The following is a 57,671-nucleotide window of genomic DNA, read 5'->3' on the forward strand; positions in this document are numbered from 1 at the left end:
AAACGGCAATAAGACCCATCGCCTTCTGCATATCATGTGTCATAACAATATCGTCACGGGATGGTGTCGGATCACCGCTCGGATGATTATGCACAAGAATGACGCTTTTGGCACCTAGCTCCATGGCGCGACGTGCTACTTCCCTGGGGTAAACCGGTGTATGGTTGACCGTACCACGCGACTGCGTTTCGTCAGCCAAAAGACGGTTTTTTTCATCCAGAAAAAGAATACGGAACTGTTCAATCGGCTCTCGCGCAAGACGTGAGATGAGATAATCGAACATGAACTTCCGGTTGTTGAATATATTCTCATGATCAAGACGAGCACGGCTTACCCGGATGGCGGCTTCATGGATGATACGCAAAGCCACGCGCATAGGCAGGCCAATATGCACAAGGCCACTCAATGCGCGATCATTGGCAGAGAAAACAGCAGCGAGTGAGCCAAATCTTACTATGATGGTTTCTATCAGACTTTGCTGTTGCTCTTGTTTGATGGAAAGCGCATCACAAAAAAGGCGCAACAACACCTCATCAGATAACACTGAGCCATGGTCTGCGATCAGGGCTCGATGGGGAATATCAGCCCACCCTATCATCACTGGATCGGGATCTGTATATTCCGTGTCGGTATCCTGACGATTAGAGACCCTATCGTCATCTACTTCTTTCAATCGTTTCTCCGTCGGAGTTCAATAAAATTATTATGTCAGAGTTCGAGGAATATACGAGCGGTCATTCGATTTTATTTGATCTGGATGGAACAATTATCGACTCCAGAGTTGGTATTATCGAAACACTACACAAGGTTGTCTCAGAACTTGGGCACATACCTGACAAGACGATTGACCTGACCTGGGTTGTCGGGCCGCCATTGGCTGAACTGATGGCAGAAGTCATCGGAGTTTATGGGGACACGCGGTGGATAAGGCTGTTGCTCTTTATCGCCGCTTTTATGAAGAAACCGGTCGTTTCCAGACGCCATTGTTTCCACAGTTCAGTATTTTGCTGAGGCGTCTGGAGCGATCACCAGTCAGAATTTTCACGGCGACGTCCAAACCAGCGTCGCTCGCGCTCAGTATTCTTAAAAATCACGGACTTGATGAATGTTTCGACACCGTTCACGGCGCTGCAGATGATGACACTGGTGGCGAAAAACCTGAAATGATTGCCCGTATCATACATCAGGAGGGGCTTGATCCGGCACGTACCCTCATGATCGGTGACAGACGGTTCGATATTTTCGGTGCTCATGCGAACAGACTGAGAGCGATCGGGGTCTTGTGGGGGTATGGTGGGAAGGATGAACTGACAGAGGCGGGAGCAGATCTTCTGGTCAGTTCTCCCGATGATCTGCCCCTTGCGATCGACGGGCAGTTGAGAGCACTTTCACGCAGCTGATGCTTTTCCGGTCAGAACAGGCCCTTTTGCCTCAGGCTGAGCGGATGTCGTCTTTCAGAGACGATCACTACATCATGCAGAACCATCGAAAGAATGCCTGCCTCTTCACGCAAACGTCGGGCAAAAAGCGTCAGAGGTGAAGTGGTGGCATGAAAATTCCCCAGAGTTTTCTGAACGCCGATCAGGGCCACAGCCTGCAAGGCAAGCGCGCGACGAAAGATGAGGGCGGTTGAGGCAAAATCATCTACCGGCTCATCAGCAAGCAACCTGTTGCGATTGTCGAGATAGAGTAAGCGGAACTGCTCTGGAACAGCGCTTGCCATAGTGCCGGAAAGATAGGCACAAAGCTGCTCCCAGCTTCCGAGCTTTGGGCGTAACCGTTCTTCAGCCAGAGCAAGGCGTTCCGCTACGACGGGCGGAAACTTGAGCAGGAGCACCGTTCGTTCACTCAAGCCTAGAGTTCTGAGATCACGACCGGAAGCCTCGAAAACTGCTGCAAGACTCCCGAAACGATTGAGAAGCGCCTTGGCGAGTGGCTTCGTATCGCGTCGCGGAATGCTATAATAAAGCAGCATTTCCAGCAATTCGTAATCAGCGAGGGTTTCAGCGCCGACCCCAAGGACGCGATGACGCATGCGTTCACGATGCCTTGCGGGCCGGTGCCGTGGATCAGCTTCTTCCCGGTAGAGAGAAATGAGGATTTGGCCATTAGGGCATTACATTCTATATCAGACAGGTGACGCAATCCCTTATATCACCCTCATCCCCTGAGTATCTTGACCGGCTCAATCCCGAGCAGCGTGAAGCGATCGAGACGACAGAAGGGCCGCTGCTCATTCTCGCTGGAGCGGGAACCGGCAAGACACGTGTCCTGACGACGCGCTTTGCCCATATTCTTCTGGAAGGCCGCGCCCGACCTTACCAGATTCTGGCTGTAACCTTTACCAACAAGGCGGCGCGTGAAATGCGCGAGCGTGTCGGGGCACTGCTGGGTGAGCCTGCTGACGGATTATGGCTTGGCACCTTTCATGCGCTCTGCGCACGCATGTTGCGTCGTCATGCCGAATATGTCGGACTGACCACAGGGTTTACCATTCTCGATACGGATGATCAGATCCGTCTTGTCAGACAGATCATGGAGCCCTATCGCCTCGACACAAAGCGCTGGCCACCGCAGGCTCTGCTCGGCATTTTCCAGCGCTGGAAGGATCGGGGTCTGACGCCAGAACAGGTAACACCTGCGGAAGACACTGATTTTGCGGGTGGGCATGCACGCAAGCTTTATGTAGCCTATCAGGATCGACTGAAAGCGGTAAACGCCTGCGATTTCGGCGACCTGATGCTCCATACGCTTGAGATTTTGCGTACGCAGCCGGATGTTCTGTCACAATATCATCGCCTCTTCCGCTATATTCTGGTCGACGAATATCAGGATACGAACACCATACAGTATCTCTGGCTTCGTCTTCTGGCTAAACGGGAGCATGGACCGTCGAATATTGCCTGTGTAGGCGATGATGACCAGTCTATCTATTCCTGGCGAGGTGCAGAAATCGAGAATATCCTGCGTTTCGAAAAGGATTTTCCGGGAGCCAAGGTAGTACGGCTTGAGCGTAACTACCGTTCCACAGCCCAGATTCTCGCCGCAGCCTCCGGACTGATCGCGCATAATTCGGGTCGTCTGGGCAAGACTTTACGATCAGGGCGCGATGATGCTCAGGGCGAGAAAGTCCAGATCATCAGCGTCTGGGATTCGGATGAAGAGGCCCGCATTACTGCCGGAGCAATCGAACGCCTTCGTGCAGACGGACATCCGCTTTCCGAGATTGCCATATTGATGCGGGCAGGCTTTCAGACGCGCCCCTTTGAAGAACGATTCCTGACGCTCGGTCTGCCTTATCGCGTCGTTGGCGGATTGCGCTTTTACGAGCGTGCTGAAATCCGCGATGCCATGGCCTATATGCGCGTCCTCGCTCAACCTGCAGATGACTTGGCGCTTGAACGCATCATCAATGTTCCAAAGCGAGGTATCGGTGCAGCCGGTTTGCAAAAACTTCACCATGAGGCACGGCTTCTGAATGCGCCCCTGAGTGCTGGTGTGATTCATGCCCTCGAGACCGGTCTGGTCAAGGGTAAGGGTCGTGAAGCCCTGTCCGGGCTTATGGAAGCCTTCCGGCACGCTCGGGAAACACGTGAACGCGAAGGTCACGTTGTCGCTACCGAGCAGTTGCTGGAAGAGAGCGGCTATCTCCAGATGTGGCGTGACGACAAGACACCTGAAGCGCCAGGCAGGCTGGACAACATCAAGGAACTGCTGCGCGCGATCGGAGATTTCGCGACGCTTGAAGGCTTTCTCGAGCATGTGGCACTCGTGTTTGAAACAGAAAATCAGTCGAGCGTCGATACGGTGAGCCTGATGACACTGCATGGCGCCAAAGGGCTGGAGTTTGATACGGTCTTCCTGCCAGGCTGGGAGGAAGGCGTCTTTCCTTCCCAGCGCAGTCTCGATGAAGGTGGCCTAAAGAGTCTGGAAGAGGAGCGTCGTCTGGCCTATGTGGGTATTACCCGTGCCCGCAAACGCGCTGTCATTCTCCATGCAGCAAGACGGCGTATCTATGCGAACTGGCAGGACTCAATGCCCAGCCGCTTCATCGACGAAATCCCCTCCGAGACGGTCGAGCACAGCGGACAGGCGATGCAGGAGCGTCGTCAGCTGGCAGCGCAGAATTCGATCTTTGCATCAGGACCAGTGACGAGCACAAGAAGCGGCTATAGCCGCCCCGCCCCGCGCATGACCGACATCACCCCGGATGCGGTTCAAGGGATTGCCATTGGTTCTCGCGTATTCCATCAGAAATTCGGTTATGGCACCGTTTTGGGTGTCGACTCCGACAGGCTGCATATCAACTTCGAAAAGGCGGGCGAAAAACGCATCATGGCGCATTTTGTGGAACAGGTCTCGTGAGCGCATCCAGACGACACGCTTCGGCGCTTGAAACTATTTCCGTCACTGTTGCCGATGAAGCAGTGCCGCTTTTCGAACAGGCCATGCTGACCGTCTGTACCACTGTAGGTATTTTCGAAGCCAATGAAGACCAGAATATCTGGCGTGTTGAAGGGGTAAAGAATGTTGGTCACGGCGAAGAGGAGCTCGCCCGCGCCCTGACCCTTGCGCGTCTGATGACCGGTGTAGACGCAGAGCTGACACGTGAACGTACCGAAGCCGAAGGATGGCTGGCACGCACCTATGAAGCATTCCCGCAGCAGAATGTAGGAAAGCGCTTTGCCATTCGTGGCACGCATCTCGCCCCCAGTCACACACGCGATCGTCTGACAATTACGCTCGATGCCGGGATCGCCTTTGGTTCAGGTGAACATGGCTCCACGCGTGGCTGTCTGCGTGCTCTGGAGGACATGGCCTGGCGCAAGCCGGCGCGTATTCTCGATATGGGATGTGGATCAGGTATTCTGGCCATGGCTGCGGCACAGCTCTTTCACAAACGGGTTCTGGCTGTTGATATCGAACCCTGGTCTGTGCGTGTCGCGGCCAGCAACGCGAAGCTGAATTTCATTGGCCCCTTGCTTGACGCCCGTCTCGGCAATGGCTGGCTGACCCCTGCCGTACGGGCCAAGGCACCGTATGATCTGGTCTTCGCCAATATCCTTGCGCGGCCACTCTGCAAAATGGCCCGTTCACTTGCGAGCCATCTGGCGCCAGGGGGCACGGTCATTCTGGCGGGACTTCTGACCACACAGGCGCGCATGGTGCTGGCAGCACACAGACGGCAGGGCCTCGTCCTGGAAAAACAATATTACGAGGGCGAGTGGTCCACACTGGTGTTACGCCGCCGTGATTGAGCTGCGCGACGCAACTGAGGCCGATCTGCCGGATATTCTTGCCATTACCAATGACGCAATTGCCACCTCCGAGGCAATCTGGGCCACATCGCCACGCACGCTTGAAGAACGTCGTGACTGGATGCATGACCGGCAGGCGAAGAACTTTCCTGTGGTTGTGGCCGTGGAAGGGGACGATATTCTTGGCTTTGCCTCATATGGCCCTTTTCGCGTCTATGAAGGTTATGCCCAGACGGTCGAGCATTCTGTCTATGTCTCGCGCAACGCCCAGCGTCGTGGAATAGGGCGTCTGCTGCTCGACGCGATGGTCTGTCACGCAGAAAAATCGGGCATGCATGTGCTGGTCGGTGCCATTACCGCCAGCAATACGGCATCCATCGCCCTTCACCGGGCGGCAGGTTTCAGCGAAAGCACACCTCTGCCACAGATGGGCAGAAAATTCGGGCGCTGGCTCGACCTCGTTTTCATGTATCGGCTTTTCGAAAGCCACTGACTATCAGATCCTGTTTGAAAGACCATGCGATGAGCCTCATCCCTCTTGCCAACCGCCAGGCCCTCGTCAGGAAGGAACTTGAAGCAAGCCAGGTGGACGGCTTTCTCCTCCCCCGTGGCGATGAGTTCATGGGCGAATATGTGGCCCCCTATGCCGAGCGCCTTGCATGGCTGACAGGTTTCACAGGTTCGGCGGGTATGGCGATCCTGCTGCACGACAAGGCCGCCGTATTTTCGGACGGGCGTTATACGAGCCAGATATGTGATCAGGTGGATGCAAGCCAGTGGGAGCGCCTCCATATCACAAACAAGCCGCCCGCAGCGTGGCTGGCTATCCACGGCAAGGTCTCAGGATCGGCTATGATCCCAGACTTGTCAGCGAGCTACAGCTCAACGCCCTGGTCGGGACGGATCATGAGTTCGTGTCTCTCGAACGCAATCCGGTGGATGCATCCTGGAGTGATCAGCCCACCCCGCCAGAGAGTATTGTCCGCTTTCAGGATGACAGGTTCAGCGGAGAAAACAGTCTTTCCAAAAGACGCAGGATCGGCGGGGCGCTACGCAAGGCAGGCCAGGATGCCATGCTTGTCTGTGACCCGACCTCTCTTGCCTGGCTCCTAAATATCCGCGGTGATGACGTACCCCATACGCCGGTCATTCTGGCATTTGCGATTCTTCATCAGGATGCCTCACTTGAGGTTTTTGTCGATATCAGCCGCGTCAGTCCTGAAGCCGCCACGTCATTCCGCAATGTTTCGGTCCTGCCGCCGTCAGACCTTCCCGAGCGCCTCAGGGCGCTTGGAGGACAGGTCGTTCGCTTTGACCCCGCACAAACAGGATTATGGTTCATCCAGATGCTCTCTGGAGCGGGAGCCAAACTGGCGCGCGGTGCTGACCTTTGCGCCCTGCCCCGTGCCTGCAAGAACGAAACCGAACAGAATGGTGCCCGGGCAGTACATCTGACGGATTCTGCCGCACTATGCCGGTTTCTGCATTTCGTTGAGCGCGAAGGTACCGGGCAGCATGAAACCAGGCTGGCTGAACTTCTTGATGGCTTCCGTTCGGCTTCGTCCGAATACCATGGCGAGAGCTTTCCCGCGATCTCGGCAGTCGGACCCAATGCCGCCCTGCCCCATTACCGGGCCCTGCCGGGAGAAGACAGAGTACTTCAAGCCAATCAGGTTTATCTTATCGATAGTGGCGGCCAGTATAGCGCCGGTACAACAGATGTAACCCGTACAATCTGGAATGGTCCCGAAGCCCCACCTGCGACGCTTTGCGAGGCCTTCACACGCGTTCTGAAAGGCAACATTACCCTCGCCCGCGCCCGCTTTCCGGCAGGAACAACCGGACATCGCCTCGATGCCCTGGCACGCTATGCGCTGTGGCAGGCTGGTCTCGACTACGATCACGGTACAGGCCACGGAATAGGCAGCTATCTCTCAGTACATGAGGGTCCCCAGAATATCAGTTCGGTTGCACGTCCTGTCGGTCTTGAAGCCGGAATGATCCTGTCTGACGAACCTGGTTTTTATCTCCCGGGGGAATACGGCATACGTCTTGAGAACCTGCTGCTGGTCCGCCCTGCCTCGATCGAGGCAAGGAGCCCCTTTTTGGAATTTGAGGTGCTGGGTTTTGCACCATTCGATCGCAGGTTGATCATCGCATCGTTACTGGAACCCGAAGAGCTGCGCTGGCTCAATGCCTATCATGAGTCTACGCTCACGCGCATCGGGCCGCTTCTGGATCAATCGGACAGGAACTGGCTCGCCGACGCCTGTGCGCCGATTACGAACTGACAAAGGAAAGACAGAATGGCTGATCACATGATCCCTGCGACGCTCATCGAAGGTGACGGCATCGGACCCGAGATCACCGCTTCGGTCGTTGAAATTTTGGCCAAGATCGGAGCGCCTTTCGAATGGGATCACCAGTCAGGTGGTCTGGGGGCAATCGAGAAATTTGGCGCCCCCCTGCCCCAGCCAACACTGGACAGCATCCGCAAGACCGGTCTTGCTCTCAAGGGGCCGCTGACAACCCCCGTTGGAGCCGGGTTCAAATCGGTCAATGTGACCATGCGTCAGGAGTTCGGTCTGTACGCCAATCTGCGCCCGACGCGGACGGTTGTACCGGGTGGACGTTTCGACAAGATTGATCTCGTGGTCGTGCGAGAGAATATCGAAGGGCTATACGCCGCCATGGAGCATTACCTGCCTGAAGGTGATGACCCCAAGGGGCTTGCCTATGGTGCAGGATTCAACTCGCGTCGTGAGTGCGCCCGTATTGTACGCTTTGCCTTCGACTATGCTGTTGCCAACGGCCGCAAGAAGGTCACTCTGGTTCACAAAGCCAATATTCTCAAGATTTTCAGCGGCATCTTCCTTGAGGAAGGTCGTAAGGTTGCCAAGGAATATGAAGGCAAGGTCGCTGTCGAGGAACGCATCGTTGATGCCTGTGCCATGCAGCTCGTTACTGACCCATGGCAGTATGACGTTATTGTCACCACCAACCTTTTTGGCGATATCCTGTCTGACCTGACGGCTGGTCTGGTTGGCGGTCTGGGTATGGCTCCAGGCGCAAATATTGGCCCGAATGCCGCAATCTTCGAGGCAGTTCATGGCTCTGCCCCGGATATTGCCGGTAAGGGTGTTGCCAATCCGCTTGCCCTGCTGATGGCTGCCAGCATGATGCTTGCCCATGTTGGGCGTCAGGATCTGTCACAACGTGTGGATCATGCCATTGACCGTGTCATTCGTGTCGATGGTGTGCGTACGCGCGACCTGGGCGGTGAAACCGGCACTGCCGAGTTGACCAAGGCGCTGCTTGCTGCGCTCTGACGCAGGATTGAGGGAGAGATGAGTCTCTCCCTCAGTCATATTGCTTTGCGCTGATCTGTTTCGCTTTCTGATCTGACGGTAACATCCTCTGGGTTGATGTTTATCATGCTCAGAAAATCTTTCGGCTGTGCATATGATAGGCACATTATTCTGATAACGCTGAGTATATGCGTCCGTAAAATATATGGCGTATACTCATTGTAACAGTCAGAACTCAAAGAGTATTTGCAAATGAAAGCCATGCTTGTTGAAGCGTTCGGACAGGTGCCGGTTATCACCGATGTACGCGATCCAGAACCTGGTTCTGATGGCGTCATCATCAAGGTTGAGGCAACCGGTCTTTGCCGGAGCGATTGGCATGGCTGGAAAGGCCATGACAGCGATATAAAACTGCCCCATGTCCCCGGACACGAGTTCGCGGGTGTTGTGGTGGAGACTGGGTCGTCTGTTACGCGGTTCCGCTCAGGAGATCGGGTGACCGTTCCGTTTATTGCCGCCTGCGGTCGATGCTCCGAGTGCCAATCAGGTAATCAGCAAGTATGTGAAACGCAGTTCCAACCGGGCTTTACTCACTGGGGTTCCTTTGCAGAATACGTGGCAATAGGCCGGGCAGATAACAATCTGGTGCGCTTGCCTGAGGATATGAATTATGCGACGGCTGCCAGCCTTGGCTGTCGTTTTGCCACCTCCTTTCGTGCCGTCGTTGACCAGGGACGTGTACGCGGAGGTGAATGGGTAGCGGTACATGGTGCAGGAGGAGTAGGCCTTTCTGCCATCATGATCGCCTCTGCACTGGGAGCTCAGGTAATCGCCATTGACATTGCGGAATCCAAGCTAGTACGAGCCCGGGAACTGGGCGCCTGTGCCACGGTGAATTCCAGAATGGTACCCTCTGTCTCCGAAGCCATACGCGATATAAGTCGCGGAGGAGTCCATGCATCGATCGATGCGCTTGGCAGTCGTGAAACATGCTACAATTCAGTGTGCAGCCTTCGGCGTCGTGGTCGTCACGTTCAGGTGGGTCTGATGCTTGGTGACGACACTCGTGCAGAAGTACCAATGGCGCAGATAATCGCGCATGAGCTTGAAATTGTTGGTAGCCACGGCATGCAGGCCTGGCGTTACGAGGATATGCTGAAGATGATTCTTGCAGGAACCCTCAAGCCTGAACAACTATTGGGAAACACTGTCACGCTTCAGGATGCCATCCCGCTTCTGACATCCATGGATCTCAACCCTCCTGACGGCATTACGATTATCAATCCCTGATTTCATGTCCTCCATGCCGCGATTACCGGATATTTTCAACGGAAGTAGAAACAAGACTACCGCAGTACACATTGGAATTCACAAGAATATAAATTCTCAATTCATCATTTATTTGTAATACAATTATATGGCATCCGTATAATCGAGTTTTATTGATTAGGGGATTATCGATCGTATGGCCCGCTCTGTGCGTTGACAGAGTGTCGGGTGCTCTCCGTGCGTCGCGCAGAATGCCCGAGATCCTTGTCAGATAGGAGGGCCCAGATAATGGCGCATCTTGCACTTGCTGATCACACCGACAGTTTCTTCATCCCTTGTGTAACACTCATCGGTTCTGGCTGTGCCAAGCAGGCAGGCAGCCGCGCCAAGGCTCTGGGGGCGAAAAAAGCGCTGATCGTTACTGATGCCGGCCTCAAGAAAATGGGTGTGGCCGACTTGATCTCAGGTTATCTGCTTGAGGATGGGCTGGAAACCGTCATTTTTGCAGGAGCGGAGCCAAATCCGACTGACACCAATGTTCATGACGGTGTTCGCCTGTTTCAGGAAAGCGGTTGTGATTTTATTGTTTCGCTCGGCGGTGGCTCAGCGCATGATTGCGCCAAAGGTATTGGTCTGGTGACTGCCGGAGGAGGAAACATCCGGGATTACGAAGGGGTTGACCAGTCCAGAGTTCCCATGACGCCCTTGATCGCCATTAACACGACAGCCGGTACGGCTTCGGAAATGACGCGTTTCTGTATCATCACAAATTCGCAGACCCATGTGAAAATGGCAATCGTCGACTGGCGATGCACCCCCCTGATTGCCATTGACGATCCCGCCCTGATGGTTGCCATGCCTCCTGGTCTGACTGCCGCAACAGGTATGGATGCCCTTACTCACGCGGTTGAGGCCTATGTTTCCACTGCGGCAACGCCCATTACCGACGCCTGTGCCGAGAAAGCTATCAGCCTGATCGCAGAACATCTGGCAAAGGCTGTAGGCCACGGCGAGAATATGGAGGCCCGGATAGCCATGTGCTATGCGCAATACCTCGCAGGCATGGCGTTCAACAACGCGTCTCTGGGCTATGTTCACGCTATGGCACATCAACTGGGCGGTTTCTATAATCTGCCCCATGGCGTATGCAATGCTGTACTTCTCCCCCATGTCTGTCGTTTCAATCTTATCTCTGCTGCAGATCGCTATGCACGTATTGCCCGTTTGCTTGGGGTCCCTACCGATCTGATGAGCCGTGATGAAGCCGCCGAGGCTGCTATTGATGCAATAAGCCATATGGCTCGGTCTCTTGGTATTCCTGCGGGACTTTCGGAACTTGGTGTGAAAGCCAAAGACCACCGTGTCATGGCTGAAAATGCCCAGAAAGATGCCTGTATGCTGACCAATCCACGCAAGGCAACGCTTGATCAGATCATAGGTGTCTTCGAATCCGCGATGTGAGGTTTCCCACCCCAGCCGCTTCGCGAAGCGGCTGGGGCACCAGTCTTTCTTCGTGCAACCCTCTCCCGGAATTACGGTTCCTGCTACAGGATGATGAGGGCAGATAATGACACGCGGCAAAGAGACTGGGCACCGATCAGATGAAGACGGACCGTCCTGTATTTATCCTGAAGAATGCGCTTCCCATGTTCTGATCGATACGCTTCGCCAGAAGCAATCAATCTGGGAAGCTACCCCCCTCAGCCAGCGGATTAGACCCCTTCGCCGCTTGCGCAGAGCACTGTTCCTTAATACGCGCAGCTTTGTGAATCTGACTCCCGATCATGCTCCTGCGGATGTAATTACTTCGGAAATCATGCCGCTTCTGGCTGCTGTTCGCTTCCTGGAAAGAGAAGCCGGCAGTCTTCTCAAGACTGTTTCCCTCTCTTCATTCGGGCGACCTGTCTGGCTCTGGGGAGTGAAAAGCTTTGTCAGGCGTAAAGCTCTGGGAACCGTACTCATACTGGCGCCAGATAATTACCCTTTAATGCTGGCTGCGGTGCAGTGCCTCCAGGCGCTGGTTGCAGGCAATGCTGTCGCGCTGAAACCCGCACCGGGGCGCACGGCCCTGCTGGAGCATTTTGTGACATTGCTCATGCGTGCCGGATTTCCTGACGGCATTATCCGACTTGTTCCGGAAGATGCAGGTCCGGAAGCAACGGAAGCAGGGTTCGATCTGATTATGCTCACAGGCTCGGAAGAAACAGGAAAAAAGGTTGTCCAGACGGCAGCCAGAACACTCACACCAACCATCCTGGAGCTTTCAGGCGCTGATCCCGTTTTCGTTCTCCCCTCCGCCAATATTCCTCTGGTTGCAAACGCACTGCATTTTGGCCTGACCCTCAACAGGGGGGCTACCTGCATTGCACCAAGGCGGGTCTTCGTACCCAGACATCGTCTGGATATGCTTGAGGCACGTCTGTCAGCACTTCTTGCTCGCAACGAAGGGAATATCAAACCTGGGCAGGATCGAAAGCTCATCGATCTCATCCACACTATAACCCGATCAGGTGGGCGTACGAGACAGGTCGGCCCGGCTACACTCCTCGTCATTGAGGCCTCGCAGGCTCATCTGGTCGATATTGATCTCTTCGCGCCATGGCTAGCCCTGATTGCCGTGGATGACACTGACGAAGCTGTCCAGCTCGAAGACAGGGCACGACATGCTCTGGGCGCAAGCATCTTTGGCGACGAAAAAGAAGCTAGAAAACTGGCTCAAAAATTGCCGGCAGGCACGATCACAATCAATGACCTCATTGTTCCGAGTGCCGATCCGAGACTTCCTTTCGGTGGAGCACGTGCGAGCGGTTATGGGGTAACCCGTGGCAGAGAGGGGTTACTGGCTTTGACACGCCCGGTCTCTGTTTCGATGCGAAGGAAAGGTGCCTTTCATCTTCTGACAAGGGTCAGATTCTGGCACGGAAGATAATTGCGGCGCTGTCTGGAACCCAAACGATCACAATTCGTTGAGCCGATAGGCCCAACTGTCATGTCTGCGCATTATGCAAGATATGGCGCAGCGGCCCAATAACTTATGACGCTTCCGCGAGCGGGTTCCGATCGGGTTCGTCTGTCAGGAAGGATCTTCCGCCAAATGGCCCTCTCACTCCTTCCAGCATCAATCCTTGCCGATCCGTCGCTTGCCTCCAAACATATCGCCGTCATAGGTGCCGGCCCCGGCGGCCTCGCCTCCGCCATGTTGCTCGCTCACGCTGGCGCAAAAGTTACGCTCTACGAGAAAGGCGACAAGATCGGCGGGCGTTCGTCATGCCTCGAAATTGAGGGCTTTCGTTTCGATACCGGCCCAACATTTTTTCTGTATCCCGACATCATCAGAGAGATATTCAGTCGATGCGGCTTTGCCTTTGACGAGATGGTAAAACTGACAAGGCTTGAGCATCTTTACGATCTCGTTTTTGAGGACGGTCCGTCGCTGAGTCTGACAACAGATCCTCAAGCGCTTGAGAAGGAGATTGCAAAGATCTCCGTCGAGGACTCCCGTCAGGTTCACCGGTTCCTTGAAAATAACCGTGGCAAGTTTGCACGCTTTATTTCTCCCCTCCAGCGCCCCTTCAATTCATGGCTGGATATGATCAAACCCGACATGATACGGGCTTTGCCGGTGCTCTCGCCCCTTTCTTCCATTGACAAGGATCTGTCACGCTATTTCAAGGATCCGAGGACTAGGCTGGCCTTTTCCTTCCAGAGTAAATATCTGGGCATGTCGCCTTACAGGTGTCCGTCGCTTTTCACGATCCTGAGTTTCATGGAACACGAATACGGCATCTATCATCCGCAGGGTGGCACAGGTGCCGTCATGTCAGCCATGGCCAAGGCAGCTGAGAAACTCGGGGTGACGATCAGGCTCAATACGGGTGTCGAGACAATCGATACCAGAGATGGCAGAGCCGTAGGTGTCCGGTCCTCCTCGGGATCCCAGCCTATCGATGCCGTGGTCGTCAATGGCGATTTTGCCCGGACAATCCAAACCTTGCTGCCTGACAAGGCACGTCGCAAATGGAGCAATGAGGCTCTGGCGAGGAAGAAATACTCCTGTTCGACCTTCATGATGTATCTCGGTTTACGCGGTGAGATGCCGGAAAAAGCGCATCATACGATCTTTCTTTCCAGAGATTACGAGAGCAACTTCACCGAGATCGAGGAAGGAAAACAGATATCCAGCCGGGCATCGCTCTATGTCCAGAATGCAGGCGTTACCGATCCCAGTCTCGCACCTGAAGGCTGCACTGCCCTTTATGTGCTGATGCCCGTTGGCCATCTTCGCGAAGATGGTCTGGAGTGGGATACCAGATCGACCGAGCGTGCCCGCCGTATCGTTTTCGACCGGCTGAGAGACGCTGGATTTGGCGAGATTGAAGAACGGATCATGGTCGAAAAAACCGTCACGCCGCGTGACTGGCAGGAAAATCATGACGTCCATCGTGGAGCCGTCTTCAATCTTGCGCATTCACTTGGTCAGATGTTGCACAGACGCCCTCACAACCGGTTCGAGGATGTCGCCGGAGTCTATCTCGCCGGTGGCGGTACTCACCCCGGAAGTGGTCTGCCCGTCATTTTTGAAGGAGCAAGAATAAGCGCCGATCTTCTGATCAACGATCTCGCAAAAACGCGGTCGCCCATGACCGAGACCAAAATGTCCGATCTCACACTGATGCCGGAGTGCTCACGCGGATGACCGCAGCTCACAAAGCAAACACCGGAGTCAGAGGTGCCGAGCGCGCGCCTGTGATCATAATTGGTGCCGGGTTGGGTGGTCTGGCGTCCGCCTGTACACTAAGCGCAAGAGGACACAAGGTCGTCGTTTGCGAGGCCAATGACTGGACGGGTGGCAAGGCTGCGGAATGGCAGCAGGATGGTTTCCGGTTCGATATGGGGCCAACAATCCTCACTCTTCCTTCCGTGCTCGGACGTATCTTTGGTGAAAGCGGACTACGCCTCGACGAAAGGCTTGATCTGCGACGTCTCGATCCTCAATGGCGTTGCTTCTTTGATAATGGATCGCCCATCGATCTCGTTGAAAATGTCACCCTCATGGCGGCAGAGCTGGAAAAACGTTATTCCGGCGATGGTAAAGGTTACGAAAATCTTCTTGCAGTAAGCGAGAAGCTGCATGAGATCTCACGCCGCTTTGTTTTCTGGAAATCCGTTGGTGGGCTGAAAGATACACTCAATCTACGCGAGGCTCTTTCACCCGAAACCATCCGCGACGTTCTTGCTCTGCGTATGCACGCGACACTCGGAAGCGAAATACGCAAGCGTATTGGTAATCCCCAGGCTGTCCAGATTTTCGATCATTTCACGCAATATGTCGGTTCAAACCCACTACAGGCTCCGGCTGTGCTGACCGGTATTGCCCACATGCAGATGGATGAGGGTATCTGGTATCCGATAGGCGGCACCCGCGCCGTGCCCCAGGCCCTGCGGCGTCTTGCCGAAGAAAATGGCGTGATATTTCGCACGAATTGCCGCATCTCACGCATTCTGCATGATGCACGAAGGGTTCATGGCGTCGTGACCGAGCAGGGCGAAGTATTGGCCGCATCTGCTGTCGTATCGAATATGGATACGGTGCGTACGATGCGGCAACTGATCGACCGGGACAAAGCACCACGCGCTTACAGACAGTTCATGCGCCAGTGGAAACATCGCGAACCCGCCTGCTCCGGTGTCGTACTCTATCTTGGTCTTGACCGGCGATACGAGCATCTCGCACATCATAATTTTGTCTTCTCACGCAATGCCGAAGAAGAATTTGAAGCGATCTACAAACATGGTCGTCCCGCTCCGGATCCAACCTGTTATCTTGCGGCACCGGCCCGTACCGAACCGGAGACGGCACCAGCTGGTGGCGAAGCACTTTATGTGCTGGTACATACCCCTTATCTCCGACCGGGTCAGAACTGGACAGAACTCTACCCGGAATATCGTCAGATCATTCTGGACAAACTCAAACGATCCGGTGGGATGCCGGATCTGGAATCCCGCATCGTAACAGAACACCATCTGACACCGATGGATATTCATAGGCGTTACTCCCCGCAGGCAGGGGCAATCTACGGTTTGGCCAGTCATGGTCGTCTTGCTGGAGGGTTCAAGCCTGCAAATCGTTCAGATGGCCTTGCCGGGCTCTACATGGCAGGTGGCAGTGCACATCCCGGACCTGGCATGCCCATGGCATTGATGTCCGGCTGGATTGCCGCAGATTGCCTTGATCAGGATCGACGTAAAAATCCGGATTATGTCTCTTCCCATGCCGTCTGATCTTGCAACGGCCTTTGGTCGCTCGCCTTTTATTACATATTGGGTTGCTCGTGCTCTTCGACAACGTATCAGACAGAATTTCAACCTGGTGCGCTATAGCGGTGTCTTTCCGTCAATCGAGCGGGGCCGTGGCATCATACTCTATGCCAACCATCCCTCCTGGTGGGACCCGGCGGTTTTCTCACTCATCCAGCAGAGTTTCATGGGTGGGAAACCAGGTTTCGGTCCGATCGACGCCCGGTCGATCGAGCGGTATCCCCTGCTTCGCAAAGCGGGGTTTCTGCCTCTTGATTCACAATCCAGATCCTCAATCAGAGCCTTGCTCAATGCTTCCCAAAGTATTCTGCGGGCCGGTGGCGCCTTCTGGATAACCGCTCAGGGCGCATTCACCGATGTCCGGACGCGCCCATGCCTGCTGCAACCAGGTCTTGCCCATATCGCCAAACGCAACCCTCAAGCCCTCATTCTGCCCGTAGCTCTGGACTATACTTTTACCGCAGAGAGTCGCCCTGATATCGTCATTCGCTTTGGCGAGCCGTTTGAAGGAACTAACTGCTCCATCGCATTCCTGACGAAACAGCTGGCGCAAGTTCTCGAAGCCACTTGTAACGACCTGACCAATCAGGTGATTACACGGGAAGCAGACTGCTTTCAGACCCTGCTGCAAGGGAAGGCTGGTATGGGAGGGTTATACGGGTCTCTTCAACATGCCCTGTCAGGTCTGAAGGGACGTAAGCATGATCCACGCCATGTTCCATAATATCAGGAAACAACGATGGCTTGGCCTTGTTCCAGCGGCCTTGTCCTTGTTTCCCCTTGCCATGGCGCTGACTAATATGCGCCCCCTTGCCCGCCTGTCGCGCAAGGCCATTCCGGCAAAACAGGGCCTATCGGTACTCATTCCGGCACGAAATGAGTCCACGCAGATAAGAGGCGCACTCGATGCCGTACTTGAAAACGGGGATTTCGTCCATGAAGTGATCGTCCTTGATGATCATTCGTCGGACGATACACTTGTTAGAATCCAGGAAGTGACTTCGGAGAAAATCCGTATCATCTCCGGCGCTGATCTGCCTGCCGGATGGTGCGGCAAAAGTCATGCCTGTGCGCAGCTCGCCCAAAACGCTTCTCAGGAATGGCTTCTCTTTCTGGATGCCGATGTGCGTCTCATGCCCGATGCCATCTCACGTCTTATGGCCTACGTTCATAGCCATGATGATGCGGCCCTTGTCAGCGGCGTTCCCCGCCAGGAAACCCGCACCTTTCTGGAATGGCTGCTCCTGCCCTTCATCAATGCCCTGCTTTTTGGCTATTTGCCGCTTCGCTTTGATACAGGCAGATCGCCTGCACTGGCAGCCGCCTGCGGTCAGCTCGTGCTTGTTAAAGCAGCGGCATACCGACACGCTGGCGGACATGAAGCCATCAGAAAGCAGCTTCACGATGGACTTTCTCTGGCCCGCTCGCTGCGCCGTCATGGCTATGCCACCAAGCTGATCGACGCGACAGATATTGCTCGCTGCCGGATGTATCGCAGTGCAGGCGAAGTCTATGCCGGACTGATGAAAAATGCCGTCGAGGGTCTCGCAGGGTCGATTGCACTGCCAATCTGGACGGTGCTTCTGGCAGGAGGACATATCCTGCCGTTTATCATGCGTGGCTCTCCTGTAATCTGGTTCGCGAGACTGGCCAGTCTTGTTTTCAGGCTCATTGTTGCCTTGCGCTGCAAGCAAAGCATCCTGAGTGTTCTTTTCAGTCCCGTCGGAACATTTGTATTGCTCTGGATTCAGTTCCATGCCCGCGTGCGTCATCTCGTCAGACGCCCCGTTACCTGGAAGGGACGTTATTATGAGACATAATTTCGATTACACCCTGCGACTGATTGTCGGAGCCGTCTGCTGTCAGCTCTCTCTACCAGCCTTTGCTGCACCTGTTACAGCGGTTATCCGTAATATACCGGATGACACAGGCACCATTCTCGTCGCTCTTTGTACGGAAAATGAATTTCTCGATCCACATTGCCGTTATAATGCCCAGATCAAATCCGGCGCGCCTGAAGTCAGTGTGCGCTTTGCCGATATTCCGGCAGGAATCTATGCAGTCCAAGCCTTTCAGGACCGTAATGGTGACGGTAAACTGAACCGTACTTTCATCGGAATACCACGAGAGCCGATCGGATTTTCCCGAAATCCCAGACTGCGATACGGACCACCAAGCTTCGATGAGTGCGCCGTTGAAATAACTCCGGGGGGCGGTACCATCACATTAGACCTTATCACTCACTGAATTGGGCCGAATAGAAACAGATTCCGGGCTTGCGGTAGCCTGACTGCCTGAGTTGCTGAAAGAATGTGTGTTTTACCATAATCGACCGTGCAGAAATGCATCTTGTTCTACTCGCTAGGCCTTTTGTGTTCCAAGAGGGCAAGATGACACAGCTCTCAGGCAAACAGCATGGTTTTTCCGGTAATAATCATGGCAGATGAACCCGAAAACCAATGATCTGGGCCGTGGGTCCAGATTTTCGTCATTCCCAGGAAGCAGGGGTAGAGGACGAACATTTCTCAAGAATGAGGGCTGGTTTATCATTTGAGAGCGTATGACCATGCTCAATATAGACATGACCATCCCTGCCTACAGCAGTTACGGTACGAAGACGGCCACCCACCAACTCGACTTTGACGTTCATCTGGGGGTGCCCCGTCGTGATAATACTGAAAGTCAGGGAATGTGTATCGAGTTGATGCGCGTCACGAACCATATCTCTTATCCATATCGTTCGACCATCAAATGTAACGGTATGATAAACCCCGTCGGGAGAGATATCACAAGCAGTTCGGAGATTTACCAATGATGCCAGCTTCTGACAATCAGGAGACCAAATTCCCAATTAGATCTACATTATTGAAAACAGATAATAGATCAGAAACTGTCACGGAGAAGTACCCAACGCTTATTGAAAATCAATTTACTATAAACGTTGTTATCATATGATGCCCTAGGCTCAGGACTGATTGATTTGGGTGGGTAGATCTGTTTCAGGCTTTGCAAGGAGACTGAAGATGAGCGACCTGTACTGGCTGACGGACGAGCAGATGGCGCGTCTGGAGCGCTTTTCCATGGGGCCATGGCAGGCCGCGCGTTGATGACCGGCGTGTATTGAGCGGGATCATCTTCGTGAACCGCAACGGGCTGCGCTGGCGGGATGCTCCGCAAGAGTGTAGCTCGCATAAGACGCTCTACAATCGCTGGAAACGTTGAGGCGGCATGGGGATCTTTGCCCGGATGATGGATGGTCTGGCGACCGGCAGACTGGATTACCAGACGATCATGATGGACGCGACCCACCTGAATGCGCACCGCAAGATGGCTCCTGGCTGATCGCGGCTATGATACCAACTGGTTCAGGGACAGGCTGGAGGAAACGGGGATCAGACCCTGCATTCCAGGCCGGAGATCCCGCACGACGCCCGTGAATTACGACAAACGCCAATACCGGCGCCGCAATTGTATCGAGATCATGTCCGGCCGGCTCAAGGACTGGAGGCGCGTCGCCAAACGCTACGACAGATGCCCGACCGTCTTCTTCTCAGCCGTCTGCCTCGCCGCTACCGTCATGTTCCGGCTATGTGTCCTGAGCCTAGGGTAATCTAACCTTGCCAGGTTCAACCAAACTTTATCAAATAATAAATAAATATTATCACTGATATTAAATATACTTATTTAGTATTGATGATAATACGAATAATTTCCAATGTCATATTTAGAGTTAATGATATGTTTGTTTTAATCTTGGATCGTCCTGTCAGCTTATGGTTATTGTAGGTATTGATCTGGATCATTCCCGGTCCGAATAGATCGCAGACCCCTATGTAACCCAACATTATATTTCACAGAAGCATTGTGTGTTTTTCGAGACCAAAAAATCTTCTTGGGCCAGTCGGTACCTTAAATGATTTGTCTGATAAAATAATCTTTTTGTATTTCCGTTTTGTGAAAGTTTTGTGATATAAAAATTTCAAAGATCTGCCAATCCCACAGTTAAAGGATATTGCTGAATGGTTACAGTTGTTACTTATGGTACCTTTGATCTTTTCCATGTAGGTCACGTTCGCCTACTTAAGCGAGCGAAAATGCTCGGGGACCGCCTTTTGGTGGGAGTATCAACTGATGAGTTCAATAAAAAGAAAAATAAAAAATCTGTAAATTCATTTGAGGAACGCTGTGAAATACTTTCGTCTTGTCAGTACGTTGATGGTACCTTTCCGGAAACAGATTGGGAGCAAAAAAGAATTGATATAACTAAGTATAATATTAATATTTTTACTATGGGTGATGACTGGGTAGGTGAGTTCGATTTTCTTGCAGATATATGTCAAGTTATGTATTTGCCTAGAACAGAAGGAATATCGACAACCTTCTTGAAAAACAATATTGCGACAAACTTTTCATATTCTATTGAGAACTCTTTTCATGAAAAAGCAATAGACAAAGTAATAGCAAATTATTAATTTTATTTCGAGAGATTATCATGAAAAAAAATTCTGATTCTATTGACCTTATATTCTTCGCTGCGGAAGAGAAAGATCTCATGAGCCTTCGCCCCATCTGGGAAGAGGCTTGCATAATAAAAAATGATGCCCAATTAATTTTGATCTCCAAAGAAAGTAAAGATTGCGTAAAAGAATTAGAAACATTAATTACCTCTAAATTTCCTGTAATAGTGTGTGCATCTCCAGGTAGAAGTGTAGAGATGTTAAATATTATTCGCCCACGCTGGAGCTATATTCTTATAGGAGTAGAGCACGGTATATCTCCATTCAAATCGTTTACTCATAGTGAAGCATTTCTTACGTATGATTATTATTTCGCTCCAAGCCTAATGTGGCTTGAGCGTCTTCAGCGCCTCTATCCCGAAGAAAAATTAAAATTTCGTCTTGGTGATTATCCTAAGGCAAGAGAATTTCAGAGTATTGAGAATGACACATCAGATGATATTGTCGATCTGAATATTGTTGTTATTTTCTCTTGGGGCCTACGCAGAGAGGCAATAATCACTCTTCCTGATATGGAAAACATAACTTACCTTCTGCATCCATCTCAGACCGAACTTAATATTGATAATTTTTTTAATAAAGCAAAGATAATAAAGTCCAATGATATCGTAACAAAAGAGATTTTGGGTAATGCGAATCTGGTTTTCGGAGATTTGTCATCTCTAACATTCGAAATTGCACCTCACAGAAAAACATACTTGTTTATTGAACGTGAATTTTATATCGAAAATTATGATATATCCAATGATATCATGGATCGAAATTCGGAAAATTTTGGAAAAGCTCCAGCATCTGATTACCAAATTGATCAAGCATTTGTAGTAAGTAAAGAAGATCTTATCAGATCTTTGGAAAACGGAGCTCCACCAGAAAACAATCGACCACTCGATCAGGAAACAAAATTGCTTCCTGCTATAAACAAGGATAACAATATAAAAAGTTCTTTATCTATAGTTGATATAGTCAGAGAAAATGAGGAAAAATTGAAAGGGTCCTCAATTCAGGACTACCGGGTGTCTAGCATAACATTTATACATGATGCATATCAAAAAATACTTGGAAGAGCTCCAGATCCAGGAGGAATCAAGCATTACGTGGAATTTTTGTCAAAGACGAATCAGCCTCTGCTTGTAGCAGCACTAAGTATTATGTTGGATCTGGCAAAGAGCAAAGAAGCAAAGCAGTATGGAGAAATATTAGATAGAACATGGCCTATCATTGACTTTAGCCCCTTCAACTCGCGTTAAATATTAACCCCTTCATCACTGGCATTAATAAGAAACCTTGACATTGTGATTTACAGGATGCCGAACCGGGCGGGAGGCATCCGAATGGGCGGGGCATTAGTGTTGCGTGAGGATTACGATGCGGCGGTACTGCGTGCTCTGGCGCTGGCGCCGATCTAGGATGTGCTTCACGCGGAGACGCGGTACGACTGGCAGGGACAGATCGGCAGATTGTGCGGGACTAGGTGGTGCGTTTCAACGCCGAGGGCCCTGATGGCGTGCGGGATCATCATGGGGCGGTGTCGTTACCCGCCTGACACCAGCCATGTTGGAAGCCTGATGCGCCCGATCGAGGACGACCCGATCGCTGCCGTGCATGGGATGGTGCGCTGGCGGCGGGCTGATCTGGGGCAATGACTTTATGAGCAATTCGGCGTCTTTCTTTCGCGCAGCCAGCTGAGCGCTGTTATCGGGGGCCTCGATTTCCGCCTTCTGACGGGACGTCCCCGGCACCATGCCTAGGATCCCGAGGCCTAGAACCTTTTTAAAAGCTTCCCCGACGTCATAGCCGGGATGCCGGGCCCGGCATTCCGGCAAGGCCATCGAACTCTGGTGGGGCGACGAGGCGAGGATCGGTCAGAAAACGAAGCTGACGCGTCGCTGGGCCAGGTGCGGCACCCGTCCATGCGTGCCTGCTGATCAGCGCACACGTTCGGCCTAGATTTTCGGAGTGATCTGTCCGGCGCTGGGCACATGGGCTTTAACAAACAGGAGTTGGTATAACGACGTTATGAAGACAGGCATCATTCCCTCGGTCGTTATGCGATGATGCGCGTTGCCGGTAATACGGACAATCTTGAACTAGAATCCCTCTATCTTTATCGCAACTGGCTGCCGCAAAGCGGCGAAGAAGTCAGGGATTTTCCGCTATATTGTTAGAGGATCAAATTTCTCTAGGATGTTCCGGAATACGAAGTCGTAGCAGAGCTTTTTCCGCTCCTGAAATAGTTAGAAAAACACAATTATAAATTTATTATAGTATTTGTTTTACAAATCATAGCTATTTGATGTCTATTTTTATCTATTAAGTATTGCGTCGGGACCGCCAGCGGTTGAGTAGCAGTGAATTACTCACGACCGAAACAGAGCTGAGCGCCATGGCTCCGCCTGCAATAGCAGGACTGAGGAACCCGCAGGCAGCGAGGGGGATTGCTGCAAGATTGTAGCCGAAAGCAAAGAAAAGATTTTGTTTTATCTTTCTTACGGTCGCACGTGAGAGCGAAAGCGCATCCTGAATGGCACGCAAGTCCGGGCTCATCAGTACCAGATCAGCCGTTTCCATAGCGGCTGCTGATCCTGACCCTATCGCAATGCTGATATCAGCCGCAGCAAGCGCAGGTGCGTCATTGATCCCGTCACCTGTCATCCCGACTACCTGTCCGGGTCCACGCAATGCTTCTATGGCCGCGACCTTTCCCTCCGGGCGAAGTCTGGCAGAGACCTGATTGATACCTGCTTGTGACGCGATTGAATCGGCTGCTTCCTGACTATCACCCGTAAGCATCACGGACCGGATATCCTGTTCGTGCAACCAACTGATCATGGCCTTGGCTTCAGGGCGCATCTGGTCAGCAAGCGTGATTGTCCCGAGAAAAACATCATTCCGTGCTACAAGAGCCTGCGTAACGGCTCCATGTGGTAGAGTGGCCTGACTCAGCCCGATGCTCTCCTCTCGCAGATAATCCTGCGTGCCGATCAGGTAGCGATCACTTCCCTGCCAGGCTTCAATTCCCTTGCCTGGCACAGCGCGGAAACGCTCCAGCTGCATTGAACGCCCTATATCTCGTGCCCTCGCTTCCTCAACGATTGCCCGGCCAAGCGGATGTTCGGAATTTGCCTCCAATGCGGCAGCAATCGTCAGCAGCTCTTCGGTTGTCAGGCCAGAAGCTGGCACGATGTCACACACAGCTGGTGCGCCGAGTGTAATGGTACCTGTCTTGTCAAATGCCAGCACAGTCAGGCGGCAGGCTCTTTCCAGTGCTTCGGCGTTACGGAAGAGAATGCCGGCAGAGGCCGCCTTGCCGGTACCCACCATGAGGGCGGTAGGTGTTGCGAGTCCGAGTGAACATGGGCAGGCAATAACCAGCACTGATATAGCGGAAACAAGGCTCCAGCCTGCACTGGCTGTTACATACCATCCGATCACGAAGGTCAGTAATGCGATAACGATGATGGCTGGAACGAAAATTGCCGATACCTGGTCAGCCAGCCTCTGTATCGGTGCCTTGGAACCCTGAGCCCGTGAAACCAGCGCCACGATACGCGCCAGCGCTGTTTCACTTCCCAGAGCGGTCGCACGAGCGCGTAATACACCTGTCGTATTCAGGGTTCCTGCATAGACTGTATCGCCTGTGCGGCGAAACACGGGGGTGGCCTCACCAGTCAGCATGGATTCATTGATCTCGGTTTCGCCATCAATAACTTCACCATCGACCGGCACGACCTCACCGGGTTTAAGCAGAAACACATCTCCCGGTCTCAGCGAAGCAACCGGACAAATGACAATCTGCTCTCCTTCGACACGATTGGCTGTTTCCGGTCTGAGACCGAGTAGCGCCTCCAGACCAGAAGCCGCCTTGCGCCGTGCGCGCTCTTCTAGCAGGCGCCCGACAGAGACCAGAAAGATAACAAAGGCACCGGCCTCAAAATAGACAGGCTGATCCAGATCAAAGAGCGTAACAGAAAGGCTGAAGCCATAGGCAATGCTCGTCCCGAGACAGACAAGCACGTTCATGTTGGCCGATCCCGTGCGCAGAGCATGCCATGCACTGCGATAGAAGTGACGGGCCGAGTAGAATTGTATAACCGACGCGCAGAAACACTGTAACCAGAGCGGAACCAGAGCGTGCCTCCCGAAGGCCATGCCGGTCATCTCGACAACAAACGGCAAGCAGAAAACAGCTGCCACGACGAGATCAACCAGTGCCCGACGATGCTCGGAGGGAGCCTTCAGGGTTTTCTGCTGCTCCTGCAGGAGCACCGCCGAGAAACCAGCCTTTTCAACTGATCTGATAAGATCTGAATCAGTGATTGTCCCGGACAGGCTCTGGATATGTGCCTGCCCGGTTGCCAGATTAACAGATGCAGTTACACCGGGAAGACGGTTGAGTATTTTCTCGATACGCGTTGAACATGCGGCGCAACTCATGCCGGTTATTTCGAGCGCAGTTTCGCGATGCGCCAGACCAAAACCGGTCTTTTCCACGATTTTCTCTATGGCAGCCAGGTCGGGAGCATCCGAAGCTCGCCTGATGACGGCGCGCGACGAAGCGAAATTAACACTGGCTTCGAGGTCCATCTGGCGATTGAGCATTTTCTCAAGTCTGGCTGCGCACGCTGCACAGCTCATGCCGGTCACTTCGAGATCGAAAATCTGGACAGACATGAGCCTCGGTTCCTGATATCCGTTAGATTGCGATACTATTGCAGGCTGAGATCTGTTTTCATCCGGAACTCCCAGCCCGGTGGCGTCTCAGCAGCGGACGACGTCGAAACCGGTTTCTTCGATGACTGTCTCGATCGCGCTTCTCGGTACCGGTTTCGTACCACAGGTTACATCGACCGCACCGGTCTCATGACTGGCACTGACGCTCTCCACGCCCGGAATTTCCGACAGGTTCTTTTGCAGCTTGCTGGAGCAGCCGCCACAGGACATACCTTCTACCTTGAAATGCAATACGTCACTCATGATGTTTTTCTCCACTGGCCCATGAGAGCCAATAGTTAGGCATCAAAGCTGTTGCAATCAACTCGCAGCTCTGAGACAGTGGGGAAGTTTCACAACCATAAGGGGCTCATGCTGAGGTCGCGTCGTTATTTTGTGATCGTTCTTCTTACGACGTTCTGCCTTGCTCTGCGCGGCATTCTGCCCGCACAGGCAGCGCGTTCTGCATGCGATCACAATCATGCCGTCCCGCAACAAGTCAGTATGGTCGGTTCAAACTGTATGACGCATGAGAAGATACCTGTGCATCATACTACGCATGAGCATGGCTGTAGTGGCTGCCTGCCCTCGCCTTCCTGCCTTTCAGGCTTTGCAGCGCCGAGTATCAGCGGACTTGCCACACCGTTTGCAAGTGTTCGCACGGGATTCGAAATAACGCGCAGCTTTGCCCTTGACGGATGCAGATCTCCCCCTGACCCGAGACCGCCCAGAAATTACCTGACGCTCTGACCTCCCATGGCCGCAGCATGTCTGCCAGGCCATGTCCTGTTCATCCGCTCAGGATCCGTTTCATGAATACACGTCCCCGTCATGGGGCCACACTCTCCCGCAGGCATTTTGTCACGGGATTGGGTGGCCTCGGCCTTGTGGCCTGCACCAAAGCAGAGCCAGATACCCGCCTTTCTTCCCTGGTAGAGGCTTCAGCCATACCACCCGTTGCGTCATCCCGGCATACGCTGACCATCGAAACCCGTCCTTGGGTCATCGGTTCACGCGAGAGCAAGGGATATACTGTCAATGGCAGTGTCCCGGCGCCAACACTACGCTGGCGCGAAGGCGATGACATGATGATCGAGGTCATCAACAGGCTTGATACGCAGACATCAATTCACTGGCATGGCATTCGTCTGCCGGCTGATATGGATGGCGTGCCCGGCGTAAGCTTTGCCGGCATACCGGCAAAGGGCAGCTTTACCTATCGTTTCCCGCTTCGGCAGTCAGGGACCTACTGGTATCATAGCCATTCAGGGATGCAGGAAGCACAGGGGCTTTTCGGTGCGATTGTGATCGATCCCAGAGATGCCCCGACCCGCCCATACGACTGTGCCCGGGATTATGTCATGGTGCTGTCAGACTGGAGCGATGTCGCCCCGCATGACATCATAAGCAATCTCAAACAGCAGGACGATTATTATAATTTTCGCCAGCGCACTGTCGCATCGCTCTTTCATGAAGCCCGACAGAATGGCTTGGGCAATGCGATTGACAACCGGCTCATGTGGTCGCGTATGCGAATGTCTGCAACGGACATCTCTGATGTCAGCGGAGTGATCTACAGCTATCTGATCAATGGCCACTCACCCGATGCTAACTGGACGGCTCTTTTTTCACCAGGCGAAAAGATCCGCCTGAGGGTGATCAATGCCTCGGCCATGACATTATTTGATTTTCGTATCCCGGGTTTGTCCTTCTCCATTATTGCAGCGGATGGTCAGGATGTAGAACCTGTTCCTGTCGACGAATTTCGCATTGCTCCGGCAGAAACCTATGATCTGATCGTACAACCAACAGAGGATCGGGCCTGGACAATTTTTGTGCAGGCTGAAGATCGTACCGGCTATGCGCGCGGCACACTCGCGCCGCGTAAGGGCATGACAGGGCCGATCCCACCCATGGATCCGCGTCCTGTGCGCAGTATGATCGACATGGGTATGGGCCGGATGGAAGCGCAAAGCCCTGGCATGAGCGGCATGAGCGGCATGAGCGGCATGAGCGGCATGACATCATCCCATTCCGCGCCGTCAACCCATGAAAACAGATCTTCTGCGTCTTCCCATCTCGTAGTTGAGGATCCAGGCCCACCTCCTAGAAATGTGGAGAACCAGAATGTCGCCCTGGATCCGGTCAACCGCTTGGCCGAGCCTGGAGATGGACTGGGAAACAATGGTCGCAGGGTTCTGACCTATGCCATGCTCCGCGCATTGAGCCCTGCACCTGACCTGCGTCCGCCGACGCGCGAAATTGTCCTGCATCTGACCGGCAACATGATGCGCTATATCTGGGGGTTCGACGCGAAAAAATTTTCGGAAGCCGATCCGATCCATCTGACACTCAATGAACGTGTCCGCATCACACTCATCAACGATACGATGATGGAACACCCCATTCATCTCCATGGTTTCTGGAGCGAGCTGGAAAACGGCCAGGGTGATAGCCGACCCAACAAGCATACGATCATCTCCCAGCCAGGCTCGAGACTGAGTTATCTCGTAACGGCAGACACACCCGGAATGTGGGCATTTCACTGTCATCTGATCTACCATATGCATCTGGGCATGTTCAGAACGGTGGTGGTGTCATGAGCCGCCTGTCTCTGAAAACCCTAGTCATGGCACTCGCCTCTTTTTTCCTCTGCCAGGCCAAGGCCCAGACTGTCACCACAACAGCTCACGGGACCATGCCGAGCTATATAGATGGCATCATGCCGGTCATGGATCAGGGCATATGGTCCATGGTCTGCTCAACCAGTTTGAAGGGCGCGTGGCGGGAGCAAATTCCACCTTCCGATGGGATGGTGAAGCCTGGGTCGGAGGGGATTATAACCGGCTTTGGCTGCGTTCCGAGGGTAGCCTGACAAGGGGACGCATGAGCGACGGTGTTCAGGAGTTTCTTTATAGTCGGTCTGTCTCGACCTATTTCGACATTCAGGGTGGCGTACGCGTCGATCTCGATAGTGGACCAACCAGAACCTGGGGGGCATTCGGGATACAGGGGCTGGCCCTCTATCAGTTTGAAGTTCAGGCAACGGCTTATGTCAGTGATCGTGGACGATTTGCCGGTCGTTTTCAGGGATCTTACGATATACCGATTACGAACCGTCTGATCCTGCAGCCTCAGATAGAGCTTAATCTCTATTCGAAAGCCGATAGGCTCCGCGGGAATGGCGCCGGCTTATCCGAAATTGATACCGGATTGAGACTGCGTTACGAATTCTGGCGCAAATTTGCCCCCTATATCGCTCTTACATATGGGGGTGCGTTAGAACAGGCGCGCCGCTTTGCGCGTGAGCAGAATGAAAGCGCTGGTAATCTGCGCCTGACATTCGGAGTCAGAAGCTGGTTCTGAGGGGATGATTCGCTATCTGCTGCGGCGTGGGGATATATACCCACGCCCCAAGACACAAATGACGGAATTTCTCCCGTAATGCAGCGACATCTGAGTACTCGGTACTCCTGCCAGCGATTCTCGTACTCTCAGGCACTTCCGAATTTTCAGGCGTCCCCGGAAGACAAAATTTGTAAAAAAAATCATCACCAAAAATCGTCAACCTGTTACGATCGACATTCTCATATAGTTAAAAACTATCAGGTTTCCATGTCTTCAGGGGTACGGGACAATGGTATATTCGGTTTTGTACCAGCCAAAACCGTTAACATAATACAACAAATACCTAACGGTTTTTTCGATTTATATAAATAATCAGTGTGACATTTTGTGTTGCGCAAAAATCACTCAAGCAAACCCAAATGGTGGGTCCGCAGCGTTAAATGTCAATCCCCTTGTCATAAAATGAAATATCGGTAGGACGAAGCTGATCAGCCCTCAAGGGCCAACTCTCAGACCAGAGAATGCGGACAAACATGCCTGTTTCAAGAAGTCGAGGGCTTCGTTCTCTCTGGGTCGCCGGAACGTTGCTGGGAAGCTGCTTTCTGGGGGCTCAGGCCTATGCCGAAGATGCAAGCCAGCAAACGAGTTCCAGTAACGAGACAGCGGCAACGCTTGATCCAACCGAAAAACAATCCCCGACAAACATTCAGCCGGGATCAGCCAAAGACAGTCCGGCCAGTTTGTTCGGTAGTCCTTATGATCGGTCCCAACCCACTCTGGGTACGGTACGTCATCCTTTCATTCCTGTCCCCGGGGACGAAGCCCTGCTTCCCAAAAGCTTCTCGGACTGGCTGAAGCAACCCACAATGACAGGTGACTGGGGAGGATTGCGTACGAAACTGCAGAATATGGGTATCACCCCTCAGGGTCATTATCTGCAGGATAGTGCCGGCAACCCAGTAGGTGGAAAAACCCAGGTTGTGCGGTATGCGCATGAGGTCGGTATCGGGGCAGACGTTAATTTCGCCCAGTTGACCGGCCATAATTACGGCATGTTCCATATTCTGCTGACAGAACGTGCTGGTCTGGGTATTGGTCAAAAGCTGTCTACTCTTAACAGCCCGCAGCAGATCTTCGGCTCTGGTGAGACGATCCGTTTTACCCGCCTCTCATGGGAAATGCAGTGGAACCGCTATGCGGATACCGAGATAGGCTGGATCAACACCGAAAACGATTTCGGTCAGTCCACCATGCACTGGGGCATGAGCCTTTACTGCCAGTTTGAGTCAAATGCGATCTGCGGTATGCCGCAGGCTCTGGCAAGCAATTCCGGCTATGGCTATTACCCGACCGCGCATCCGGGCGCCTTTCTCAAACTCTATCCCTTCGGCGACGAACGTATGCTGGTCTCAGCCGGCATCTATAACGTTGATCCGACCATTTCCAATACGGGTTACGCCTGGAAACTCGGGCTACACAATTCAACGGGTGCCTACCTGCCCTTCCAGGTCGGCTACCATTTTGGCGGCACTGACAGCGCTGGGCGATTGCCGACCAACGTCAAGTTCGGCGGGTACTGGGATACGTCCGAGGTCAAGAACGTCTACTCACAGCTTGCAGGGTTTGAGCTGCCCAACGCTGTGCTCGGCACATTACCCATCGAAAAAGTACGTGGCCGTTACGGCGGGTGGTTCATGGCCGACCAGATGCTTCAGCGTGACAAAGGCGATTCATCGCGTTCCACAGTGGCGTTCCTCTCCTTCACATGGGGTGATCCACGCACGGCAATTGCGCCTTACTTCATCACCTGGGGTATTGTGCGCAAAGGGACATTCTGGAATCGTCCGAACGATACAATCAGCCTTGGTGGCAAATTCAATTTCGTAAACCCAAAACTCGGTTCCTATGTCAGTGCCTTGCAGGCACAGCAGGGAGGCGATACGGGCCTGCTGAAACCCAGCGGCGAACACGCTGGCGAACTCAATTACGGCTGGCGTCCCACACCCTGGCTGACCATCCGTCCCGGCCTTCAATATATCTGGCATCCAGGCGGTACCAACCGTTACAAGAATGCCTTGCTACTTGATCTGGAGACCGGGGTTACTTTCTGATTTTCTTCTTTCACGCGACAGATGCCCCCTTTCCTGAGGGGGTCTTCTCTGTGTCTGATTACGAAGATCAGTAATCAGAGTACTATGCGAAATCAGCACGTTCAGACCTGTTCAGAACCAGACAGCGTTTCACAAAACTATCATCTTATTTGTGTATCTTTCCATTTCAGCGACCGATAGGTAAGGCCGGTCATCCAGATCTGTCGAGGTCACACAATGCAGCTTTCGCGTATTTTCGGTGCTCTTTCTCTCTCCCTGGCCTTAAGCTGCGGTGTATCGAACGCAGCCACCATCACCGGGGCGGGATCGAGCTTCGCCGCACCGATCTATGGCGCCTGGGGTGAGACGGTACAAAAGGCAATAGGTACGTCAGTCAATTACCAGAGTGTCGGCTCCGGTGCCGGACAGAATCAGGCAATAGCGCGCACAGTCGATTTCGGCGCATCTGACAAGCCTATGCAAGCAGCCAAGCTGGAGAGCAACAAGCTCTATCAGTTTCCTACGGTCATGGGTGGGATTGTTGTGATCGTGAATGTGCCCGGGATCGAGCCCGGAAAACTCAGACTTGACGGCCCGACCATCGCGGGTCTGTACGATGGCACGATCTCGACCTGGAACGACCCTCGTATCGCAGCACTGAATCCGGGCCTCAAACTGCCTGATTCTGACGTTGCTCCAATCCACCGTGCCGATGCTTCCGGAACAAGCTTCGTATTTACCTCCTATCTTTCCAAGGTCTCCGATACATGGAAAGGCAAGTTCGGTGCCGGTACTTCCATTGCCTGGGCAGGCGGTGCCGGCGCCCGGGGCAATGATGGTGTTGCGGCCGGTGTAAAGGAATCTGAGGGGGGTATCGGCTATGTTGAATATGCCTATGCCAGCCGCAATCATCTGAATATGGCGCAGCTGCGGGATCATGATGGTGCCTTTATCAGCCCTAGCTCAGCCAGCTTTGCAGCCTCGGCAGCGCATGCCGATTGGACCCATGCCGATCATTATGCTGTTGACCTGCTTGATATCGCTGGCGCCAATGCATGGCCAATCATGAGTGCGACTTTCGTGCTCGTACCGACAGATCCGAAAGATCCTGCACAAAGCAAGGCCGTAAAGGATTTTTTTGGTTATGCGTTGAAGAATGGCAATCCTGATGCCGTAAAGCTTGATTATGTACCTCTACCTCAATCGGTAAAGGATGCCGTGATCAGTGGCTGGCCTAAAAACTGACTCTGTTCATAAAATCACATAATTTCCGGCGTTAACACTGACGGAAAGGGCGCTTGACGCGCCCTTTTGCGTTGCTTCAACCACGCCCAGTCTTATCAAACTCAGGGCATGCACGAAGCCGGTCCAGTTGCCTGACGAGATCAGGTAACGTGGCGGCCTCCATTTTTCGCATCAGATTGGCGCGTCGGACCTTTACCGTAATCTCGCTCAGATCGAGTTCTGCAGCGGTCTGTTTGTTGAGAAAGCCTTCCACCACGCGCAAGGCAACCGCTTTTTCTCCATCAGTCAGCCCCTCCCAGCGTCTCAGAAGAGATGCGTTTTCCTGCCGGACTTTCAGCCGTACCTCATCCTTGGCCAGACCGCGGTTGATGGCATCAAGCAGATCAAGCTCGCGGAAAGGCTTGGTCAGAAACTCTATGGCACCATTCTTCATCGCCTCGACACCCATAGCGATATCTCCGTGTCCGGTGATGAAGATCACGGGAGTCAGCATGTTCTGTTCTCTCAGGCGCCGGTGAAAATCCATCCCGGAGAGACCGGGCATCCTGATGTCGAGAATAAGGCAACAAGGACCATATGGTGCTGTGGCGCGCAAATAGGACTCCGCATCTGGAAAACATCTGACTTTATGACCTACTGACATAAGCAGATCTTCCAGTGCCTGACGGATCGACTCATCATCATCAATAATATCAACACAAGGGTACTGCCCCTGTATCTTGGGAAGGGGTGTCACGATTATCCCTCCTCTTTGCCTGACCGGCTCACTGAAGCCGGTATTCTGAAACAGAATGCTGTACCTTTCTTCTGGTCCTGCATGACCCAGATCTGCCCTTTATTCGCTTCAACGAGATTGCGGCTTATTGCAAGACCGATACCAGTCCCCTCTTCCTTGCTTGTCCAGAATGCTTCGAAAAGATGCGCAGCAAGACCTGGCGGTATACCCACACCATTATCTTCGATCCGACAGCAGGCATGACCTTCCTCCAGCCAGATGCGTGTCTCGATATGACCACCTGCCTGTTTGGTTGCAATGATTGCGTCAATTGCATTGGAAAGCAGATTGCCCGTGATCTGCTGGATCTGGACTGGATCAGCAAAGGCCATGACCGGATCATGCATCTCGACAAAACGATGGGTGATGCCATGCTGATCAAGTCGCCCGCGCAGCATCGCGAGTACTTCGCCGACAGCTGCCCAAGCGAAAAACGTTGCGCTTCTGGAGTACCTCCCTTTGTGAGGGCACGCATACGGGACAGAATGGCAGCTGCGCGCGTTGCATCAGCATCAATCCGCGAAAGCGCATTGCGTGCACGCTCGAAATCGGGGGGTGAAAGGGAGAGCCATCTCTTGCAGGCCTGACTGCTCATCGTGACGGCAGCCAGAGGCTGATTGAGTTCATGTACGATGGACGTGGTCAGTCCACTCAGTGTCTGGGCGGTAGTAATGCGTGCCAGGCGCTCCTGTGTGCTCAGCGCGAGATCTTTGGCAAGAAGCATCCTGAATGAAAGAAAAGCCGTAATAACAATGGCAGCTGTGCTCAGACCCAGATTGATCAAGCCACTTGGTATGTTTCCTCTGACAGTAAAGAAAAAACTCACGCCCGTGAGTGCAAGGCAGATGAGAGTAAGAAGGCCAATATAGCCGCGCCTTATGACCAGTGCGGCATAGAGAATGACAACCGTATACAACACCGGCATTGCGACTTCATAATGGGTCAGCGTATCGGCTACGAAAATGGCAACAATGATCACCACAAGACAGAATGGATGAAAATAGCATGTAAAGCGGTGACCCTGCATGACGCCCTCTTCAGAAACTTGTTCCAAGACTGATGACCATCTGACGCGGTGCAGAACGTTGCATTGTCTGGTAATCTCCTGAGAACGGCGCACCATCGACATTCAGGTTGCCGATCATCTTGCTATTCATGAGATTGTAAACATCAAACCGTGCCGTGACAGGCGGTACCATGCCATGACGCTCGAATTTCCACGACGCAAAAGCGGTCATGTTCCAGTAATTCGGTCCCGTGATATCGTTGGTATAGGAGAACGGGCGGTTGAGATAGACGATATTCGTCGCGCCCACTTCCAGATGCGATATATGGAACAGCGCGCTCGTCTGAAGGCTCAGTTCCGGGTAGCCTGGTTGCGCCTTACCCCTGAGTGCGAATTTTTCATCATCGATAAAAAGATCGCCACCATAACGGAAGCGGCTGACCGAGAGAGACTGACGCAGGGTAAGATGTTGCCCTATTGGCAGGCTTGCAGCGACATCACCACCCCAGATATGAGAGGCGCGTACCGTGCCGACTGTGTTGACCGGGCTGTGAAGCGTTCCAACTGATGCAGACACAAGACGGTTTTCCACCAGGCTGAAATAGCCGTCCCATGAGAGCGTCAGCCAATGTCGTTTCAGATGACCGCCAATCGTCACGGTCGTATCACGTTCAGGCCTGATACGGGCCAGGGCCTGATTGAAGCTTTCCTGGTCTGACGCAGACCATATTGATGCGGAATAGCCGATATTACCTCTGGGAGAGAGACGATAAGCGCTTTGCGTTTGTGCAGCGTCGATGAAGAGATCATCGCTGTTATTGTATCGCCAGAGTACCGATAGATGAGGCAGAAACCCCGCCTGAGATCGCAGCCGCCCATACGGTGCATCATCGACACCTGTACCACCACCATCGGAAACAAAATTCACGGCTTTGAATCCAGCGCCCAGCATCAGGACATCGTTGATTTTCCAGTTATCATGCAGAAAGATCTGTTGGGACGTAGTGTTCCATGTTGAAAGATTGGCCATCTGGAAAGCCGGACCATAAGTAGTAAATGGACCGATCGCCTTGAGTGGCGCACCGTGACCAAGCAGGGGTTCGTTATACCATGCCTGGTTCGCGTCGGAATGCGCCTTCTCCTGCCAGATTCCGGCCGAAAGATGATGACGGCCGATATGATAATCCAGTTCGAAAGACCCCCCGAAGCGCCTCACCCCCGAATGCCAGACCTGTTCGGAGAAGGGCGCGCCGGTTTCGGATGGCGTTGTCGGATCTGATACACTGGCGTTGGTGTAGGTTGTGGCACCGTAAAACACGGCTTTGCCCGTCAGCGCCCTGGATATGCGGAAATCATGAGCAAGTGAACCAATCAGGTCACGTGATACCTGTCCACTGTCATAAGGGGTCAGGGCAGCCCTCTCTGCGCATGTATAGACCCCGCAGGACTCATCTGCATTCTCAGGCAGAGCAGCATGGTAGGCGCTGGCATAATCAGGGTAGCTGTAATCTGAACCGCGCCAGCCAAGCCGGTCAACCATCCCGAACGAGACATCATTATAGCCCCAGATACGCGCATTGGACGCAGAGAAAAAAGCCGAAAATGTTCCCCAGTCTACGTCCTGGGTGGCCTTGACATTGCCACGCACCATATACTGGCTACCAGCGCCCTGGTATTTGTCTTTACTGATACGCTGGAAGCCGGCCATCAGCTTCGGTCCCGAGGTGCCAATCTGACCGCTTTGCCCTACCAGGGTAGTTACAAGCGTATTATTGCTGCCTATACCCTGATTGACAGAAAGCCCGGTTTTGTCTGCAGGAGCAAGCAGATTGTAACGTATCTCACCACCATTATTGCTGTTCGAAAATGTATTCTCTCTGGATGTGCCGGGAGAGACGTAAACCGAGCCGATTGTGTCAGGCACACTGATATTCCCGACATTCGTACCATTCAACGTACCGAAGCTTGTCTCGTTAAGAGGAATGTTCTCAAAAAGAATACCCAGCTCATTCATATGGAAACCGCGCAGAAACAGGCTCGCATCGGACTCATCGAGGCCATAGGCATCTGATGCCGTATACGAGACACCCGGCGCTTGTGACAGAAGCGCAAGGGGGTTCGACCCACTCAGAACATTGCGCCAGTCCGAAGGAGTCAGGATGGTTTCGTTTGGGCGGATGGTATGATGAGGGTTGCGTGCCACCTGTATTATTTCGGCAGTAACTGCTGTTCTGCTTTTCTCTTTCACCTGAGAAGATGTCTTGTTCCCCCGCGTCGTGTCCGATGTCTGGTTTTTCCCGCCTTCCGCGGCGCAGGCAACAGAAGCCGTGGCGGAAAAGAAGGCAAGCGAGATCGAGATCCATCCCACAGAACTGGCGAAGTACCCAGGCGAACGCGAAAAAAAAACTTCGAGAAGCGCGAGGAGATTTATGTTTTTCCGATCGATCATCATACGACCCTCCTGTAAGGGTCGTCCTAATAGACGGAGACGTTGGCAGCCATATTCTCTTTGGTTTCCGGCTAATATACCTTGGTATATTATAAATCATTGCGTGGAGACTTGATAATTATCCGTGGACGCCTCAAAGGCTTTTCATATATTGTGACTATTGTACATAAATCCGGAAAAATTAACAAATAGTATATTTGATCTAGATCAAAACCATATTTCTTGATTTATATCAAACTATACTAATTTTAACGTTATGATTATTTTATAAATATTGACGGCGATACGTTCGGGGCGCATTGTTTCCCCAGTCGCGCGGTCCAGCCTCTTATCAAGGGCCTCGAAGAGCCAGATAAGGGCCAAACCGCCGACACCCTCAGGATAAGGGAGAATTTACCATGAGATGGTGGGGCCCAATACACGAACACTACGCCATGACGGATATGCAATCTCTGGCACTAAGCATCGCAGCGACTGTTGTCATTGTCTCCGCCGCAAGTCTCGGTATCAAAGCCATCAGAAAGCGCCGACTTCGTCTGACGCACGTAAAGACTCTCTGAAACTTATCGGGATCCTGACTGGCCGAGCAGGGGACGCAATCCACTGATGAAGCAGCCAGGCCAACGAACAGAAGCGCAATGGCTACCTGAGGCAAGGTGACTACAGAACCATGAGTAAGGAGCACGCCTCCGAGCAGCCCTCCGGATGAGACCGCCAGGTTCCAGGCTGTGGTGGCCATAGCCTGGGCCACATCAATGGCGTTCCCACCTATATGTGCCATTGCATTCTGTGTCAGCGCGGCAAACCCGCCGGTTGTAACACCCCAGATGAGAATTGCCAGAACTACCGGGATCGGATGAGCAAGACCACAGGCCAGCACCACAAGAGCCGCAGCAAAGATGAGAATGCTGACCGATATCAACGGGCCGAGATGTCGATCAATCAACATCCCTGTAACAACCAGACCTCCAACTGATCCTCCACCGAAAAGCAGAAGAAGTCCATCCACATGGGAACTCAGGCCAGACGGTACGAGAAGCGGCTCGATATAGACGTAAAGCAGGCTATGCGCTGCGACGAAACTGAAGATGAGCGTCAGATTGGCCAGAATCCCTGATATGCGCAGTGTACCGAAAAGGCTGAATCTCACGGTTCCCTGACTTCCAGGAGCATCAGGCAGAACAGCTCCTGACCAGCATAACAGTATGAATGAGAGAACGCCGAGCGTCGCGAAAGCACCTCGCCAACCAATCATCTGCCCGATGAAGGCACTCAGAGGCGCCCCAAGGACAAGAGCAAGGGTCACGCCGGATCCGGCAAGGGCTATGGCGCGCCCCCGCTGCCCCTCCGGGGCAAGCCTGGTTGCATATCCGGCGAACATCGCCCAGACCAGACCGCCGCAGGCACCAGCCATGAAGCGCAGACAAAGCGCCAGTGTGAAACTGCTGACAAGCGCATTGCCTATATTGACCAGTGTGAACCCTACGAGACCAGCAAGGAGCAATCTCTTGCGAGCCATACGGTGGGTAAATGCCGTAGACGGTAACGCTGAGCAAAGGGCTCCCAGGGCAAAAGCCGTGATGAACTGCCCTCCGACAGCCTGTGTAACTCCCAATCCCCTGGAAAGAGCTGACAGCAATCCGGCAGGCATGATTTCGGTCAGAAGCGTGACAAAGGCCGCCAGAGAAAGCAGAACCATGGCCTGAAGAGGCATGCGTTGAGCGGGTACTGCAGCTGTTCGGTACCCATCATCCAGTTCCGTCATTTTCCCTCCTTCATGCCTGCATCTGTTTTAGGAAAAGTGCCCTCTGCCCCCTATTGTCACCGCACGGAACGAATAGTGCTGACAACCAGATTGTCGCGCGCTCCCCCATGATCATTCCATGAACGAACGCGGCCTCAATCAGGCGCGATACTCTATCGGCGTCACGACGCCAAGCCTTGAAGAGCACTCAAAGCCTGAAAATCAGAATGCGGCGGTCAGACTCAGATTGAATGAGCGCCCCAGCCCCGCCAGTGTCCCAGAACCCCGGTCTGTTTATAATCGCCGAGCGACAACCCACCCAAAGGCAGGTAATATTTCTGGTTCATCACGTTCTCGATGCTGGCGTCGAGTGTGAGTTTGCGCCAGCGATAACTCGCGCCCAGCCCTAGCAAGGCATAGCCAGGGGTTCTTGGCTCATTGCGCAGCCAGTCAACAGTCGATTTTTTCTTGACCAGTGTAATATCCATACGACCCGTCAGATTCTGCCAGGTCTCATGCAACCCGATCGTCCCGTTGACCGGCATCTGATGGTAGAGCTGAATGGGTGACGAAATCCTGTCCGCGCACCCAACTGAAGGTGCTGACAACCTTGCCCTGCCCGAAACGCTCTGAATTCCACAGACGGTACTGCCCCGATCCGTTCAGCCCATAACTCTGGGCGTTATGGTTGACGAATTGCAGCAATGACAGTCCGTTGCTCTGGGCACCAACGCGGACAACATTAATATAGCCCTCCGTATAGGTGTAAAACGGCTGAAGCCTCAGGCTCCACCCCTCCCCTTTGATCATGCCATGTCACGGTCATGCTGGCGGTATTGGCAATTTCAGGATGCAGATTCAGATTGCCGACATAACCATTGCCATCACCAAACCATCCGATCATACGCATGGCCATAGTACCCCGCCCCCATGCATACCGTTCGTAAAGGTTAGGAGAGCGCGTCTTGCGTGCATAACCGCCTTCTATCATGAGGCTATCAAGCACATGCCAGCGGGCTGTTGCCGTTACATCGAAATTGGTATCAGTCCGTCCACGAGACGCAGCATTAAAGCGCCTGGCTGCCATGATGTCAGCCATCTGCATCATGCCCGACCAGGAGTAGGGTGCAACCTTGCCGGTATTCATCATGACCAGATCGTTTCTCAATCCAAGTTGTGTCGAGAAACGACGTGTCCATTGAGCATTCCATTCGATGTAATGACCAAGACGATCGCGATGCCCGTTATTGATATTGTGGAATGTGCCGGGCCCCATCATCATGCTTCCCGTCAACGGAGGCCACCAGTCATTGAGCCCGTTATGATCGAAACTGCTGCCGACTTTGATGCTGTGCCGGGTCGAAAGCGGAATAGTCAGATCGATCGCGTAACCCGCCGTCCGGGCATCGGTATTCATGGGCATACCAGTGCTCGCACTGTGCCCGCCCTTGTCGTTCATCATGTTCATGACATGATCAACACGCTGCCAGAAGCCTCTCACATCGAGCGTGGCCCAGCTGAATTCTCCCCGGTATTTACCATTGACGAAGGTTGAGCGGTTATTGGTCATATCCATGTATTGATTGGGGAATCCCTCATACGGGATGTCCTGCTGACCAAATGTCAATGCGAGGAGATGATTGTCTTTTTTCAGCCCGGCCGTGACAGCATGATTGAAAGAAAGATAGCTGGTCGAACGTACCTGGCGCCCATTGCCACCCGTATGATAGTTGCTGGCATGGCTGTAGGAACCGGTATAACGAAGGCTGAATATGTCATTGGCAACCGTTACGGTTCCTGAGGCCCCGGAACCGCCGCCGTTACTGCGATAATCACCCCTTACATGGCCGGTAACGAGAATTTTGCCGCTCTTGGCAAAAAGGGGATCACGCCTTTCGACCTTGACTGTACCACCCGTACTGTCGCCGCCAATACTGACCGATGTTATTCCTGCAACAGCTTCGGCAGTCGAAACACTATCCGGATCGATATAGGACATGGCCGGGTTCATGTGGTTTGGACAAGCTGAGGCAATGCGCACGCCATCCACTATCGTGGCGACGCGATCATCTGCCATGCCGTTCAGCACGGGAAGAGCCGAGATGCCACCGGCAGAATACATACTGTAACCCAGAGCCCCCTTGAGCAGGGAGGCGGTATCCGGCGAATGAATCGCTGTGCGACGGATACCTTCTACCTTGAGATATTCTACCGGGCCATCGTCATCACCCGGTGAGGCGGCTGATATATCCGATGCAGCATGGGCATCAAAAGAAAACAGAAGAGCAAGAACAGAAGTGCATCCGAGCACAAGGCGCGCAAGTGGAAGCGACCCGCCTGAACAAGGCAGCATCATATCAAAATTCCCAATCATTGAATCAGCAGTTTCCCGGTACCCTCATCACCGGGAACACCGGATATGAGGGCGACAGAGGGCGCAGTGATACGATCAGGTCAGTGGTGGAGCATGAGCCGGAGGAAGCAGCCATCTCTTGTCTGGCGGCGCTCGACAGTGATGCAGAGTTACAATCTGGCAGAGGCGTAATGTGCGAGAGAAAAGACTCAGCACAACCGCAGCGAGAATGAAGAAACCCACTTGCAGCAAGGGGCAGAGTGCGCAGGTAGCGTCGTGATGATGGCGCCCGGAACCAGGTTTTTCGTTCCTGTGCGTCATGATCATCGGCATCATCATGCCGGTATCGCAGTCCGGAGTGTCCACTGACGCAGCAATATCGACGCCTGTCAGACGCTCGATCTCAGAACGGGGTGTCTCATCAGGTTGAGCGAGACTTTGAAGCGTGAGTGAAATCAAAAAGGCAATCAATACCGGAAAAGCCACGAAAAGACGTCGTGCAGTCACACCCGCCTTCGTGTCTCGCTGGTATGAAGCAGCCCTTCCGATTGCTCTGTTCCTTCATCTGTCAGATATTGACCGCAAAGAGTTACAACCTCGACCCTTTTGCGTCCAGAGTGAAAAAATACGACCTGTATACTCCGGTTTTATTTTGAAAAAATTGTCCGATTTTTCCCATGCCACGTGATCAGCATCGAAAATTCGGCCAATCCCCCGGTGGTCAACCACCGAGCTCCAGCGCAACATCCCCATGATTTCATGTCTTGGCGCCAAAGTAGCCAGCGCTCTGCCGTAACAGGATTGCCAGTGCAGCATCCCTGAGAAGGAGGCAAGATTTGTTATAATATATCATTTTACACAGAAACGCGTATTCCCTATCCCGATTTCATCTGCCCAGCTTCACCGGACGTTCAGGCTTGTCGAAATACGCGCTTCTCTTCACAACTTCTCTTCTCTGCCTGCTCTCAGTTGAGCCCTGTCCGGCTCTGGGCGAAGAGAAAGAGGCAGTTGATCGTAGCAATGAAAAGGCAACTCCGTCCAAGGGCGTGCTAGACGGCAAGTCCAGACATGAAATTGTAACGGTACGCCGTCGTCCGGCCAATGCCGATGGCACAACAGGCCGAACCAGTGGTGGTGGTCTGATGCCCGCTCAAAACGCCGCACGCTCGCAAAGCGGTTTGAGCAGGGATTTTATAGCCAGGCAGTCGCCCACACTCTCTCCTGTCGCCATGATTGCCGATCTGCCTGGCGTCGTATACTCGGGCAATGATCCACTCGGGACGAATGACGAGCAGCAAGGGCTTTCCATACGCGGGCTTGATCAGACGGAAATCGGTTATCTGTTTGAAAACGTCCCCGCTGCCCCCCCGTTATTTCTTGTGCCCTATGCTTCCGCCACGGCAGATAACGAAAACATCGCATCGATTACCCTGGCGCAGGGCGCAGCCGAAACGGCATCCCCCCTCTATAATGCAGTGGGAGGCGAGATGTCTGTCAGGATGCGAAAACCGTCTGACGAGCGTGGGGGGTATATTGGTGGGTCCTGGGGATCATATTCCCTGAATCGTGAGTTTCTTCGTCTTGAAACAGGCCGTCTGGGGGAAACAGGAATAAAAGGTTTTGCTTCCTTCTCATATCGTGGCGCAGACCAGTGGCGTGGTGCAGGTACGTCGCGCCGCTTTCATACCGACATGCGTCTGATGAAGGAGTGGGGCCAGAAAAGCTCTGCATCCCTGATTTTTTCCTTCAATCGCGAGCGGGGTTACTATCTTCTGCCCCCAACACTGTCGCAGTGGCAGCGCATGGGCACAAAGGCAAATTATACAAGCCGGTATGTTCCAGGCGACAGCAACTACTTCAGATTCCAGGAGAACGCGCGTGCGCAAAGTTTTCTCTCTGCGCCGGTTTCCCTGAAATTAAGCCAGCACGTGAGTTTAGATCTCACGCCTTACTTCATCTATGTCTGGGGATATGACAGCTATGGGACAACGTTGAGCCGCACGGGAAGCTATAACGGCAATCGCCCGGCGGGCGTTTTGCAGGTTCCCGCCTCACAGGGTAGCAGCTTTGCTTCTGTAGCCACAGATAACTATCACCAGTCCCATCCAGGCCTGAACAGTGCCCTGCATTACGAGACAGGGAAAAACCGTCTTTCACTGGGCTACTGGTATTCCTATTACGATTTCTCAAGCCTGTCCCGATATGTCCTGCCCGACGCAGATGGCGGAGTATCCAATCAATGGGGCGCCTATCCCATACTGACGGCTGCCGGTTCTCCACTTTCTTCATATGACGCGAGGCTGTTACAACAGATCAATTCAATTTCTCTGACTGACCGGTTGAGTCTTCTTGATCGCAAACTGGTTCTTTCGGCTGGACTGCGTATGGTCATGGTATCGCGTTCGGTCACCAATCTTCTTCCCGGTGCACGCTTCCGCAACGGGGCAAGCTATGTTTCTCCCCTTCCCCAGTTCTCCGCATCATTCAGGCTTACACCCCGGGATCAGGTTTACATCAACGGCACGACAGGGTTTCGTGCGCCTTCCGGCATCTCGAGTTATCAGGACCGTTTCAGTATCGGGACAGGTCGACAAACGCGTATCGCATCCTCGGATGTCAAGCCGGAATATTCTATTGGAGAAGAGCTGGGTTTTCGACATCACGGCCTGCTCTCGGTTTCGGTCGCAGTCTTCAATTATAATTTTACCAATCGGCAGGTTGCGACCACCACTGTGCTCAACGGCGTAATGACCAGTGAGTCCATCAATGGGGGTGGTCAGACGGCTCGTGGCGCACAGTTTGAGCTTGGACTCAAGCCATGGCACGGATTCAGCCCCTACCTTTCAGGACAGTATATCCACGCAACGATCGATAATAATATTCAGTCTGGCGCTGATTATCTCCCCACCAAGGGAAAGCGGCCAGTTCGCACACCAACCCTGTCGGGCTCGCTCGGTCTGTCCTACGATGATGGCCGGTTCTTTGGACTGTTCGATGGCCATTATGTTGGCCCCACCTATGCGACCTTCATGAATGACGAGCGTATTCCAGGCTTTGCCACCGCCAATCTCTCTCTGGGTTATCGTTTGCAGACGACCACCAGCCTCAAAACACCCCAGCTTCAGCTCAATCTGATCAACCTGGGACGATCCGGTTATCTCTCTGGAGTAAATGGTGTGTCTCTCAACCGGAATGCCACCAAAGGCGTTTTTGGCACCACTATCGCCGGTAAGGCGCCCACCTATTTTGTGGGAGGTGGCTTCGCAGGCGTGGTCTCTCTTTCTTCAGGTTTCTGAACCGGTCAGATACAGGCTATAGTGAAACAGAAAGAGCCAGGGTATGAAATACTCTGGCTCTTTTTACGTGGAACGACTGGGCTCTTACTGGAAAGGCAGATAGCGCAGCGACAGGAAAACCATGTTGTCGTTGGTATGCGGGGTACCGCCGACACCACTGAAAGATGAGACGTAAGTATAGGAATACTGTGCGCCGACACGAAGAGTGCCGTAATCGCCATGAAGATAAGTCCACCAGAAGCCGGCCGTCCCTTGAACGACACGATTGATGCTTGTCTGGCAGGCACTCGAAGCAGCACCTTCGATATCGCATCCGCCTACATTATAGAGCGGATTTCCGTAGCCGTAATGTTTACCGCCTGCATCAAAATATGAACGCGAACGAACCATCTCCATACCACCATAAGCATAGAGCTGCAGTGCCTTGGTAGCATTCCCGTAGAGGCCTACCAGCACGTTTGCAGCTGGCATCGGCTTGACCTGCCCCTTCTGGTCGATGGTCACATCAGGAATATTGGAAGTGCCGTAGCGGCCAATACCAGTGCCGACGAGCCCGGAGGCCTGGAAAAATATCTTGTGCGATTTCTCGACCGGCAGAATCAGACCGCCGCCACCGCCGCCGGCAACCTTGGTGCTGCTCTGGCCGGCGCCTGTGTAGGAGACACGGCTATGGGCAAAGCGAAGCAAACCGGTCAGCTCATAGTGGCCCCAGCCTGGATCAGCCGCAACCTTGCCGATGATATCAGGCGCGATGTCCGTCGAATAGTTGGTGGACGGGTTGTTTACGTTGACACCGGCATTCTGATAGGTGCCGGAAGTCGCGCCGAGAGGAAGATACTGACCACCCGATCCGACGGCGATGACCTGCTGCGGATTTTCCACGGAGACACCAAGGTTGTAACGACCGTGGTCAAACCCTTTGACAAGGCGGATCTGTGTGTTGCGCGTCCAGTTGAAGCCGGGAATATACTGGGCATCGATCGAGAGCGGGACCTGCTCGTCACGAGCGCGCATGCCATGGTTGAACATGGTCAGTAACGACCAGTTCTGACCGCCAAGAAGGGTCAGCTGATCAGCATCATCAATCAGCTGACCATAGAATACGCGCTCACGCAGCACGTAGGAATTCGACTGACGGGAATTGGAGGATGATCCTGATCCCTGGAAATCGGTCTCGATATAAGCCTGGGCGCGCAGGTTTCTGGTGATATCGCCCTCAACAAGCGCTGCCAGTCGGCTCTGCCGTGCCGATTCATGGAATTCGTTGATATGGTAGTTCGGGCTGTTTGCGAATGGAATAGTGCCAAAGTTCGAAGAAATATCGGAAACGTTGTTCCGCGATCTAAACATTGTCGCAGCTTCAACATAGCCACCCAGAGTAATACGCACCCCACCGATCTGGATCTGGCCACGATGAAGAGGGCCGTAAAGGTCAGTAACGCGTCCGGTTGGTGTGCCCGTCAGCTGGCCATAAGGCGTGGCAGCATTAACCGGTGGCAGCAACACATTGCTATTGGGACCGGAAGCCGAAGCCGTTGAGAAACCACTCCCGGTTGCAGCTGCACCCGCCCCATGAGGCGGTGCGCCACGATAGGCATTACGCGCTCCATAGGGATCATTTTCTTCAGACTGGCGTTGCTGTGCCAACTGGGAATGAATGCGTTTCATCTCACGCTGATGCTCCCGCTTCATATCAGCGAGTTGCGACTGCATGGCCTTGATCTGCTTCTCCATCAGACTCATCTGATCGAGGCTCGCTGCATGGACTGGTGTTGCGCTGGCGAGGGACGCCACGGACACCGATGCCAGCAACAGGCAACAGGCGCGAAGAGGTAAGGTCATCTCAGTATCATCTTCCGATGCTGCGGTGGGTGTGAGCCTCACTTACTGACTGACAGGCTTTCCTGCCTGCGAAGCTTTCATGACTCTGATATGACAGATTTATGACGCAAGACTTAAGTTGCTGTTTTCACGTTATTAATTCTGTTCCAGATTTTGCAATAGATGACCACTTCCCGACAAAGCATGACAATATGTGGTTTTGAGACAACAGATTCATGTGTCAGCAGCCGGTTAGGTAGCTTGAGGCGTCAGGAAATCGAGGCGGAAACCGGCAGTATTTCGCATACCCTGGCTGGTTCAGGCTCTGGTCCAGATATATGGTGTATGGGTCGAGACACAGACCCTTCTCCCTGATCAAAACCTGAACCCTGAATACGCAATGTCTATGATTGCGTCTATTTTTCCAGAGCTTCGCTTCGACAGATTTCTGGTGCATTGACCGGATTGCATCTCGCTACAAGCTTGTCCCCAAAACTGACGACGTAACCATGCCAGGGAGCAGGCTCGAAGCCCGGGTAGTCAGTACTGATCAGCTGCGCACCCGATTTAAACGCGACCTCACGCCGTTCCAGGGCGTTCGTCCTTGCCTCAATCGTGTTGGCATCGGCCCGTGTACGAACCAGATAGCCCTGACGCACCAGGCGAGAAATGGAGATGGCAGCAGCCTTGTTGTCTACTGCTTCACTCCCGTTACCCTTGGCGCCGATAAAGCCTTCATTGATCTCAGTAAAACCGCAGTCCGGATCGCCGGGTCTGGCATTGGTAAATATGATGCGATTGCGTAAGGCAGGATGGTCTTTCGTATAACGCGCTGTATCGTGTGGCCGGTCAAACAGGAAAACGACCTTACCCCGCGCATGGGCAAGATCAGGCCAGCCATGAGTCCGCACTCCCTCATCCAGGGTCGAGGATCCTCCCCGAACGTCGTCGGGAGTAATGAGATGGTTCCTGCCAAAAACTTCCATTAATTCGGTATCGAGCTTGTCGTAGGTTGCAGAAGTAAAAACTTCCGGTTTTGTAAACGAGAGCTTGTCCCCTCCGAATGGTATATCCTGTTTGGTTTCCAGATCTATAAAAACAGGGACATGATCCGGGTGGGCGTCGGACCAGGATCTGATCTCTTCCAGGCAGGCACGAAGAGGCTGGCAGTTTGATCTCTGGTCGATATCGAGAATATGCATGACCTTGAAATCGGTACCCTGCATTGCTTCAGGTGGTGTCGGATCGTTTTCCGGAACAAGCCCGGCCTTGCGCTCCCATTCCGGACCTTTGGGGTGGGCATAACGACCACCCTCTGTATCCGCATAAATATCGAGTTCCAGCTGACGGACACCATGACCGAGCTGCGCTGTAAGGGTATCATGGCGGTAATCGAGCGCTATGGCGGCCTGCGGTGAAAGCCCCGTCAACCATCTCAGAGTTACCGGTGAGATCTCGCGTCTGTAGCTGTTATGTGTGCCAATGACCTGAATCTGGTTTATGCGCACCTGAGTATCCATACCGCTTGGCGGATTTCGAGCCTCTTCTGCATAAGTCAAAGAAGGCGAGAAAAGCATGGAAACCATTAGGGAACACTTGATCAGATATTGTTTTCTGTAATGGCGGTGAAATTTCATGACAAAATCCTGATGTCTGATGAATACAAACTAGAGTCAGCGACAGGAAATGAGGGGAACACCACAAAAATCTTTGTGTTCATCAATATTTAATATCATATAAACAAATAGTAAATAAATATTACATCAATAAAAAATTTCCATAATAATATAAATATGCAAAATTCCACCTGAGTATACGACTATATCTTTGTTATAATCATTAACAATCAGTGATAGTCCGTGTTTATTTTATTCAATGTAAAAACAGGGACGGTGTAATCAATCATGTCAAAAAAACGATATGTGGTCTCTCTTATAGCTTTTGCTCCGATCGTCTTTGTTTCCGAGCAAGTACAAGCCAGCATGGAGAAAGAGAAATCATCCCATTCCCGAACCGAAAAAAATCCTGAGCAGATCAGTATTCGTGAAAAAAGACGTATCGTTGGTGGCGGTATGATGAAAATCCAGACTTCACCGCGTGCCATCAGTGAAGTAACGCAGGAATATATTGCCAGACAGGCACCGACCCTGAGCCCTACCAGCCTGATTGCCAGTCTGCCCGGCATCCAGGCAGGCAATGAATCTCCGCTCAGCACCCAGGCCGAAACGCTGCACATCCGCGGTCTTGATCAAAGCCAGATCGGATTTGTGTTTGAGGGTATTCCGACGGCAGATGTGTTCAGTTATTCGCCTTGGAATGCCGCGATGATTGACAACGAAAACCTTGCCTCCGTCAGTGTCACACAAGCTCAGTCGATCTGACATCACCTCTTTATAACGCGGACGGTGCCCAGGTAACGATGAAGGCCCTGAGACCCACGGATAAGTCTGGCGGGTTTATCTCCCTTGGGGGAGGAACACATAGTCTACAAAAGGAATTTCTTCGTCTCAATACAGGGGAAATCGGTCACAGCAACACACGGCCTATGCCTCGTTCTCGCATTCTTCTGCCAATCTCTGGCGAGGACCAGGCAATGTCACGCGTTACCACGTTGACGCCAATATTGAAAAACACTGGTCACGTCATTCGGTCAGCGACGTTATTTTCGGCTATAATCAGGGACGACAAACGATTTATCGCTATCCCAATCTTGCACAATGGCAGCAATACGGCACGAGCTTCAATTATACATCACCCTACACCCCAGGTAATTATGCCTATTACCGCCTGAATGAACGCTTCACAAACGTTGCTTTCGGGACAATACGAAATGACATCGAGCTAGGCGATCATTGGCTGTTGCATGTTACACCCTATGGCATCAGCCAGATGGGGCCAAACAATTATGGCATGGCTGTACCAACAGCAAATGGATATATCGGTACCCAGAAATACGATTATCTGGACGGTTACAAAGGCCAGAACCGCATGTTGCTGGTGCAGAGTGTTCATCCTTGGGAGCAACGGAGTTCCGGTGTCACCATGTCACTGGACTGGAAAACACGTCGTAATACACTGACCTTCTTTTATTTCTATTCATTCGCCGATCATCAGGAACGCCAGGATCGATTTGTGGTGGGCAATGATGGCTCGGTCACCTGGAAAAACCCTCTTACGGCTAACGGGCAGCTCGTTACTGGGTACAACATCAATCAGAACCAGCAGCTTAATGCACTCGGTTTCGATGACAAGCTGCGCTTGCTGAATGACAGATTACTGATCGATGCCGGCTTCAAGGCGACCATGGTATCACGTATGACGTCAGAATCTGTTCCGGGTGCAAACCCCTACAAGGTATCACGCAATAATTTCATTCCTACTCCGCAAATCCTGGCCCGCTATCAGATAACGAAAGCCAACCAGGTCTATCTGAATGCAACCACGTCCTATCGTCTTCCGGCAGGATATGCGGCCTACGTGCCTGCTTTTGGCAACACCAGTCCCTACCCCACGACGATTCCGCCGAACAATCTGAATCCGGAATATTTCATCGGTGAGGAGCTTGGCATCCGTCACAACGGAAAAATCACAGCTTCTGTCGCAGGCTTCCACTACAATCTCACCAATCACCAGATTTCGAGCCTGGCCTACCAGCCCGGCAGTACCATTCTTGTCAGTAGCCAGATCATGGCGGGCGGTGAAGAAGTATGGGGTGTCCAGGCAGAACTCGCAACGAGACCATGGCATCACCTGAGCGCCTACTTGTCCGGCCAGTATCTGCACACAAGGCTGGGCAATAACGTCAGTACAGGCAATGACTACCTGTCAACCACGGGCAAGTCCGCACCCGGATCACCAAAATACACTGGCGCGTTAGGTCTGACCTTTGATGATTCCGTATGGTTTGGTAACTTCAATCTGCGTTATCAGGATTCACAGTTTTCGACGTTGATGAATGATCAGAGTATCCCGGCTTTTGTCACGGCAGACCTTTCCATGGGACGTAAACTACCTGTTATCGGGTCACGGGTTCATCCTCGCGCCGTACTGAGCCTGACCAATCTGGGTGGAATAAACTACCTCTCAGGCTTGGGCGGATTTGGCCTGACCGCCCAACCTCGCACAGGCATTTTCGGCAACAAGGTCAGCGCATCCAGCCCTATTTTCGTTGTGGGGTCCGCGTTCACAATCATGGCGACACTTGCAGCAGATTTCTGATCACAGCGAAGGGTTTTCTCTTGCTGACAGAGGATGGTCCTCAGGAGAAAACCCCGTCAATTCTTCATGTAAATGGCCACTCTGAACAGCGGGTAGCATAAAGGTTCTTCACAGGATTGTATAGCCGCCATCGATCAGGAGGTCGGCCCCGTTAATCATTGATGCCCCTGACGAAGCGAGAAACACCGCAGCAGCGGCTATCTCTTCAGGAATGGCGAAGCGCCCTGCAGGAATACGACGAATAGCAGCCTCGCCCTTTTCGCCAGCCCAGGCTTTCTTGCCCAGTTCAGTCAAAACCACGGTCGGTGAAATTGTATTAACGGTAATACCGTGTTTTCCCCATTCAGCAGCAAATGTCTTGGACATACCGATCACACCGAATTTCGACGCACAGTAAGCAACATGCTCTTCGATGGCGACCGTGCCAGCCTGAGAAGCAAGGTTGATAATGCGCCCTCCCTTGCCATTCCTGATCATGACCTGACCGACAGCCTGAGTAACCAGAAAACTGCCTCTCAGATTAATTGCGATCGTCTTGTCCCAGTAATCGAGAGGAAGAGTTTCTGCAGGTGCGAGAAATACGACCCCGGCACAGTTGACGAGAATATCGATCCGGCCGAACGCAGTCACAACCTCCTTTACCATTTTCTGTACAGAATCCGGACTGGAAACATCACAGGAAAATGCTTCGCCGCTTCGCCAAGCTCCTTGGCCTTGGCCGATGCATTGTCCTGATTGACATCAACGACAGCTACTTTTGCTCCCTTGCGTATATAGGCGGAGGCAATTGCTGCGCCGATACCCGACGCACCACCGGTCACCAGCGCAACCCTGCCATCAAGCTGAAATCGAAATCGATATCGGAGCCTGAGAAACTTATCCCCACGATCATTCTCCCTGTGATAAATCACATTATTATATGACGTTAATGGTTGGTTTGTAAGCACAACCACCCTCTCATCACAGGGAGTTCACTTCAGCTCCGGAGTTAGTGATCGTACTGAAATGTATACTATCAGATAACTCTCTGGCTTCCGGGACTATTCCCCCAGTCATTTCATTCTTTATGAGAATTTGAAACCAAAAGATACAATACTCATTAACCCTCGATGGTGCAGAGAGCTGATACCTTCTTGGCTTATTGCTTGATCGTTCATCAGTACATTTAATCGTGATTTTCTTGACAAGGCCTTTCAGAGGCTGCGTTATTCTCTGCAGAACATGTATCACTGATTGTGTTTTGTTGCGTCACACAGAGGAAGAGACGATTTGAGCTACTGTGCAACGCTCTCTGGCCAACGCTTTGTCTTCAGAGATCTGCGTCATCTCATGGCCAGTGCCTCTCCCTGTCGATCGGGTGATGTACTGGCAGGTCTGGCAGCGATTTCTGCTACGGAAAGGGTTGCAGCGCGCCTGGCTCTCGCCGATCTCCCGCTTTCACATTTCCTTACGGAAGCGCTCGTTCCTTACGAAGAAGACGATGTAACCCGTCTGATTATCGACCAACACGACATAACCGCCTTTGCGCCTGTTGCGTCCATGACGGTCGGGGGATTCCGTGACTGGCTGCTCTCTCATGATGCCAGCCCAGCACGCCTGGCCGCCATTGCATCTGGCGTGACGCCTGAAATGGCGGCCGCCGTGAGCAAGATCATGCGTAATCAGGATCTTATTTCAGTCGCCAGCAAAATCGAGATTATCACTCGTTTCCGCAATACAATCGGACAGAAAGGTGTGCTGGCTTCGCGTCTTCAGCCAAATCATCCCACAGATGATCTGAGAGGCATAGCGCTCTCGACGCTGGACGGATTGCTTTACGGTAGTGGCGATGCCGTGATTGGTGTGAACCCGGCAGGCGATAATGTCGAGAATGGCCTGGCCCTGCTCGATATGCTGGATACGATCAGGCAGAATCACCAGATTCCAACACAGAGCTGTGTGCTGACCCACGTAACAAACACACTGGAAATCATCAATCGGGGCGGCGCTGTCGATCTTGTTTTCCAGTCCATTGCCGGAACGCAGAAAGCCAATGAAGGATTTGGTATTACACTCGATATCCTTCGAGAAGCCCATGAAGCCGCCAGAAGCCTCAAACGCGGTACCCTTGGCGATAATCTCATGTATTTCGAAACCGGTCAGGGAGCGGCACTCTCGGCAGGAGCGCATTACGGCATCGATCAGCAAAGCGTCGAAACGCGTGCTTATGCTGTGGCCCGGGCTTTCAACCCTCTTCTGGTCAACACTGTCGTCGGGTTTATCGGACCAGAATATCTCTATGACGGCAAACAGATCATCCGGGCCGGGCTGGAAGACCATTTCTGTGCCAAATTACTTGGTGTGCCGATGGGCTGTGATGTTTGCTACACCAATCATGCCGAGGCTGATCAGGATGATATGGACACACTCATGCTTCTGCTTGGAACAGCAGGGGTGACATTTCTGATCGGCGTACCTGGTGCTGATGATGTAATGTTGAATTACCAGAGTCTGGCCTTCAGCGATATCCTGACCACACGCAGCCTGCTCAATCTCAAGCCAGCTCCGGAATTTGCTGCCTGGCTGGAAAAAATGGGATTGTATGATGCCGCCAAGCTCGCGCGCTTTCCCCTTCGCTACGTGAAACAAGCCTCTCACGCATGATCGGCCTAGGCTCATGATCCGGCACCGGAACGAAACGCCTGCAATCCGGGATGTGTGGCAGGATTTACGCGAACTCACCCAGGCCCGAATTGGTCTCGCCCGGACCGGCAATGCACAGACAACACGAGATGTCCTCGAATTTCAGGCCGCTCACGCCATGGCACGTGATACCGTCCACACGCCATTTGCCCTTGACGTGCTTACTGATGCTCTCAGACCGGCCGAGCCGCTCATTGTCGCAAGTGCGGCATCCGATCGGAACCTTTATCTCAGTCGCCCCGATCTTGGACGTCAACTCGCAGCAGAATGCCGCTCCGCTTTGACACCCGGCCCCTGGGATCTTGTGTTCGTCCTTGCCGATGGCCTTTCCGCACAGGCTGTCACCAGACAGGGTCCTGCCCTTTATCATGCGTGCTGTCGCGCCTTGCCATCGTGGCATATCGCGCCACCTGTTATTGCCACACAAGGGCGTGTGGCTATTGGCGACGACATCGCCACTGCGTTGCAGGCGCGCATGGTCGCTGTGATGATTGGCGAGCGACCCGGGCTGACTGTGCCAGATAGTATGGGAGTCTATCTTACCTGGGCTCCCTACCCCGGATGCCCGGACTCACGGCGCAATTGCCTGTCGAACATCCACACACACGGCCTTACCACAGACGAGGCCTGTGCGAAGCTGGTCTGGCTGATGCTCGAGGCAAGAAAACTCGGACTCACCGGGGTCGATCTCAAGGAACGCGCGCCTGGAGCTGCTCCCCTCCAAAGAGAGCCCGTCTCAAAACCGGCGATTGTACCGCCTGAAGGATCATAGTCGCCATGAACGATCAGCACCCTGCACTCGAAAGAAAACTGGGGGCGTTTCATCTCTGGGGCATTGCAGTAGGGCTTGTCATTTCAGGCGAGTATTTCGGCTGGAGTTATGGTTGGGCCACGGCAGGGACACTCGGCTTTCTGATAGCCACCTGTTTCGTTTCGATCATGTACACAGCATTCATTTTCAGCTTTACCGAACTTACCTGTGCAATTCCCCATGCCGGTGGACCTTTTGCCTACGCAGAACGTGCTCTGGGTCGGTTTGGTGGCACACTTACCGGCCTTGCCACACTGGTAGAGTTCATATTTGCCCCTCCGGCCATTGCATTGGCCATCGGCGCCTATCTGAATGTCCAGTTTCCCGAAATTCCGCCTAAACTCGCGGCAACCGGGGCCTACCTTATCTTCATGACGCTCAATATTGTCGGAGTGCATATCGCAGCGACCTTCGAGCTCTTTATCACTATTGCTGCCATTATCGAATTGCTGGTTTTCATGGCGGTGGTCGCCCCTTCTTTTTCCTGGGATAATTTCATCCATATGGGCTGGGGAGCTGCACCACATTTCGGGTGGCAAGCCATAGAAGGCATTTTTGCGGCCATACCCTTCGCCATCTGGTTTTTCCTTGCTATCGAAGGGGTGGCCATGGCCGCAGAGGAGACACGCAATCCGAAACGCGCTATCCCGGTTGCCTATTGTGCTGGCGTCCTGACCCTGGTCGCGCTCGCCTTTGGTGTCATGATCTTTGCTGGCGCATCGGGTGACTGGACAAGCCTGGCCAATCTCAACGATCCTCTGCCAGAAGCCATGAAACGTGTCGTGGGGCAGCACAGCCCCTGGCTTTCAATGCTGGTCTGGCTCGGACTGTTCGGGCTCGTCGCCTCGCTTCACGGCATCATCATGGGGTTTGCGCGCCAGATCTTTGCTCTCGCTCGTGCCCGTATCCTGCCCGGCTTTCTCGGAAAACTTCATGGCCGCTTTCACACCCCGCATCGGGCTACACTGGCTGGAGGGATCATAGGCATTATTGCAATCTACGCCGACAGTTTTGTCTCCATCCAGGGACAATCACTAACAGCCATTCTGGTAACGCTGTCTGTTTTTGGCGCCTTGACCATGTATGGCGCCAGTATGATCAGTCTTTTTGTCCTTCGGAAGCGTGAACCCGGTTTACCCCGTAGCTACAAGACTCCTGCCTATCCAGTGCTTCCGATCATAGCCATGATGGGTGCGCTCGTGAGCTTCATCGCTGTTGCCTATTACAATTTCACCCTGTTCATCGGCTATGCCCTTATTCTTCTTCTGGCAACGATCTATTCGACAGCGCGTGGGAGAAGAAATGAAACAGATACGCCTCTTTCGGCTGACTGAATCAACATGGAATCCCTATCAGGGGATGATACAAGAACTCAGCGTTCCTCTCTGAAATATGGCGTGCCGAGCGCCGCGGGCGCCGCCATGAGCCGACGCACGCGAGGAAACAGCAATGCAGGAATGATCATGAAAAGAATGGTGCCGAGATAAGGTGTCATGTTGAGAACGGCCGGAGGGATGGGCCAGCCCTGAGCCTGACCGAAAAAACTGAGTGACATCACCAGACCGAAAAACAACGACGAGGCCGCAGCTGCAACAGGGCGATAACCGCAGAATATCACCAGAGCCACCGCAATCCACCCTCGTCCGGCAATCATTCCTTCGGACCAGACCGGCATGACCGAAAGGATCATATCTGCGCCAGCCAGACCGGCAAGCGCACCGCCGGTCACAACGGCACCGAGACGAAAACGCCTGACTGGTATACCCACGGCATCAGCTGCGCCGGGGTTTTCACCTACGGCTCGAAGGCTGAGACCAAAGCGGGTGCGGAACAGCACCATATGACAAAGGAACGGCAGAAGCCCAAAGGCGAGATAAACAAAAGGCTCTGGTCGAACAATTGACCGATAAAGGGCAGTCGGGAAAGTCCGGGCACAGGCCATGACGCAAAATGCACGACGACCGGCAAACCCGCGACGCCATGCCCGATCACGGCACTCAACCCGAGACCGAGAAAGGTCAGTGCCACACCGCAGAGCGTCTGATTGGCAGAGCCATTGATGGTGGCAAGACCCAGAACAAGCGCTCCACCTGCACCGACTGCCAGTGCGGCAAGACATCCAAGCCAGGGAGACAGCGAGGCATCGGTGGCAAGAACCGCAATGACGGCGCCAAGGGCCATGAGCCCTTCAACACCGAGATTGATAACCCCTGCCCTCTCTGCCAGGACTTCCCCCTGCGCTGCCAGAGCGAGAATACTGCCATAGGCGAGAGCGTGCAGGACAAGCGGGACCAGGAGTGTCATTTCTGTTTCTCCAGCCGCACATAGGCTGCAAGTTCGTCACTGACGGCAATCGCGAAGACCAGCAATCCCGTGATAGCCAGAACCGACGATGCACTGACCTGAAGGGTCTGCAGCACTATGCCCGTATTGAGAATGACCGCCATCAGAAACGAGGCCGGAATCAGGGCATAAGCCGATTGCCTGGCAAGCAACGCAACCACAATGCCCAGATAGCCATAGCCATGCGCCAGACCACCCTGCAGACGATGCACTGTACCAAGGGCCTCCATCATCCTCCGAGACCCGCCAGAGCACCAGAGCACAACAGAGCCAGAAAAAGACGGGGCGCGACTGACACCCCGGCATAATGTGCCGCCTGAGGATTTGCGCCGCTCAACGTCAGCTCATAACCAAAACGGCTTCGTCCAAGCATCAGGCCGAGGGCCATCACAAACGCCAGTGCGATTGGTCCGCCCCAGTGAACCGCACCGTAGATGACCGGAATAACGGCCTGTATCCGCTCGGTTGAAACCTGTGCACCTGTTATGCGGTCTGCCCAGGGGCCGGTGACGAGATAATAGACAAGGTACGAGGCTATGAAATTCAGAAGAAGCGTCGTGATAATCTCGCTGACCCCAAGCCAGGCTCGTCCCGCCGCGGGCACGGCACTCCAGCACGCACCGGCTATCATACCTGCACACGCAGCCAGTGGCAGCGTTACCAGAGCAGGAAATGGCAGAAACAACCCTGCTGCCGCTGCCGCTGCCGCACCAGCGAGAAACTGCCCTTCAGCCCCGATATTCCACAGTCCTGCGCGAAGGGCCAACCACACAGCAGCTCCGGTCATGAGCAACGGTGTCATGTAAAGGGCAAGATTCTCCAGGCCAAATGCGGTGCCAAAGGTCGAGGTTACAACCAGAGTTGCAACCATTCCCAGTCTCAGGCCCAGAACCGCGAGCACAAGCATCAATACGACAAATACAAACAGCAGTGCCAGCGCACGACCGACGAAAATGCGTCGTTTCGGTACGACTGACAGGCGTATATGACAGGTCACGGCGCATCTCCCTTGTCACGACCACTCATCAGCGCACCAATCCGGGCACGGTCATACGCAGCCCTGTCCAGAACGGTCATCAGCCTCCCGCTGCAAAGCACCGCCATCCGATCACTTAATGCCATCAGCTCATCCAGATCCTCGGAGATCAGCACCACGGCCTTCCCCTCGTCCCGTATATCGGCCAGCGTCTCCCGCATGAGTGCAATGGCGCCAATATCAAGCCCGCGACTGGGATAGGATGCTACAAGAAGCCGGTGACTGATCATGCGCTCCCGCGCAAGAACGAGCCTTTGCTGGTTTCCCCCCGAAAGCGATCTGATAGGCGTGGCAGGTTCATCAAGACTGACCTGCGCCCGATCCAGCAAGGTACGGGTAAAACGCAGCGCTTCGTTAGCATGAAAAGCAAGACGACCGCCTACAGGGCCGATACGAAACATCCGCATGACAGCATTTTCGGTAACACTCAAAGAGGGGGCGAGCGCCTTGTGAAGCCTGTCCTCAGGTACGTAGCCTATTCCGGCCTCGCGAAATGCATTCGGCCCCTGCCCGCGCATATCCCGCCCATCCACGATAATGCGACCCGCCCCCGGACTGCGCAGCCCGGTCAGAAGATCGGCCAGCTCGACCTGGCCATTGCCTGTTACCCCTGCAATGCCCAGTATCTCACCGGAACGGATGTCCAGGGAACACGGCAGCAGGCCATCACGACCGGTTCCATCCTGACAGGATACTTCATCCAGTCGTATGACACATTGGTCACCTGAACGCGGCATCTTGCGTGGATAATCGCTTTTCTGCTCGACAGGTCGACCGATCATCTCCGTCACGAGGGTTGCAGGCTCGGTCTGAGCAACAAGATGTGTTCCCGAAACGCGGCCGTGACGCAGGACCGTTACGCGATCAGCAAGCTTCATGATCTCGTCAAGCTTGTGACTGATGAGAATGACCGCACCACCCTCATCGCGAAAGCGACGCAAAGCGACATAGAGCTCGCCCACCTCAAGTGGACTCAGAACGGCAGTCGGTTCATCCAGGATCAGCAGACGCGCCCCACGAGAAAGAACACGCACGATTTCAACACGCTGCTGCTCGCCTGATGTCAGGCTATCG

The 57,671-nt window shown here is 53.2% G+C and carries 40 protein-coding genes and 9 pseudogenes (1 of these 49 running past the window's edge); 30 read left to right on the forward strand and 19 right to left on the reverse strand.

The genetic code is table 11. From position 1 onward, the window contains the following. Positions 1 to 598 (reverse strand): JAB domain-containing protein (locus JCM25354_RS11440; protein WP_025886118.1); only part of this gene is annotated, 598 nt, incomplete at its 3' end. 107 nt (positions 599 to 705) lie between these two features. Here JCM25354_RS11440 and JCM25354_RS23090 point away from each other — a divergent pair. Next, positions 706 to 1,011: an HAD family hydrolase gene (locus JCM25354_RS23090; protein WP_279379574.1), complete on the forward strand. Its 306-nt coding sequence runs from the start codon at positions 706 to 708 to the stop codon at positions 1,009 to 1,011. Beyond that, on the forward strand, positions 921 to 1,400 hold the full coding sequence (locus JCM25354_RS18465) for an HAD hydrolase-like protein (protein WP_279379575.1): 480 nt from the start codon (positions 921 to 923) through the stop codon (positions 1,398 to 1,400). Before JCM25354_RS23090 ends, JCM25354_RS18465 begins: the two co-directional genes overlap by 91 nt. A gap of 11 nt (positions 1,401 to 1,411) precedes the next feature. Here the strand turns inward: JCM25354_RS18465 and JCM25354_RS11450 are convergent, their stop codons facing one another. Then, positions 1,412 to 2,035 (reverse strand): JAB domain-containing protein, encoded by a 624-nt coding sequence (locus JCM25354_RS11450; protein WP_025886119.1) that lies wholly within the window; start codon positions 2,033 to 2,035, stop codon positions 1,412 to 1,414. A 101-nt stretch (positions 2,036 to 2,136) separates the two neighbouring features. On the opposite strand from JCM25354_RS11450, the gene JCM25354_RS11455 reads away from it, so the two are divergent. The 13 genes and pseudogenes from JCM25354_RS11455 (at position 2,137) to JCM25354_RS18485 (ending at position 18,400) form a co-directional block, all read left to right on the forward strand. Further along, complete coding sequence (locus JCM25354_RS11455) at positions 2,137 to 4,365, forward strand: ATP-dependent helicase (protein ID WP_025886120.1); 2,229 nt, start codon at positions 2,137 to 2,139, stop codon at positions 4,363 to 4,365. After that, a complete protein-coding gene (locus tag JCM25354_RS11460; RefSeq protein WP_025886121.1) occupies positions 4,362 to 5,258 on the forward strand; it encodes a 50S ribosomal protein L11 methyltransferase in 897 nt (298 codons plus the stop codon). Before JCM25354_RS11455 ends, JCM25354_RS11460 begins: the two co-directional genes overlap by 4 nt. Next, on the forward strand, positions 5,251 to 5,751 hold the full coding sequence (locus JCM25354_RS11465) for a GNAT family N-acetyltransferase (protein ID WP_369345772.1): 501 nt from the start codon (positions 5,251 to 5,253) through the stop codon (positions 5,749 to 5,751). Before JCM25354_RS11460 ends, JCM25354_RS11465 begins: the two co-directional genes overlap by 8 nt. 29 nt (positions 5,752 to 5,780) lie before the next feature. After that, positions 5,781 to 7,549 (forward strand): annotated as a pseudogene (locus tag JCM25354_RS18470) (M24 family metallopeptidase). A gap of 15 nt (positions 7,550 to 7,564) precedes the next feature. After that, on the forward strand, positions 7,565 to 8,587 hold the full coding sequence (locus tag JCM25354_RS11475) for an isocitrate/isopropylmalate dehydrogenase family protein (RefSeq protein ID WP_025886123.1): 1,023 nt from the start codon (positions 7,565 to 7,567) through the stop codon (positions 8,585 to 8,587). Between the two features lie 231 nt (positions 8,588 to 8,818). Further along, positions 8,819 to 9,856, forward strand: a complete 1,038-nt coding sequence (locus JCM25354_RS11480; protein ID WP_025886124.1) for a zinc-dependent alcohol dehydrogenase family protein — start codon at positions 8,819 to 8,821, stop codon at positions 9,854 to 9,856. A gap of 267 nt (positions 9,857 to 10,123) precedes the next feature. Continuing rightward, on the forward strand, positions 10,124 to 11,296 hold the full coding sequence (gene mdh / locus JCM25354_RS18475) for an iron-dependent methanol dehydrogenase (RefSeq protein ID WP_035447608.1): 1,173 nt from the start codon (positions 10,124 to 10,126) through the stop codon (positions 11,294 to 11,296). Positions 11,297 to 11,402: 106 nt separating this feature from the next. Continuing rightward, the gene (locus tag JCM25354_RS18480; RefSeq protein WP_025886125.1) at positions 11,403 to 12,764 is read left to right on the forward strand and encodes an aldehyde dehydrogenase family protein; all 1,362 of its coding nucleotides are present in this window, start codon (positions 11,403 to 11,405) and stop codon (positions 12,762 to 12,764) included. A gap of 165 nt (positions 12,765 to 12,929) precedes the next feature. Then, on the forward strand, positions 12,930 to 14,531 hold the full coding sequence (locus JCM25354_RS11495; protein WP_084294750.1) for a phytoene desaturase family protein: 1,602 nt from the start codon (positions 12,930 to 12,932) through the stop codon (positions 14,529 to 14,531). Beyond that, a complete protein-coding gene (locus tag JCM25354_RS11500) occupies positions 14,528 to 16,117 on the forward strand; it encodes a phytoene desaturase family protein (RefSeq protein WP_025886127.1) in 1,590 nt (529 codons plus the stop codon). Before JCM25354_RS11495 ends, JCM25354_RS11500 begins: the two co-directional genes overlap by 4 nt. Further along, on the forward strand, positions 16,107 to 16,877 hold the full coding sequence (locus JCM25354_RS11505) for a lysophospholipid acyltransferase family protein (protein ID WP_025886128.1): 771 nt from the start codon (positions 16,107 to 16,109) through the stop codon (positions 16,875 to 16,877). Before JCM25354_RS11500 ends, JCM25354_RS11505 begins: the two co-directional genes overlap by 11 nt. Continuing rightward, positions 16,855 to 17,973 (forward strand): glycosyltransferase family 2 protein, encoded by a 1,119-nt coding sequence (locus tag JCM25354_RS11510; protein ID WP_148301500.1) that lies wholly within the window; start codon positions 16,855 to 16,857, stop codon positions 17,971 to 17,973. Before JCM25354_RS11505 ends, JCM25354_RS11510 begins: the two co-directional genes overlap by 23 nt. Beyond that, positions 17,963 to 18,400 carry a DUF2141 domain-containing protein gene (locus tag JCM25354_RS18485; RefSeq protein ID WP_025886130.1) on the forward strand — a complete coding sequence of 146 codons (438 nt, stop codon included), beginning with the start codon at positions 17,963 to 17,965 and terminating at the stop codon, positions 18,398 to 18,400. Before JCM25354_RS11510 ends, JCM25354_RS18485 begins: the two co-directional genes overlap by 11 nt. 241 nt (positions 18,401 to 18,641) lie before the next feature. Here JCM25354_RS18485 and JCM25354_RS11525 read toward each other — a convergent pair whose 3' ends face one another. Beyond that, positions 18,642 to 18,875, reverse strand: coding sequence for a hypothetical protein (locus JCM25354_RS11525; RefSeq protein WP_025886131.1), 234 nt, complete (start codon positions 18,873 to 18,875; stop codon positions 18,642 to 18,644). Positions 18,876 to 19,176: 301 nt separating this feature from the next. On the opposite strand from JCM25354_RS11525, the pseudogene JCM25354_RS20755 reads away from it, so the two are divergent. The 4 genes and pseudogenes from JCM25354_RS20755 to JCM25354_RS20760 all read left to right on the forward strand — a co-directional run. After that, positions 19,177 to 19,763, forward strand: a pseudogene (locus JCM25354_RS20755) (transposase). Positions 19,764 to 20,172: 409 nt separating this feature from the next. Continuing rightward, positions 20,173 to 20,625 carry an adenylyltransferase/cytidyltransferase family protein gene (locus JCM25354_RS11540; RefSeq protein ID WP_025886132.1) on the forward strand — a complete coding sequence of 151 codons (453 nt, stop codon included), beginning with the start codon at positions 20,173 to 20,175 and terminating at the stop codon, positions 20,623 to 20,625. Between the two features lie 20 nt (positions 20,626 to 20,645). Beyond that, positions 20,646 to 21,917, forward strand: coding sequence for a DUF4214 domain-containing protein (locus JCM25354_RS11545; RefSeq protein WP_025886133.1), 1,272 nt, complete (start codon positions 20,646 to 20,648; stop codon positions 21,915 to 21,917). 84 nt (positions 21,918 to 22,001) lie between these two features. Further along, positions 22,002 to 22,680: pseudogene (locus JCM25354_RS20760) on the forward strand (winged helix-turn-helix domain-containing protein); the annotation flags it as partial. A 300-nt stretch (positions 22,681 to 22,980) separates the two neighbouring features. Here the strand turns inward: JCM25354_RS20760 and JCM25354_RS11555 are convergent. Next, complete coding sequence (locus JCM25354_RS11555) at positions 22,981 to 25,341, reverse strand: heavy metal translocating P-type ATPase (RefSeq protein WP_025886135.1); 2,361 nt, start codon at positions 25,339 to 25,341, stop codon at positions 22,981 to 22,983. 87 nt (positions 25,342 to 25,428) lie between these two features. Next, positions 25,429 to 25,644: a heavy-metal-associated domain-containing protein gene (locus JCM25354_RS11560; RefSeq protein WP_025886136.1), complete on the reverse strand. Its 216-nt coding sequence runs from the start codon at positions 25,642 to 25,644 to the stop codon at positions 25,429 to 25,431. Between the two features lie 108 nt (positions 25,645 to 25,752). On the opposite strand from JCM25354_RS11560, the gene JCM25354_RS11565 reads away from it, so the two are divergent. From JCM25354_RS11565 to pstS, 5 genes and pseudogenes are all read left to right on the forward strand, one after another. Beyond that, positions 25,753 to 26,130 carry a hypothetical protein gene (locus JCM25354_RS11565; RefSeq protein ID WP_025886137.1) on the forward strand — a complete coding sequence of 126 codons (378 nt, stop codon included), beginning with the start codon at positions 25,753 to 25,755 and terminating at the stop codon, positions 26,128 to 26,130. 62 nt (positions 26,131 to 26,192) lie between these two features. Continuing rightward, on the forward strand, positions 26,193 to 27,983 hold the full coding sequence (locus JCM25354_RS11570; protein ID WP_025886138.1) for a copper resistance system multicopper oxidase: 1,791 nt from the start codon (positions 26,193 to 26,195) through the stop codon (positions 27,981 to 27,983). 26 nt (positions 27,984 to 28,009) lie between these two features. Continuing rightward, positions 28,010 to 28,746, forward strand: a pseudogene (locus JCM25354_RS18500) (copper resistance protein B). Positions 28,747 to 29,261: 515 nt separating this feature from the next. Beyond that, a complete protein-coding gene (locus JCM25354_RS11585; RefSeq protein ID WP_025886139.1) occupies positions 29,262 to 30,839 on the forward strand; it encodes a carbohydrate porin in 1,578 nt (525 codons plus the stop codon). Between the two features lie 216 nt (positions 30,840 to 31,055). Next, positions 31,056 to 32,063, forward strand: coding sequence for a phosphate ABC transporter substrate-binding protein PstS (gene pstS, locus JCM25354_RS11590; RefSeq protein WP_025886140.1), 1,008 nt, complete (start codon positions 31,056 to 31,058; stop codon positions 32,061 to 32,063). A gap of 76 nt (positions 32,064 to 32,139) precedes the next feature. On the opposite strand, the gene JCM25354_RS11595 is transcribed toward pstS, so the two are convergent. From JCM25354_RS11595 to JCM25354_RS18520, 7 genes and pseudogenes are all read right to left on the reverse strand, one after another. Further along, positions 32,140 to 32,799 carry a response regulator transcription factor gene (locus JCM25354_RS11595; RefSeq protein WP_025886141.1) on the reverse strand — a complete coding sequence of 220 codons (660 nt, stop codon included), beginning with the start codon at positions 32,797 to 32,799 and terminating at the stop codon, positions 32,140 to 32,142. A 2-nt stretch (positions 32,800 to 32,801) separates the two neighbouring features. Beyond that, entirely contained in the window at positions 32,802 to 33,236 is a 435-nt protein-coding gene (locus JCM25354_RS22635) for a sensor histidine kinase (RefSeq protein ID WP_051537376.1), read from the reverse strand. Between the two features lie 68 nt (positions 33,237 to 33,304). Further along, positions 33,305 to 33,967, reverse strand: a pseudogene (locus JCM25354_RS23505) (histidine kinase dimerization/phospho-acceptor domain-containing protein); the annotation flags it as partial. Beyond that, entirely contained in the window at positions 33,876 to 36,047 is a 2,172-nt protein-coding gene (locus tag JCM25354_RS11605; protein WP_148301503.1) for a TonB-dependent receptor, read from the reverse strand. The gene JCM25354_RS11605 and the pseudogene JCM25354_RS23505, both read right to left, overlap by 92 nt. Positions 36,048 to 36,720: 673 nt before the next feature. Beyond that, positions 36,721 to 38,058: an MFS transporter gene (locus JCM25354_RS18510; RefSeq protein ID WP_025886143.1), complete on the reverse strand. Its 1,338-nt coding sequence runs from the start codon at positions 38,056 to 38,058 to the stop codon at positions 36,721 to 36,723. A gap of 201 nt (positions 38,059 to 38,259) precedes the next feature. Continuing rightward, positions 38,260 to 40,390, reverse strand: a pseudogene (locus JCM25354_RS18515) (TonB-dependent receptor). A 96-nt stretch (positions 40,391 to 40,486) separates the two neighbouring features. Further along, entirely contained in the window at positions 40,487 to 40,897 is a 411-nt protein-coding gene (locus JCM25354_RS18520; protein WP_035447617.1) for a hypothetical protein, read from the reverse strand. Positions 40,898 to 41,307: 410 nt separating this feature from the next. Between JCM25354_RS18520 and JCM25354_RS11630 the strand changes: the two genes are divergently transcribed. After that, positions 41,308 to 43,686, forward strand: coding sequence for a TonB-dependent receptor (locus tag JCM25354_RS11630; protein WP_025886144.1), 2,379 nt, complete (start codon positions 41,308 to 41,310; stop codon positions 43,684 to 43,686). A gap of 84 nt (positions 43,687 to 43,770) precedes the next feature. On the opposite strand, the gene JCM25354_RS18525 is transcribed toward JCM25354_RS11630, so the two are convergent. Together JCM25354_RS18525 and JCM25354_RS11640 are read right to left on the reverse strand one after the other, a co-directional pair. Next, the gene (locus JCM25354_RS18525; protein ID WP_243444042.1) at positions 43,771 to 45,528 is read right to left on the reverse strand and encodes a hypothetical protein; all 1,758 of its coding nucleotides are present in this window, start codon (positions 45,526 to 45,528) and stop codon (positions 43,771 to 43,773) included. Between the two features lie 395 nt (positions 45,529 to 45,923). After that, a complete protein-coding gene (locus JCM25354_RS11640; RefSeq protein WP_243444043.1) occupies positions 45,924 to 47,144 on the reverse strand; it encodes a phosphatidylinositol-specific phospholipase C1-like protein in 1,221 nt (406 codons plus the stop codon). A 267-nt stretch (positions 47,145 to 47,411) separates the two neighbouring features. On the opposite strand from JCM25354_RS11640, the gene JCM25354_RS20250 reads away from it, so the two are divergent. Beyond that, entirely contained in the window at positions 47,412 to 47,888 is a 477-nt protein-coding gene (locus JCM25354_RS20250; RefSeq protein ID WP_051537377.1) for a Plug domain-containing protein, read from the forward strand. Between the two features lie 310 nt (positions 47,889 to 48,198). After that, positions 48,199 to 49,725, forward strand: coding sequence for a TonB-dependent receptor domain-containing protein (locus JCM25354_RS18530; RefSeq protein WP_369345776.1), 1,527 nt, complete (start codon positions 48,199 to 48,201; stop codon positions 49,723 to 49,725). Between the two features lie 108 nt (positions 49,726 to 49,833). Here the strand turns inward: JCM25354_RS18530 and JCM25354_RS18535 are convergent. Next, positions 49,834 to 50,678, reverse strand: a pseudogene (locus JCM25354_RS18535) (SDR family oxidoreductase). Positions 50,679 to 50,994: 316 nt separating this feature from the next. On the opposite strand from JCM25354_RS18535, the gene JCM25354_RS18540 reads away from it, so the two are divergent. From JCM25354_RS18540 to eat, 3 genes are read left to right on the forward strand one after another with little or no spacing between them, the layout of a single operon-like run. Beyond that, a complete protein-coding gene (locus JCM25354_RS18540; protein WP_051537379.1) occupies positions 50,995 to 52,368 on the forward strand; it encodes an ethanolamine ammonia-lyase subunit EutB in 1,374 nt (457 codons plus the stop codon). A gap of 13 nt (positions 52,369 to 52,381) precedes the next feature. Continuing rightward, positions 52,382 to 53,179 carry an ethanolamine ammonia-lyase subunit EutC gene (eutC, locus tag JCM25354_RS11660; RefSeq protein WP_025886147.1) on the forward strand — a complete coding sequence of 266 codons (798 nt, stop codon included), beginning with the start codon at positions 52,382 to 52,384 and terminating at the stop codon, positions 53,177 to 53,179. Positions 53,180 to 53,184: 5 nt separating this feature from the next. Continuing rightward, on the forward strand, positions 53,185 to 54,552 hold the full coding sequence (gene eat, locus JCM25354_RS11665) for an ethanolamine permease (RefSeq protein ID WP_025886148.1): 1,368 nt from the start codon (positions 53,185 to 53,187) through the stop codon (positions 54,550 to 54,552). Positions 54,553 to 54,590: 38 nt separating this feature from the next. Here the strand turns inward: eat and JCM25354_RS23095 are convergent, their stop codons facing one another. From JCM25354_RS23095 to JCM25354_RS18555, 4 genes and pseudogenes are all read right to left on the reverse strand, one after another. Beyond that, complete coding sequence (locus tag JCM25354_RS23095; RefSeq protein WP_279379576.1) at positions 54,591 to 55,058, reverse strand: ABC transporter permease subunit; 468 nt, start codon at positions 55,056 to 55,058, stop codon at positions 54,591 to 54,593. Beyond that, entirely contained in the window at positions 55,013 to 55,522 is a 510-nt protein-coding gene (locus JCM25354_RS23100; protein WP_279379577.1) for an ABC transporter permease subunit, read from the reverse strand. Before JCM25354_RS23100 ends, JCM25354_RS23095 begins: the two co-directional genes overlap by 46 nt. Beyond that, positions 55,519 to 56,558, reverse strand: a pseudogene (locus tag JCM25354_RS18550) (ABC transporter permease). Before JCM25354_RS18550 ends, JCM25354_RS23100 begins: the two are co-directional and overlap by 4 nt. Beyond that, positions 56,555 to 57,671, reverse strand: a pseudogene (locus JCM25354_RS18555) (ABC transporter ATP-binding protein) (it continues 463 nt past the right edge of the window). Before JCM25354_RS18555 ends, JCM25354_RS18550 begins: the two co-directional pseudogenes overlap by 4 nt.

Origin of the sequence: Asaia prunellae JCM 25354, from assembly GCF_000613885.1 — a bacterium.
Taxonomy (GTDB): Bacteria; Pseudomonadota; Alphaproteobacteria; order Acetobacterales; family Acetobacteraceae; genus Asaia; species Asaia prunellae.

Coding starts and splice junctions, on each gene's coding strand:
- eutC (WP_025886147.1), top strand. CDS start 52,382: ATGATCCGGCACCGGAACGAAACGCCTGCAATCCGGGATGTGTGGCAG.
- JCM25354_RS11555 (WP_025886135.1), bottom strand. CDS start 25,341: ATGTCTGTCCAGATTTTCGATCTCGAAGTGACCGGCATGAGCTGTGCA.
- JCM25354_RS11560 (WP_025886136.1), bottom strand. CDS start 25,644: ATGAGTGACGTATTGCATTTCAAGGTAGAAGGTATGTCCTGTGGCGGC.
- JCM25354_RS11475 (WP_025886123.1), top strand. CDS start 7,565: ATGGCTGATCACATGATCCCTGCGACGCTCATCGAAGGTGACGGCATC.
- JCM25354_RS11510 (WP_148301500.1), top strand. CDS start 16,855: ATGATCCACGCCATGTTCCATAATATCAGGAAACAACGATGGCTTGGC.
- JCM25354_RS11540 (WP_025886132.1), top strand. CDS start 20,173: ATGGTTACAGTTGTTACTTATGGTACCTTTGATCTTTTCCATGTAGGT.
- JCM25354_RS11585 (WP_025886139.1), top strand. CDS start 29,262: ATGCCTGTTTCAAGAAGTCGAGGGCTTCGTTCTCTCTGGGTCGCCGGA.
- JCM25354_RS11480 (WP_025886124.1), top strand. CDS start 8,819: ATGAAAGCCATGCTTGTTGAAGCGTTCGGACAGGTGCCGGTTATCACC.
- JCM25354_RS11525 (WP_025886131.1), bottom strand. CDS start 18,875: ATGGTTCGTGACGCGCATCAACTCGATACACATTCCCTGACTTTCAGT.
- JCM25354_RS11495 (WP_084294750.1), top strand. CDS start 12,930: ATGGCCCTCTCACTCCTTCCAGCATCAATCCTTGCCGATCCGTCGCTT.
- mdh (WP_035447608.1), top strand. CDS start 10,124: ATGGCGCATCTTGCACTTGCTGATCACACCGACAGTTTCTTCATCCCT.
- JCM25354_RS11500 (WP_025886127.1), top strand. CDS start 14,528: ATGACCGCAGCTCACAAAGCAAACACCGGAGTCAGAGGTGCCGAGCGC.
- JCM25354_RS18480 (WP_025886125.1), top strand. CDS start 11,403: ATGACACGCGGCAAAGAGACTGGGCACCGATCAGATGAAGACGGACCG.
- JCM25354_RS18485 (WP_025886130.1), top strand. CDS start 17,963: ATGAGACATAATTTCGATTACACCCTGCGACTGATTGTCGGAGCCGTC.
- JCM25354_RS11570 (WP_025886138.1), top strand. CDS start 26,193: ATGAATACACGTCCCCGTCATGGGGCCACACTCTCCCGCAGGCATTTT.
- JCM25354_RS18510 (WP_025886143.1), bottom strand. CDS start 38,058: ATGACGGAACTGGATGATGGGTACCGAACAGCTGCAGTACCCGCTCAA.
- pstS (WP_025886140.1), top strand. CDS start 31,056: ATGCAGCTTTCGCGTATTTTCGGTGCTCTTTCTCTCTCCCTGGCCTTA.
- JCM25354_RS23095 (WP_279379576.1), bottom strand. CDS start 55,058: ATGGTGCTGTTCCGCACCCGCTTTGGTCTCAGCCTTCGAGCCGTAGGT.
- JCM25354_RS11450 (WP_025886119.1), bottom strand. CDS start 2,035: ATGCGTCATCGCGTCCTTGGGGTCGGCGCTGAAACCCTCGCTGATTAC.
- JCM25354_RS11565 (WP_025886137.1), top strand. CDS start 25,753: ATGCTGAGGTCGCGTCGTTATTTTGTGATCGTTCTTCTTACGACGTTC.
- JCM25354_RS11640 (WP_243444043.1), bottom strand. CDS start 47,144: ATGAAATTTCACCGCCATTACAGAAAACAATATCTGATCAAGTGTTCC.
- JCM25354_RS23090 (WP_279379574.1), top strand. CDS start 706: ATGTCAGAGTTCGAGGAATATACGAGCGGTCATTCGATTTTATTTGAT.
- JCM25354_RS22635 (WP_051537376.1), bottom strand. CDS start 33,236: ATGCTGCGCGGGCGACTTGATCAGCATGGCATCACCCATCGTTTTGTC.
- JCM25354_RS11545 (WP_025886133.1), top strand. CDS start 20,646: ATGAAAAAAAATTCTGATTCTATTGACCTTATATTCTTCGCTGCGGAA.
- eat (WP_025886148.1), top strand. CDS start 53,185: ATGAACGATCAGCACCCTGCACTCGAAAGAAAACTGGGGGCGTTTCAT.
- JCM25354_RS18525 (WP_243444042.1), bottom strand. CDS start 45,528: ATGACCTTACCTCTTCGCGCCTGTTGCCTGTTGCTGGCATCGGTGTCC.
- JCM25354_RS11505 (WP_025886128.1), top strand. CDS start 16,107: ATGCCGTCTGATCTTGCAACGGCCTTTGGTCGCTCGCCTTTTATTACA.
- JCM25354_RS20250 (WP_051537377.1), top strand. CDS start 47,412: ATGTCAAAAAAACGATATGTGGTCTCTCTTATAGCTTTTGCTCCGATC.
- JCM25354_RS23100 (WP_279379577.1), bottom strand. CDS start 55,522: ATGACACTCCTGGTCCCGCTTGTCCTGCACGCTCTCGCCTATGGCAGT.